Genomic DNA, 57,671 nt, shown 5'->3' on the forward strand with positions numbered 1-57,671 from the left:
CTCGTCGGTGGCACTCCACAGCACCGGCGCGTGAGTCCACTTCTGTCCCAGTTCGAAGTGAACCGGCTTCTCGCCGGGCAGCGGCTTACCGAGAAACGACAATCCGGCGATCGCCGCGTAGATCACCAGCGGGATGCCGACGAAGATCAGCACTGTCTCGAGAATGCTCACGGATCAAAGGTAGACGATGCTGTGTAGTAGACGCGCGTCCGGTCGGCAGACTGCATCGGGTGTCCTGGTCAGACGAGCCAGGCGGCGGCGTCCGGGGGGAGGTGGCCGTTGTCGAGGGGGGTGCTGGTGAGGAGGGGTTCGCCCGGGGGGAGGGGGATGGGTTCCTCGGTGGTGTTGAGGACGCAGACCAGGCCGCCGGGGCGGCGGAAGGCGAGGCGGCCGGGTGGGGAGCCGTACCATTCCAGGCCCTCGCCGGCGAATTCCGGGCGGGTACCGCGCAGGTCGACGGCCATGCGGTACAGGCACAGGGTGGAGTCGAGGCGTTCGAGCTGGGCTTCGACGGTGAGGTCGGCCCATTCGGGTGGAATGGGCAGCCAGGACCGCTCGGCGCGGGTGAAGCCGAACGGCGGCCGCTCCCCTTCCCAGGGCAGCGGCACCCGGCAGCCGTCGCGGCCGCGCTCGGTGTGGCCGGAGCGCTCCCACACCGGGTCCTGCAACACCTCCTCGGGCAGGTCGTCCACATTGGGCAGGCCCAGTTCGGACCCGTTGTAGAGGAACACCGCGCCCGGCAGCGCCAGCTCGACCAGGATCATCGCCCTGGCCCGCGCCACCCCGCGCGCGCCGCCGCCGTAGCGGGTCACCTCGCGTTCGATGTCGTGGTTGGACAGCGTCCAGGTGGGTGGGGCGCCGACCTCGGCCACCGCGGCCAGCGAGTTCTCGATCGCCTCGCGTACCGCCTCGGCCCGGAACGGGGTCTCGGCCAGCCGGAAGTTGAACGCCAGGTGCAGTTCGTCGGGGCGCACGTACTCGCCGAAGCGGGTGTTGTCGTCCACCCACACCTCACCGATGGACACCGCGTGCGGGTATTCGTCGAGCACCTTGCGGATGCGGCGGTGGATGTCGTGCACGCCGGGGTTGTTGAACCGCGGGTCGCTGTCGTCGTGGATGAGCATCTTGGTCGAGACCTCGGCCATGTCGGGCAGGTCGGCGGGCTTGGCCATCCCGTGCGCGACATCGATGCGGAATCCGTCGACACCCCGGTCCAGCCAGAACCGCAGCGTCTTCTCGAAATCGGCGACGACCTCGGGATTCTCCCAGTTCAGGTCGGGCTGTTCGCGGGCGAACAGGTGCAGGTACCACTGCCCGGGGGTGCCGTCGGGTTCGGTGACGCGGGTCCAGGCCGGGCCGCCGAAGATGCTCGGCCAGTTGTTCGGCGGCAGCGAGCCGTCCGGGCCGCGGCCGTCGCGGAAGATGTAGAGGGCGCGGGCGGGGCTGCCCGGCGCGGACCGCAGCGCCTCGGCGAACCAGGGGTGCCGGTCGCTGGTGTGGTTGGGCACCAGGTCCATGGTGACCTTGATGTCGCGCGCGTGCGCCTCGGCGATCAGCGCGTCCATCGCCGCCATGCCGCCGAAGAGGGGGTCGATGTCGCGGGGGTCGGACACGTCGTAGCCGCCGTCTGCCATCGGCGACCGCATCACCGGACAGATCCACAGGGCGTTCACCCCGAGCAGTTCCAGGTAGCCGAGCTTCTCGCGCACGCCCCCGAGATCGCCGACGCCGTCACCGTCGGAATCGGCGAACGAGCGCGGGTAGACCTGATAGAACACGGCGGACCGCCACCAGGAACGACGAGGATCATCCGGCACGGCAGGTGTCGCTGTCACATCGCCATAGTGCCAAAGCCCGCCGACGAATTCGCAACGGAGCGGAGCCGCGGCACAGTCAGATCGGCGAATTCATCAGCGAGTGCGCGGCCATCTCCAGGTAGTCCAGCAGCGCCTTGCGGTGCTCGTCGTCGAGGACTTCCGGCTCGAGCTCGGCCACCGCGATCCGCATGCAGCGCAGCCAGGCGTCCCGCTCGAGCGGGCCCACCTTGAACGGCATGTGCCGCATCCGCAGCCGCGGGTGTCCGCGCTCGTCGGAGTAGGTGCGCGGGCCGCCCCAGTACTGCTCGAGGAACATGCGGAGCCTGCGTTCGGCGGGACCGAGGTCCTCCTCCGGGTAGAGCGGGCGCAGGATCTCGTCGGCGGCCACCTCGCGGTAGAACGCCGCGACGAGGCGCCGGAAGGTCTCGGCACCACCGACCGCCTCGTAGAAGGAGGTCGCCGTCTGTTCGCCGGAACTCATCAGATCCTCTCGCTCGCACTGCTCGGCCGCATCCCATTGTGCCCGCAGCCGCGCACCGCCCGCCGTGCGGTGACCGGCGCGCGGGTGGCGCGAGGGCGGCTCTTCAGCGGCAGTTCACCGAACATTGTGCGAAATCACCGTGCAAACGGGCCGGTTCCGTGGTCATATTGGTGGCAGTCTTTCCGCCTCGAGACGACGAAATCGGGGTCAACCATGAAGCAGCGGCACGGCCGATCACATGAGGCCAGGACTCACCGACAACTGAAGCCCGCCGACGTCCACAATCGTGGGTCGGGGGCTACTCCGCTGCACATCCTGTCCGATTACGATCCCGGCGCCCACCCGTCCGGTGCGCCCGCGCGCCGTCCCGAGCACGGCCCCCATCTGACGGCCGTCCGCTCCCCGACGACCGACACCCCCTCGATCAACTGGTCCAAGCGCCGGGTGCTGCTGTTGAACGCCACCTACGAGCCGCTGACCGCCCTGTCCGCCCGTCGCGCGGTCGTCCTGCTGATCTGCGACAAGGCCGACACCGTTCACCACAATCCCGAAGGTCCGGTCGTGCATTCGGCGGGTGCGGAGGTCGCGGTACCGTCGGTGATCCGGCTGCGCACCTACGTCCGGGTGCCCTACCGGGCCCGCGTGCCGATGACCAGGGCCGCGCTCATGCACCGCGACCGGTATCGCTGCGGGTACTGCGGTGGCAAGGCCGAGACGATCGATCACGTCGTGCCGCGCAGCCGCGGCGGTGAGCATTCCTGGGAGAACTGCGTCGCCAGTTGCGCGCCCTGCAACCATCGCAAGGCCGACAAGCTGCTCAGCGAGCTGGGCTGGACGCTGCGGGCCCCGCTGGTCTCGCCGAAGGGCCCGCACTGGCGCCTGCTGTCCACCACCGCCGAACTCGACCCGGTGTGGTTGCAGTACCTGGGCGAGGGCGCTGCCTGAGCGGGTCGGCGACCGGAGAGGCAGCGGAGCGTCACCACGCAGGCCGCCCCGCACAGGCGCGATCAGGTACCGCCCAGGACTAGGCGTACTCGATGACCAGGGTCGCCCAGGTGCCCGGTTCGAGTGCCTCGAACACGTGCGGGGCGTCGCCCGGGTAGGCGATGTAGTCGCCGGGTGCCAGTTCCACCGGTTCGCCGGTCGGTCCGACCAGGGCCCGGCCCGCGGCGAGCAGGATGTGCTCGATCACGCCGGGGATGTGCGGCTGGGATTCGCGGGGCTGACCCGGCTCGGCGGTGATGCGGAACAGGTCGCGCCGGGTGTTCGACGGTCCCGCCGCCAGCAGTGTCGCGTGGTAGTCCGAGCGCTCGGCGGCGACCGCGGGCCCCTCCCCCGCGCGGATGACGTGCACCACCGGCCGCGGCGGATCGAGCAGGCGCGAGAACGGCATGTCCAGCGCCACGCACAGCGCCCACAGGGTTTCCAGGCTCGGGTTCCCGCTGCCCGATTCGAGTTGCGAGAGTGTCGATTTCGCGATGCCGGCGCGCGCGGCGACCTCACTGAGCGACAGGCCGGCGCGGGTGCGCTCGCGGCGCAGCGAGGCCGCGATCACCGCCTGCGGTGTCGCCGTGTCGTCGTTGGCCATCTCTCTCCCTCGGGTCCCGGTCGGCCAACAGGAAATCACATTGACGAACCGGCCCGCCATGTTCACTATAAAAGACATGCGTTCGATCTGGCGAACACTCGATCGGGAGACCGGCCTCGGCATCGCGGCGGTGTGCCTCGCCGTCGGCGTCATCGGCATCTCCTACGGTACGACGGCGGTGGCCGCGGGCTTCCCCGCCTGGCTGCCGATCGTGCTGGGCACCGTCGTGCTCGCCGGTGGCGCGGAGTTCCTGTTCCTCGGCATCCTCGCCGCGGGCGGCAGTCCCGTCGCCGCCGTGCTGGCCGGGCTGCTGGTCAACGCGCGGCACCTGCCCTACGGGCTGTCGGTGCCCGACGCGGTGGGCACCGGCTGGCGGCGGCTGATCGGGGTGCACGTGATGAACGACGAGGCCGTCGCGATGGCGCTGGCCGAATCCGACACCCGCAGGCGCCGGGCGGTGTACTGGGCGTGCGGACTCGGCGTGCTGCTGGTCTGGCCGGTCGGCGCGGCGCTCGGCGTGCTGATCGGCACGCTCGTCCCCGACACCGGCGCGCTCGGGCTGGACGCGGTCTTCCCCGCCGTACTGCTGGCCTTGGTCATCCCCGCGCTGCGGGACCGCACGACCTTCGGCGCGGTCGCCGTCGGCACCGCGATCGCCCTGCTCAGCGCGCCGTTCCTGCCCGCGGGCCTGCCGGTGCTGCTGGCCCTGTCGGGTGTGATCTATGCCGCGCTGCGGCTGAAGTCCGCGGAACCCGCGCCCGCGCGGGCCGAGTCCGTCGCGGAGGCGTCATGACCCTCGTCGCCGGAGTCGTCGCGCTCGCCGCGGGCACGTACGCGTTCCGCTGGGCGGGGCCGGCGCTGCGCAGCCGCGTGCGCTTTCCCGAACGCGCCCGCCGCGTCCTGGAGATCGGCGCGGTGGTGTTGCTCGCGGCCCTCGTCGCCGTCACGACGCTGCCGTTCGGCACCGACAAGGTGGGCGTGGCCCTGCCCGCGGGCGTCGCGGTCGCGGGCGTGCTCGCGTGGCGACGCGCCCCGCTGCTCGTCGTCATCCTGGCCGCGGCGGCCACGACGGCACTGCTGCGGGCCCTCGGCCTGCACTGACCGCACGCCCGCGCTCGACCTGTTCCCGCCGAGCCCGCTGCCCCGGGCCCGTCGGCGCGGCCGGCCGGGGTGACGGCTCGTGCTCAGCCGGGCAGCAGCGGGATCCCGCCGCCGCGCCGCCGCGCGACCGATCCGTATCGCGCATCCAGTCGCAACCAGGTCGCGGTCGCGCGCACCCGCACGATCTCCGTCGCCGGGATCCGGTGCGGCTCGGCCTTCTCCCCCGAATGCGGCACGAAATCCATGGCGGTGAGGGCGAACACGACCCGCATCGGCACCTGCACCTCGAGACCGGCGCCCGAGACGGTCAGCACCGTCTGGTCCAGCAGCCCGGCCGGCGGACCGTGCCTGCTGCCGTGCTCCCTGGCGACTTCGACCCCGCGCTCGGCCAGTTCGACCAGCGTGCGGGCGGGCACGTCGTCGACGTGGGCGAATCCGTCCTGCGGCGGGAGCGCACCACGCCAGGCCGAATCCATCGAGTAGCCGAGGTCGACGGGATCGCCCCCGGACAGACCCGCCAACACCACGTCGGCGCCGACCGTCACGTCGTCCACGCCGAGATCGGCGGCCACGGTGCGCGCCGCCAGCGTCTCGAACCCGGTGGCCACCCAGGCCGCGACGTGCCGCTGCCCGCGTCGGCGCAGCCGCACCGGCGCGGCCTCGTCCAATCGCAGCGCGTGGCCGAGAAACGTGGCCAGGTTCTCTCGCTCGGCCGGATCGGGGACGTGCAGAACCCGCTGCGCGGTCATCGGCGGGCGGCCCGCCGCACCGAGCTCACTTGTCCATCCACTCGGACAGGTACTCGCGCTCGGGCGCGGTGAGCCTGCGCAGCCGCTGGGTCTTGATGTCGAAGGCGGCGATCTGCGTGGACGCCACCACCGCGGCGGGCGAATCCGGCGCGGCGCCGTTGGCCCGCACCTCGTACCCGACGGTGAAGTCGACCGCGCGCAACTGCTCGATCCACATCGCGATGTCGAGCGGGGTGTCCTCGTGGCGCAGCTGACCGCGGTAGCGCACCCGCAGGTCGGCGAGCACGCAGCCCTCGCGCATGCCCGCGGTGGGCCTGCCGTCCTCGAACAGCCACGGGATGCGCGCCTCCTCCAGCAGGGTGACCATGCGCGCGTGGTTGACGTGCTGGAACACGTCCATGTCGGACCAGCGGATGTCCACCTTGGTATGGAAACGCTTGGGCAGCACCAGGGTGTCGCGGTGCACCTGCCCGTTGCCGTTGGACGAACTCGTCACGTGTGGTACCTCCGTGGGGCGCCCGCATCCGGCGCACCGGACTCCGTGCCGACGCGTCATGGGCGGCGTGCCGAGACCTACGGCGGTCTGCGGGCGAAACGAACCGATCCCGGTCCGGCCGCATACGGGCCGGACCGGACTGTCGGCATCAAGGGTAGGGCACTCGCGCGCCCCGCGGCCGCTCCGGGGCGCGCGATTGTGACATCTACCCAGTCCGTCAGGCGCCCGGTGACTGCGCTCCCACACCGCTGACCATGCTGCGCACCTGCCGCGAGGCCACCGACAGACTGGCCAGATCGTGCGCGCCGGATTCGAACAGCTCGGCCAGCGCCGCGCGCGCCCGGCCCAGCCTGGACTGGTTCTTCGACTCCCAGTAGGCGATCTTCTCGTCGGCGGTCTCCTCCGGATCGCCGGCGGAGAGCACGTCCAGGGTCAGCGAGCGCAACGAGCCGTACATGTCGTCGCGCACCGCGAGCCTGGCCAGCGCGTGCCAGCGGTCGCCGCGCTCGAGATGGGTCACCGCCTGCAGCAGCCAATCGATCTTGAGGTGATCGTTGAGCGCGTAGTACAGCGCGCCCACCTCGTCGCCGTCCCGGTCGGTGATGTCGGCGATGTCGAGAATGTCCAGCAGCGGGAACAGATTCAGCAGGCCGAACACCTCGGTGGCCAGCTCCAGCGGCGCCCCGCGCGCGACGAGCTCGGCCGACTGGTCGGTGAGCGTGGCCACATGATGGCCGCGCAGCCAGGTCGGCACCTTCGGTGCGAGTTCGCGCACGCCGTCGGCATAGCGGTTGATCTCCGCGCCGACCGCGATCGGCTGGGGCCGGTTGTTGAGCAGCCACCGCGAGGCCCGGTCCAGTGTGCGCTTGGTCTCGAGTTCGAGCTCGTCGCGCACCACCACCGGGATGTCGGCCGAGCGGATGCGCTCCCACATGGCGGGCAGATCGAAGATCGCACCGGCCGCGGCGAAGGCGCGCACCGCGTCGGTGGTGCTCGCGCCGCTCTCCTCGTTGAGCCGGAAGGCGTAGCTGATGCCGCCGTAGTCGACCATCTCGTTGACGATCATCGTGGTGACGATCTCGCGGCGCAGCCGGTGCTTCTTGATGGCACCGCCGAACCGGGTGCGCAGCGGCGTCGGGAAGTACTCCGGCAGCCGCGCCGCGAAATACCCCTGATCCGGCAGATCGGAGTCGAGCAGGTCGGCCTTGAGCGAGAGCTTCACGTGCGCCATGAGATTGGCCAGCTCCGGGGAGACCAGCCCTTCGCCGTTGTCGCGGCGGCGCTTCAGCTCCGCGTTCGACGGCAGCGCCTCCAGCTCGCGGTCCAGGCCGCGACGCTGCTCGAGGTCGGTGATCAGGCGCATGTTCACATTCGTCATCCGCGGCGCCTCGAACCGCGAGATGCCCATCAGGAAGTTCTGGGACACGTTGTCGCGCAACACCATGTCCGCGACCTCGTCGGTCATCGAGGCCAGCAGCGGGTTGCGTTCGGCCGCGGGCAGCAGTCCCGCGCTGACCACACCGTCGAGCAGCACCTTGATGTTGACCTCGTGATCGGAGCAGTCCACGCCCGCGGAGTTGTCCAGCGCGTCGGTGTTCATCTTGCCGCCGTTGCGGCAGAACTCGATACGTCCGCGCGCGGTGGCGCCGAGGTTGCCGCCCTCACCGATCACCCGGACCCGCAGGTCTTTTCCGTTCACCCGCACCGGGTCGTTGGACTTGTCGCCGACCTCGGCGTTGGTCTCGTCGGTGGCCTTGATGTAGGTGCCGATACCGCCGTTCCACAGCAGTTGCACCGGCGCCAGCAGGATCGCGCGCACCAGTTCCGGCGGCGCGAGCGAGACCACGTCGTCGGGCAGGCCGAGCGCGGCCCTGGCCTGCGGGCTGATCGGCACCGATTTCACCGTCCGATCCCACACGCCGCCGCCCGCGCTGATCAGCGAGGTGTCGTAGTCGGCCCAGGACGAGCGCGGCAGCGCGAACAGGCGCTGCCGCTCCCGGTAGGACCGGGCGGCATCGGGGTCGGGGTCGAGGAAGATGTGCCGGTGGTCGAACGCGGCGACCAGCCGGATGTGCTCGGAGAGCAGCATGCCGTTGCCGAACACGTCGCCGCTCATGTCACCGATGCCGACGACGGTGAAGTCCTCGCTCTGGGTGTCGATGCCCATTTCGCGGAAGTGCCGCTTGACGCTCTCCCACGCGCCCCGCGCGGTGATGCCCATCGCCTTGTGGTCGTAGCCCGCCGACCCGCCGGAGGCGAAGGCGTCGCCGAGCCAGAAGCCGTAGCTGCGGGCCACGTCGTTGGCGATGTCGGAGAAGGTCGCGGTGCCCTTGTCGGCGGCCACCACCAGGTAGGTGTCGTCGCCGTCGCGGCGCACCACCCGGGCGGGCGGCACCACCGCGCCGCTGGCCAGATCGACGTTGTCGGTGAGGTCGAGCAGGCCGGAGATGAACGTGCGATAGCAGGCCACGCCCTCGGCGGAGAGCGCCTGCCGGTCGGCGGCCGGGTCGCCGGTGCTCTGCGGCGGCTGCTTGACCACGAACCCGCCCTTCGCGCCCACCGGCACGATGACCGCGTTCTTCACCGCCTGCGCCTTCACCAGGCCGAGGATCTCGGTCCGGAAGTCTTCCAGCCGGTCCGACCAGCGCAGGCCGCCGCGCGCGACCGGCCCGAAGCGCAGGTGCACGCCCTCCACCCGGGGCGAGTACACGAAGATCTCGAATTGCGGTTTGGGCTTGGGCAATTCGGCGATCTCGCGCGGCTCCACCTTGATCGAGACGTAGTCGCGCGACACGCCCGCGTCGTCGAGCATGTAGTAGTTGGTGCGCAGGGTGGCTTTGATCAGGCCGAGGATGGCGCGCAGGATGCGGTCGGCGTCCAGGCTGACCACGCGGTCGATGCGTTCGCGCACCGCGGCCTCCAGCTCGGTGGCGCGTTCGGCGGAGACGGTGTCGGGGTCGAAGCGGGCCGCGAACAGGTCCACCAGCAGCCCGGCGATGTCCGGGTAGGCCAGCAGCACGCGCGCGATGTTGGTCTGGCTGTACGGAAAACCGGCCTGTTGCAAGTACTTCGCGTAGGTGCGCAGCATCGAGACCGCACGCCACGACAGCCGGGCCCGCAGCACCAGCTCGTTGAGCCCGTCGGCCTCGGCGCGCCCGTACCACATCGCCGCGAAGGCCTCGGTGAACCGGTCGCGCAGGCCGTGCCCGGTGTCGGCGGTGACCGACTCCAGCAGCTCGGCGTCCAGATCACGGTCGAGCGCGGTGCGCAGCAGGTCCGGGCGGGCCAGCAGGCCGAAATCGTAGATCCAGCACTCGGCGTCCAGCGCCACCCGGTAGGGCCGCTCGTCGACCACCTCGACGCCCAGGCTCTGCAGCAGCGGCAGCACCTGGCTCAGCGAAATGCCCGCGCCGCCGATGTAGAGGGTGAACCGCCAGGAGCCGGGCTCGGCGTCCGGGCTGCGATAGAGATGCTGGTCGATGGCACCGGCGGCGAGCCGTTCCAGCCGGGCGATGTCGCGCAGCGCGCGGTTCGGGCTGAAGTCCTGCTTGTAGGCCTCCGGGAAGGCGCCCGCGTAGCGCTGCACGACCGCCGGATCGAGCATCGAGCTGGCGTTGACCTCGTCGTTGAGGTGGTCGGCCCAGGTGTGGCTCGCCTCGGCCAGCAGGCGCTCGATACGTCTGCGGTTCTCGTCGGCGGTGTAGGACAGGATCGCCGCCCGGTCCGGGCCGCCGGTGTGGGTGTCGCGCATCCGCACGGTGAAATACACACTGGCGAGCTCGCTTTCGCTCACCCTGGCGGAATAGTCGATGGATTCGCCGTCGAGTTCGCGGACCAGGATGTCCTGCATCCGCAGGCGCACCTGCGTGGTGTAGCGATCGCGCGGCAGGTACACCAGGCAGGCGACGAACCGGCCGTAGGTGTCCGCGCGCAGGAACAGCCGCACCTGTCGGCGCAGGCCGACGTTGAGCACCGCCTCGGCCGTGCGCCGCATGGTCTCGGCGTCGGCGGAGAACAGTTCGGTGCGCGGGAAGGACTGGATCACCTCGAGCATGGCCTGCCCGGAATAGGACTCCAGGTCGAACCCGCTCTTCTCGATGGCGGTGCGCACCCGGCGCTGGATCACCGGGATGTCGAGCACGTTCTCGTGCACCGCGGTCACGGTGAACACGCCGATGAACAGGTGCTCGCCGACGATCGTGCCCGCGGCGTCGACATCGGCGACCCCGACGAAGTACGGGTAGACCGAGCGGTGCACGGTCGCGGGCACCAGACCCTGGGTGAGCATCAGCAGCGGCCGGTCGATGCCGTTGACCGGGACCCGGAAATCGGTGCCCACATCGGGCCGCAACACCCCGAGGCAGGTGCCCTCCACCGGTTCGGACACCGTGTGCCCGCCGACCGAGTGGATGCGGTAGCGGGCGAAGCCGAGCACCGTGAAGTGCCCGCCGGCCAGCCAACGCAGCAGCGCGGCGGTGTCGGCGAGATCCTCGACGGGGAACGGCGGCTCCGGCGCGGCGGCCAGCCGGTCCAGCTCGTCGGCCAGCCTGCTCTGCGCGCGTTCGATCGCCTCGCGATCACCGATCACCTGGCGCACGTCCTCGACCACGGCGGCCAGCGACTGCTCGATCCGCTCCAACACCGCCCGATCGGTGGAGGGGTGTAGCTGGACGTGCATCCACGATTCGCGCAGTGTGCCCGCCGGTTTGCCGTCCACCTCGTGCGGAGCGGCCGCCAGCAACCGCCCGTCGTCGTCGCGGTCGACCTCGAAGATCGGGTGGATCACCTCGCGCACACTGGCGCCCTGACGGTTCAACGACGCGGTGACCGACTCGACGAGCAGCGGCATGTCGTCGGTGACCACCTGCACGGCGGCGCCGAGACCGCACTCGTCGTCGGGGTGGTACACGCGGATGCGGGCCCGGCCCGGCGACCGGGTGCCCCCGAGCTCGAGATGCCTGCGGAAGATCTGCGAGACCCCGGTGACCGCAGAGTCCACATCGTCCGCGTCGACGTGGCGGAAATACGCCCGTTCGAGGGTTGCCAGACCGTCGCGCAGCGACTGTGGCAAACCCGCGGCCCACGCCGCACCGGACAACTCGGACGAGACCGTCATTTTCTTCGCCAACTCCCTCGGATCGGATTTCCGCAACAAAGTGACGCAGGTCCGGAGGGTAGCCGTGCCGCGCCGACGCGGCGGCGGAAACAGTGTTCCGCCGCTGGATCACCGGGCTCTCACGTGCCCGGCACAGCACCCGAACGGACCCCGGTTACCTCACGTCGAGGCGATCGCGGTGAGGACGACCGGGCAACCGGACAGCGCCTGCGCATGCACGCGATCAACCCTAGCCACTTCCATCCGGGAATGTGACCGACCCACGAAAACGACAGCGGGCGAGACGGTTAACCGTCTCGCCCGCTGTGCGGAACTCCGCGTGCCGCCGCGGCGACCGCGATCAGTCGCGGGTCAGCTTGCGGTGCGTCACCCGGTGCGGCCTGGCCGCCTCCGGGCCGAGGCGCTCGATCTTGTTCGCCTCGTACGCCTCGAAGTTGCCCTCGAACCAGAACCACTTGGCCTCGTTGTCGGCGTCACCCTCCCACGCGAGGATGTGGGTGCAGGTGCGGTCGAGGAACCACCGGTCGTGGGAGATCACCACGGCGCAGCCGGGGAAGTTCTCCAGCGCGTTCTCCAGCGAACTCAGCGTCTCCACGTCCAGGTCGTTGGTCGGCTCGTCGAGCAGGATCAGGTTGCCGCCCTGCTTGAGGGTCAGCGCCAGGTTCAGCCGGTTGCGCTCGCCACCGGAGAGCACGCCCGCGGGCTTCTGCTGGTCGGGGCCCTTGAAGCCGAAGGCGCTGACGTAGGCGCGCGAGGGCATCTCCTGCTGGCCCACCTCGATGTAGTCGAGCCCGTCGGAGACGACCTGCCACACCGTCTTGTTCGGGTCGATGCCCGCGCGGTTCTGGTCGACATAGCTGAGCTTGACCGTCTCGCCGATGCGGACGGTGCCGCTGTCGGGCTGTTCGAGACCGACGATGGTCTTGAACAGCGTGGTCTTGCCGACGCCGTTGGGGCCGATGACGCCCACGATGCCGTTGCGCGGCAACGTGAACGACAGATCCTTGATCAGCTGACGGTCGCCGAAGCCCTTGTCCAGGTGCTCCACCTCGACCACCACGTTGCCCAGCCGCGGGCCCGCGGGGATCTGAATCTCCTCGAAGTCGAGCTTGCGCATCTTCTCCGCCTCGGCCGCCATCTCCTCGTAGCGACCCAGGCGCGCCTTGTTCTTGGCCTGGCGGGCCTTGGCCCCGGAGCGGACCCAGGCGAGTTCCTCCTTGAGCCGCTTCTGCAGCTTCTGGTCCTTCTTGCCCTGCACCTCCAGGCGCTCGGCCTTCTTCTCCAGGTAGGTGGAGTAGTTGCCCTCGTAGGGGTAGGCCCGGCCGCGGTCGAGCTCGAGGATCCAGCCCGCCACGTTGTCCAGGAAGTACCGGTCGTGGGTGACGGCCAGCACCGCGCCCTGGTACTGGGCCAGGTGCTGCTCGAGCCACAGCACCGATTCGGCGTCGAGGTGGTTGGTCGGCTCGTCGAGCAGCAGCAGATCGGGCTTGCTCAGCAGCAGCTTGCACAGCGCGACGCGGCGGCGCTCACCACCGGAGAGGTTGGTGACCGGCTCGTCCGGCGGCGGGCAGCGCAGCGCGTCCATGGCCTGCTCGAGCTGGGAGTCCACGTCCCACGCGTCGGCGTGGTCCAGGTACTCCTGGAGCTTGCCCATCTCCTCCATCAGCTCGTCGGAGTAGTCGGTGGCCATGAGTTCGGCGATCTCGTTGAAGCGGTCCAGCTTGACCTTGACCTCGCCGAGGCCCTCCTCGACGTTGCCGCGGACCGTCTTCTCCTCGTTGAGGGGCGGCTCCTGCTGCAGGATGCCCACCGTCGCGCCCGGGGCGAGGAACGCCTCGCCGTTGTTCGGCTGGTCCAGTCCGGCCATGATCTTCAGCACGCTGGATTTACCGGCGCCGTTCGGGCCGACGACGCCGATCTTGGCGCCGGGAAGGAAGTTCAAGGTGACATCGTCGAGCACGACTTTGTCGCCGTGCGCCTTGCGAACCTTCTTCATTTGATAAATGAACTCAGCCATATGCGAGAGCCTATCGGTCTAGGGAACGGTGGAACCAAGCAGCGCCGTTCCGGTCACGGGCGCGGATGCCGCGCTGTCGATCGTCGTGGTATCGGGCGCTGGAGAAGCCGCGTCCGCGGTATCGACCCCCACCCCGTCGCCGACGCGTGCACGATCTTCAGCGTTCGATCCCTCCCGAGTATTCCGCATCCCCGGACTCGCGCCGTGCCCGGTGTCGGCGTGCCTGCGGGGCTGCGCGACGCAGCGCGACAGGTCTGGCCCGACGGCGCCGGCAGCTCACGGTGAGATACAGCGTGCCGCTGTCGAGCCACTCGCCGGTGGCGTGGTCGAGCCTGCGGGCGGTGCTGGCCGTGCGGAAGGTGAGCACCTGTTCACCCTGGGCGAGCTCGCGTGTGACCGGCAGGCCCGATGTCCGGATCGGGGACAACCGATCGGCTGTGGACGAACCGGTGCACGACGAACCGGTGCATTCAGAGACCGGTCGCGTCGGTGTTCGCCCCGCACAGCACCACCACCGGCCGCTCACCCGGGGCCGGGACGTAGGCGCCGCTGAGGATCGCGGCCAGCGCGGTCGCGCCGGCCAGTTCCACCACGATCCGGAACTCACGCCACAGGTACTCGCGCGCGGTCGTGATCGCCTCCTCGGTGACCAGCAGCGCGGGCACGTCGTAGCGGCGCGCCAGGCGCAACGCGAGTTCGCCGACCCGGGTGGCGCCCAGCGGATGCAGCACCGGCCGGGCCGGGCCCACGTCCACCGGGCGTTCGGCCGTCAGTGCGGCGCGCAGCGCGGGCATGCCGACCGGCTCCACCCCGATCACCCGCTGCCTGCGCCCGAACGCGGCGGCCACGCCCGCCAGCAGACCGCCGCCACCCACCGAGACCAGCACCGGCGGCCTGCCGCGCACCTGCTCCTCCAGCTCGAGCGCGAGCACGCCCGCACCGGCGATCACGTCGAGCTGGTCGTAGGCGTGCAGCACCAGTGCGCCGCGGTCGGCCGCCAGCTCGGCGGCGTACCGCTCGGCCTCGCGGTAGGTGGTGCCGTGCCACAGCACCTCGGCGCCGTGCGACCACATCGCGGCCACCTTGGTGTGCGGCGCCGACTCGGGCACCACCACCGTGCACGTCTTGCCCAGCCAGGCCGCCGCCAGCGCCGCGGCGATGCCGGAATTGCCCGCCGAGGCGATCACCACGTGGTCCTCCGGGTCGGCGGCGAGCAGCGCGTTGAGGGTGCCGCGCACCTTGAAGGTGCCCGCGTGCTGGAGATGCTCGAGTTTCAACGTCACCGGGACCGGCCCGGCGGGCCCGGCCACGCTCGTGTGGAAGACGGGCGTCTTCCGGATCCGCCCGGCCAGCCTGCGCCGCGCGAGGCGGACATCGGATCGATACAGCCGGGCGTGCTCCCCCGCGACCAGCGCGCCGTCCCGATCGGTCAAGACCGGGCCTCGCGCTCGCCGCCGTCGCGGCGGGCCAATTCGGCGAACATGGCGTTGTGCGCGGCCAGCTCGGCGTCGTGGTCGCGCTCGGCGGCCCGGTCGTAGCGCTTGGCCATCCGCTCGTCGCTGCGCGACCACTGGATCAGCAGCGCCAGCATCACCACCACCAGCGGCACCTCGCCGCTGGCCCAGGCCAGGCTACCGCCGGTGCGCTGATCGCCGAGCAGGTCGCCGTTCCAGCCGAGATCCAGGCTGCGGAAGAACCAGCCGCCCATCACCGTGGTCATGCTCATCAGCGCGACGCCGAAGAACGCGTGGAACGGCAGGGAGCCGAACACCATGCCCAGCTTCGTCAACGGCTCGACCTGGCGGGGCTTGGGGTCGATCCCGATCACCACCCAGTAGAACAGGTAGCCGCTGAGCAGGAAGTGCAGGTTCATCAGCAGGTGCGCGCCGTGCGAGTCGACGAAGGTGTCGTAGATCCCGCCCATGTAGAGCGCGTAGAACCCGGCCACGAAGATCACCGAGGCCACGATCGGATGGGTCAGGAATCGCGACACCGGATTGTGCACCGCGGCCAGGATCCACTCGCGCGGACCGGGCACGCCGCCGCGGCCGGCCGGCGGCAACGCGCGCAGCGCCAGCGTCACCACCCCGCCGAGGGCGAACAGGATCGGCGCCAGCATCGACAGCGCCATGTGCTGCATCATGTGCACGCTGAACATGGCCGGGGCGTACCGACCGATCCCCGAGGACGTGGTCACCAGTAGCAGCGCGCAGGCGCAGAGCCAGGCGATGGTGCGGCCCACCGGCCACGAGTCGCCGCGGGCGTGCAGCCGCCGCACACCGAGCAGGTACAGCACGGCCAGCACGATCGCGAGGGTGCCGAAGATCAGGTCGAAGCGCCAGTCGAACAGCATCCTGGCCACCGTCGGCGGCCCGGCCAGGTCGTAGCCCAGTTCCACCTCCGCCGGGGTGGGCACCGAGACCGGCGGCGGGGGCGGGGTGCGCCCCAGCCCGACCGCCAGGCCCATGGTGGCCGCGAAGACCAGTGCCTCCACGCCCGCGAACCGGATCAGCGCGCCCCGGTCACGCGGGTCGGCGGCCAGGGCGGGCAACGCCGAGCGCCGCTGCAGGTAGCCGATGACGCCCAGGATCGCCAGCGCGGCGGCCTTCGCCAGCACCAGCCGCCCGTAGGTGGTGGTGACCAGCTCGTCTAAGGGCACCCGCACCCAGGAGTTGATCACGCCGCTGACCCCGATCACCACGAAGGCGACGGTCGCGATCGCCGAGAACCGCCGGGTCGCGACGTCGGTGTGCGCCCCACCGCGCAACGCGTGCGCGAGCACCGCGAACAGTCCGCCGACCCAGACCGCGGCCGCGACCAGGTGCAGGATCAGGCTGTTGGTCGCGACATCGTGCGAGCCGCCCGAGGCGGAGTGCCCGGTCAACGCCAGCGGCATCATGGTCAGGATCGAGCCACCGAACAGCACCGGCGTCCAGCCCCAGCGCAGCGCCAGCCGTGCCCCGACCGCCACGATCAGCGCGAACACCACCGTGGTGCGCCAGGCCTCGGCGATGTCGACCTGTCCGATCGCCCGCCACAGCTGTTCCGGCCGCCAGATGTCGGCGACGGGTTGGCCGGTGGTGTCCGACACGGTCAGCGGCACCAGCAGCGCCGCGCAGACCGCCCACGCCAGGGCGAAGTTCGACCCCATCCGGACCGCGCGGTAGCCGCCGACGTCGAGCACGCCGTTGGCCTGCGGCGGCACCAGGAAGGCCGCGCACAGCAGCGCGCCGACGGTGAGGGCGGCGAACAGGTCCGCCAGCGCCCGGACGGCGGGCAGGCCGTAGGTGGTGAGGGCGCCGGGGTCGGGGATGCCGAGCAGACTCAGCGCCTGCGCGGCCGACAGACCGACCACGAGCGCCGCGACGACCGCCGCGATCGCGCCCGCCACCACCGTCACGGCGGCGAACGGCCCCGCCGACGCCGACCGGGCACCCTCCGGCGCGGCGGTGGCCGGGGCGGGGTCCTGCGGTGACGACATACGACCCAGCGTAGTTGGACGGCCGGGCCCCCGGCGCGCCGGGTTTGCGACCTCGGAACGAGTTCGGTGAAAAATGTGTTTGGCCGATTCGCGGCTCGGGTACACCTTCGGGAGACCGGTGCGCCCTGGGGCACCGGTCGTCGTTGCGCCCCCGGCAGGAATCGAACCTGCGACCTAGGGATTAGAAGGCCCTTGCTCTATCCAACTGAGCTACGGAGGCAGTGCGTCCACCATGGCCGACTACGGCCGTGGTGTCCAGCGTGCGCAAGTATAACGATCGTCCAGATCCGGGGACGGCGCGCGTGGCCGGACGCGCTCGGCGCGGCGGCCTACCAGTCGATGATCCCGAGGTCGTAGAGCCGCTGGAACACCAGCAGCGATCCCGGAGCCACGTGGCGCATCGCGCCGTACTCCCCGACCGTGAAATACCGCAGTTCGGCGATCTCGCCGCTGGGTGTCGGGTCGCCGTCCAGCACACCGGTGAAGCAGGTCATGTGCAGCTGCACCCCGGGCTCGTGACCGTAGGCGGCGGCCCGGAAGACGCCCAGCTCGGTGTAGCTGACGACGTCGACGCCGAGTTCCTCGCGCACCTCGCGGTGCATGGCCTGCTCGGGCGTTTCGCCCGCGTCGATCTTGCCGCCCGCCATGTAGAAGACCTCTTTGCCCGTCGAGCGCGCCTGGAGCAGTCGGCGGTCGCGGACGTGGGCGAAAGCGGCTGTGCGGATCACCGGCCCACCCTACTGAGCAGACGACGGCGGCCGGCGGGTCACCCCGCCGGCCGCCGTACCGCTCGGTCAGCTCTGCGCCTGGAACATCCACCGCTGCTTCTCGAGTTCGGCGGTGATCTCGATGAACAGATCCTGGGTCACCGGGTCGGCCGTGTCGGTGGCCTCGATCCGCTCGCGCATCCGCCGCACGGCGGTGTCCAGCGTGGTGACGATCGCCGTGACGACCTCGGCGTCGGCGACGTACCCGGCCGGGAATTCCGGCAGCCCGCTGGTCGCGGCGACGGTGGCGAGGCGACCGTCCGGCGAGACGCCCAGCGCCGCGGCGCGTTCGGCCACCGCGTCGACGAAACCGCGGGCGGCATCGACCAGTTCGTCGAGCTGCAGGTGCAGCGCGCGGAAGTGCGGTCCGACGACGTTCCAATGCGCCTGCTTGCCGAGGAGCGACAGGTCGATCAGATCGGCGAGCGCGTCCTGCAGGACGATGCCGACGGCCTTCTGTTCGGCGGTGCCGAGGGTGCTCGTGATGGGGCTCTTGGTCAACGTGGAAGTCATGACTGCTCCTCTCGTGCAGAACCTCCGGAGTGCTTTTCTGGAATGATTCCAGATTACAGCGGACCGCACCGCGCTGCCACCGTCGCGGCCATGACCTCACTCACAGGGCGTCACCCCCGGCGCATCATCAGCCGCAGACCGCCTCCACCGCCGCGCCCAGCAGCTCCAGACCGTGCGCGAGCTCGTCCTCGGCGACGGTCAGCGGGGGGATCAGCTTGACCACCTCGTCCATCGAGCCGGAGGTCTCCACCAGCAGCCCGCGGTCGAACGCGGCCCGGCACACCTTCGCCGCACGCGAGGCATCGGCGAAGACGAGTCCCTGCACCAGGCCCCGCCCGCGCACGCCGAGGCCGGGCACGGCCGCCGCGATCCGCTCCAGCGCCGCGCGGGTGGTCGCGGCCTTGGCGGCGGTGCCGCGTTCGAGGGCGTCGTCGGACCAGTAGTGCTCGAGCGCGACGCGCGCGGTGACGAAGGCGTGGTTGTTGCCGCGGAAGGTGCCGTTGTGCTCACCGGGCGCCCACTGGTCCAGCTCGGGCCGGAACAGCACCAGCGCCAGCGGCAGACCGTAACCGCTGATGGACTTCGACAGGGTCACGATGTCGGGCGTGATGCCTGCGGCCTCGAAGGAGAAGAACGGACCGGTACGCCCGCAGCCCATCTGGACGTCGTCGACGATGAGCAGGATGCCGCGGGTGCGGCACAGCTCGGCCAGCGCCCGCAGCCACGCCGCCCCGGCCACGTTGACGCCGCCCTCCCCCTGCACGGTCTCCACGATCACCGCGGCGGGCCGGTCCAGCCCCGAGGAGGGGTCGTCGAGCATCCGCGCCATCCACGCCAGCCCGTCCCCGTCACCGAGGTAACCGTCGTAGGGCATCGGCGTGGCGTGCGGCAGCGGCACGCCGGCGCCCGCCCGCTTGGCGGCGTTTCCGGTCACCGACAACGCGCCGAGGCTCATACCGTGGAAGGCATTGGTGAAATTGAGCACCGCGGGCCTGCCGGTCACCTTGCGGGCCAGTTTGAGCGCGGCCTCGACGGCGTTGGCGCCGGTCGGGCCGGGGAACTGCACCTTGTAGTCGAGCCCGCGCGGGGTCAGCACCAGATCGCGCAGCGCCTCGAGCAGGCCGCGCTTGGCCACCGTCGACATGTCCAGGCCGTGGGTGACGCCGTCGCGGGCGAGGTAGTCCAGCAGCGCGCGCTTGAGCACCGGATTGTTGTGGCCGTAGTTGAGCGCGCCCGCACCGGCGAAGAAGTCCAGGTACTCCCGGCCCTGCTCGTCTCGCAGGACGCAGCCGCGGGCGGTGTCGAACACCGCGGGCCAGGATCGGCAGTACCCGCGGACGTTCGATTCGAGTTGGTCGAAAACGGTCGTCTCGGCGACAGACATCGACGATCCTTCCTGCCGTGCGCGCGAGCGATCCCCGCATGTGAAGCGCCTGCGTTTCTAACACCGCCGAGGGGTGGTCCGCAGCACTTTCCGGGAAAATCCGCGACCGCGGCACCGGCGGCGAACCGGTCGGTGCACGCGTGTACTCCCGGCCGGGATCAGGCGGGGGCGTCGCCGTGCGCCGAGTACAGGCTCACCTCGCCCTCCTCGCTGAGGAAGGCGTTGACCAGCATCGTCCGGTTCTCGCGCAGCGTCTCCGGGTCCGGTGCGGTGGTGGTGATGTCGATCTGCGGAATGGCGGCCCAGTTGACCACGTACCGCTGCGGCGGGCCGTCGTCGTCGGACAAGCGCGCCAGCCGGAACACCGACACCGTCTTGCGGACGATCAGGTTACGGACGACCTCGGCGATTCGCTCCGGGTCTTCCAGCGCGAACAGGAAGCCGAAAGTCAGCTCCGGCGAGGACACGTAGGCGGGCACGAATATCGAGGTTAGTGCATGTGCGCGAGGCACGAGCGCCACCGCGCCGAACCGGTTGCCGCACCGACGCCGGACCGCACCGGGCGTTGCGTGCCGATGACACCGCGGTGCCGCTCGATAACAATTCACCCGCACACCGACGAATTCTGCGCCGATACCGTTGCACCGCTTCGCCGATCGCGCTTTTCTGGATACGGCCCGATTGCCGGGGCCGCGCTCGCAGCCGCACCGTCGCGGATTTCTTCGTCGTCGCCTCCGGCGGCCGAGGTGCGCGAGCCGTGGCCCGCACGGGCAACCCGGACGAGCACCGACACCAGGGGGCGCGAGGATGCCGACAGACGCAGCGGACTGGCTCGAAACGCGTGCGTTGCCACCGCGTTCGGCGCTGCTACGGGCGCTGCGCGAACCACCGCTGGAACGTACGCAGGCGCATCCGGTGCTGGCCGCGGCCCGGGCGCTGGCCGGCTGCCACGAACGCAGGCGGCGAGCCCAGGCCGCCACCGGGACCGTGGCGCCCACCGCGGCCGTGGCCGAGATCGACCGCGACCGCGGCCTGCTCGTCGACCGGATCAACGCATGGGTGGCCGCCAACGTGGTGCACCGCCACGGCGCCTCGCTGCACACCGAGACGCTCGGCGCGGTGATCGACCGGATGGCGGCGAAATGGGTTGCGGCGCAAGCGGCATTGCGCGCGAACGACACGCGGACACAGCGCGAGCCGCTGACCGGCGGCGCGGCCCACCTGGAGTGGACGCGGCTGGCCGAACTCGCCGACGGCTACCAGGACCTCGTCACCGAGGTGGGCGAGCACCGCAGGCGGCTGCCGGTGTACTGACCCGGGCCCGCCGCGAGGGCGAGCCCGGGGTCGGCACGCGGCGCCGGCTCAGCGCCGGTCGTCGATGTCGGTGTCGACCACCTCGGCGTCGACGAACGACGCCGCCGGATCGGCGGGGGTCACGATCTCGGTCTCGACCGGCCGCTCGGCCGCGGCCGGCGCGGCATCCGACGGATCGGCGTCCCCCGCCGCGGCGGCGTCCCGGCGCGCGGCCGCCGCCGCCTCGTTCATCTCGATGGCGTCGGTGATCCACTCCCCGATCTCCCGGGTGACCTCCGCGACGGTGCCGGTGATGATGGTGGCGATATTGCCGATGTGCTTGGCGCCCGAGGAGGTCAATTCCTGGATCAAATCCTTGTTGCTTTCGAATTTCCCGATCATCACACGCCCACTTCGGTCGCCGTCCGCTGACGCATCACGATAACACCGGGAGTCGGCTCGGATTTCACCAAGCGCGGCGGCAGGGCGAGCACGAAAATCTTGCGCCACACGTCCAGGACCTGCTTGCTCAGCGGGCCGGTGTGATAGGGCAGACCGTACTTCTCACACAGCGCGCGCACCTCCGGCGCGATCTCCGGATACCGGTTGGCCGGAATGTCCGGGAACAGGTGGTGCTCGATCTGGTGGGAGAGGTTGCCGCTCATGATGTGGAAGAGCTTGCCGCCGCTGATGTTGGCCGAGCCGAGCATCTGGCGCACGTACCACTCGCCGCGGGTCTCCTCGGCGGTCTCCTCCTGGGTGAACGTCTGTACGCCCGAGGGGAAGTGCCCGCAGAAGATGATCGAGTACGCCCAGACGTTGCGCACCAGGTTGGCGGCGGTGTTGCCGGCCAGCGTGCTCAGGAACAGCGGGCCGCTCAGCGCCGGGAAGATCACGTAGTCCTTGAGCGCCTGCCTGCCCGCCTTGCGCCACCAGCCCTTGATCAGCGGCTTGAGGTCGGACCACTTGCGCTTGCCCTTGACGATGTTGTCGGCCTCGGCGTCGTGCAGCATGACACCCCACTCGAACAGCATCATCAGCAGGAACGCGTAGAGCGGATTGCCCAGGTCCGGCGTGAGAACCAGCGGCCCGTCCTTGGTTTCGGTCAGAATCGTCATGTCGTCCCCTAGTCGTGTGTGTCGGATGTCCGGAATCGCCGGATGTCCGGTCGTCGGATATCTCCGGTCGTCAGATGTCGATGTCGACGTCGCCGACCGGCGCGCTGACGCACAGCTGGATCGGCTGATCCGGATCGCTGTCGGTCTCCCCGGTGCGCAGATTGCGGGTGCAGCCGGAGCGGCGAACGGCCGTGCAGGAGAAGCAGATCCCCATCCGGCAGCCGTACTCCGGGCTCAGCCCGGCGGCCTCGGCCTGGTCGAGCAGGCTGGCGCCGGAGTTGTCCGCCCGCACCCCGCTGGCCGAGAAGTGCACCGTGCCGTGCGCCTGGTCCGGGTCCACCGGCGCGGTGGTGAGCACGAACTCCTCGCTGTGCAGCCGGTCGTCGAGCCGCTCGGCCTCGAAGACGGTGCGCACGGCCGCCATCAGCGGCGGCGGCCCGCACAGGAAGGTGTGCCCGTCGGCGAACCAGGGCGCCACCCGCTCGAGTTCGTCGTAGTCGAAGTGCTTGTCGCCACGCTCGGGATAGCGCAGCTCCAGCCGCAGGGCCGGATGCCGCCGCGCCAGCGCGTGCAGCTCGGCCCGGTGCGGCACCTCCTCCGGCGAGCGGGCGTAGTAGAGGAAGGTGATCTGCCCCGGATGTCCCTCCTCGACGAGGGTGCGCAGCATCGACAGCACCGGTGTGATGCCGCTGCCGCCGCCGATCAGCAGGATCCGCTCGGGCCGCTCGTCGGGCAGCCGGAAGACGCCCTCGGCGGGCGAGAGGTCGACCACCATGCCGGGAGCGGCGTGGGCGTGCAGGTACTGCGAGACCAGCCCCTCCGGATGCGCCTTGATCGTCAGCCGGATGCGCCGGTCGCGCGCGCCCTCGGGATCGATCGGCGAGTAGCAGCGGGTGTGCCGCACGCCGTCGATCACCACGCCGATCTGCACGTACTGGCCGGCCGCGTGACCGCGCCACTGCCGTGGTGCGCGCAGGGTCAGGGTCACCGAGCCGGGCACCGAGCGGTCCACCTCGGTGATCTCCGCCCGCATCTGCCGCAGCGTGAGCGTGGGGCGGATGAGTTCGAGATATCGGTCCACCGGGTGCGGTGTGGTCAGGGTCTGCACCAGATTGATGAGATCCACCATGCGGGTTCTCCGTACCGTTCGTCGGTCTGCTCGGTCGCGTGCTGGTCGCGGATCCGATCCCCCGGTACCGCAATTTCAGTGCACGCTTGTACACTCACCAGTGTGACGGATGGCCCTGGGCCGGTGTCAACCGGCGACAACTGTGACCCGAACTACACCTTCTGGATCGACACATGGTGAACGGACGTATGCTCACCGAGATGACTGAGCAGGCAGCAACCCGGATCGAGCGCAAGGAGCGCACCCGCCAGGCGCTCCTGGAGGGCACCCTCGCGCTGGCCGCCGAGCGCGGTTTCGCGGCGCTGAGCCTGCGCGAGATCGCCCGCTCGGCCGGCATCGTGCCCACGGCCTTCTACCGGCACTTCGCCTCACTGGAGGATCTGGGCGCAACCCTGGTGGACGAGGGGGTCACCGCGCTGCGGCTGGCCCTGCGGCAGGTGCGCCGCCGGCCGGATTCCGGGCTGGCCGACACGGTCCGCTTCGTCTTCGAGCAGGTCGACGCCAAGCGGGCGCTGTTCGGTTTCCTCACCCGGGAACGGCACGGTGGGTCGGCGGCGTTGCGCAAGAACATCGCGCTCGAGCTACAGCTCATCGTCCGGGAACTGGTGGCCGACCTGTCCCGGCTGCCCGCGCTCGACGACTGGAGCCCGCGCGATCTGGAGATCGCCGCGGACCTGATCGTCAGCACCGTCGCCGACGGCGTCGCCGCCTATGTCGCGGCCCCGGACCCGCGCGAGCAGGTCGCCATCCGCGAGACCACCGTGCAGAAGATCCGGCTGATCGCGCTCGGCATGGACAACTGGTGGCCGCCCAAGGACCGCTAGGCCCAGCCGGTCCTCACGCCGTGTCCTCGAGCGCCTCGACGGCGGTCGGTTCCGGCCCGCGCACGGGCAGCAACACCAGCAGCCCCGCGCCGAGCACCACGAGCAGCCCGACGATGCCCGCCCGCTCGGCGTCGAACGCCCAGACGAAGAACCCGAACAACGCGGGGGCGAGGAACGACACCGCGCGGCCGGTGGTGGTGTAGAGCCCGAACAGCTGGCCCTCGCGTCCGGGCGGTGCCAACCGCGCCAGGAACGAGCGGGCCGAGGCCTGCGCCGGGCCGACGAAGATCGTCAACAGCAGGCCGAACACCCAGAACAGCACCGGCCCGGAGACCACCAGCAGCGCCAGTCCGCACACCAGCATGGCCGCCAGCGAGCCGACGATGACCGCCTTCGGCCCCACCCGGTCGTCGAACCGGCCCGCCGCGATCGCGCCCAGCGCCGCGACCACGTTGGCCGCGATGCCGAACAGCAGCACGTCGGCATCATCGATGCCGTACACCCGAACCGCCAGCACGGCGCCGAAGGTGAAGACGCCGGCGAGGCCGTCCCGGAACACGGCGCTGGCCAGCAGGAACCAGACGGTGCGGCGATCGACGGCCCAGAGTTCCCGCAGGTCGCGCCACAGCACGCGGTACGAGCCGAGCAGCCCGGCCCGTTCGGCGCCGGGATCGGCGGTGGTGCGCGGCAGCTCCGGCACCGCGAACATCACCGGCAGCGCGAAGGCGGCGAACCACACCGCGGCCAGCACCGCGATCAGCCGGATGTTGAGCCCGTCGTCGGTGGGGATGCCGAGCAGTCCGCGGGTGTCACCGTCCCCGGCGATGAAACCGAAGTAGCAGATCAGCAGCAGGAAAATGCCGCCGAAATACCCCATCGCCCAGCCGAATCCGGACACCCGCCCGACGGTGGCCGGGGTGGAGACCTGGCGCAGCATCGCGTTGTAGGGCACGTTGGCCAGCTCGAAGGCCGCCGAGCCCACCGCCAGCAGCGCCAGGCCGAGCCACAGGTCGCGGTGGTCGTCGTGCACGAAGAACATCGCGGTCATCGCCGCGACGACCACCGCGGTCAGCACGCCGAGCGCGCGTTTGCGTTTGGCCGCGGCGTCGAACCACTGCCCGCTGATCGGCGCGGTCAGCGCGACCACCAGCCCGGCCAGGCCGAGCGCCCAGCCCAGCCAGGCGCTGGCCGAGACGTCGCCCGGCAGGTCGTCGCCGACGGTGTCGGTGAGGTAGACGCTGAAAACAAAGGTGAGGATCACGGCGTGGAAGGCCGAGGAGCCCCAGTCCCACAGACCCCAGGCGACCACCTGCCCGCGTCCGGCGGCCTGTCCGATCGTCTCCCGCGCGTCCGTCATGCGCGCAGCCTAACGGCCGGAGCGGGGTGCGGCGCGATTTCCACCGCCTATGCACCCAGTTGCATATCGGTGCACCGTGCCCTTACCCTGACCGCATGGCCCTCGAGCACGCGCTACTGGTGTCGCTGACCGAGCGCTCCGGTTCCGGCTACGAACTGGCGCACCGGTTCGACAAGTCCATCGGCTTCTTCTGGAACGCCACCCATCAGCAGATCTATCGCGTGCTCAAACGCATGGAGGAGGCGGGCTGGGTCGACGTGGAATCGGTGGCCCAGGAGGGCAGGCCCGACAAGAAGGTGTACTCGGTCAACGCCGCCGGTCGTGCCGAACTGGCCCGCTGGATCGCCGAGCCCTCCGACAGCGAGACCCCGCGCAGCGAACTGGGCGTGAAGATCCGCGGCGCCGCCTACGGCGACTTGGACGCGGTGTGCGCCGAGGTCGCCCGCCACCGCGACCAGCACGCCCACCGCCTCGACGTGCTGCGCCTGATCGAGAAACGCGACTTCCCCGACCCCGACCGGCTCACCGGCACGGCCCTGCACCAGTACCTGGTGCTGCGCGGCGGCATCCGGGTGGCGGCGGGCCATGTGGAGTGGTGCGAGGAAGTCCTGCAGGCCCTGCGGCCGCCCCGACCCGAGTGATCGAAGGGAGAACCGTCCCGTGAGTTCCTACCCCCATCTGTTCGAACCCCTCGACCTCGGTTTCACGACGTTGCGCAACCGCGTGGTGATGGGCTCGATGCACACCGGCCTCGAGGACCGCGCCTGGGACATCGACAAACTCGCCGCCTACTTCGCCGAACGCGCCCGCGGCGGGGTCGGCCTGATCATCACCGGCGGCTACGCGCCCAACCGCACCGGCTGGTTGCTGCCCTTCGGCGCGAAACTCACCACCACCACCGAGGCCTACCGGCACCGCACCGTCACGCGGGCGGTGCACGCGCACGGCGCCAAGATCGCCCTGCAGATCCTGCACGCCGGCCGCTACTCGTACCTGCCCGGCAGCGTCTCGGCCTCGTCGATCAAGGCCCCCATCAACCCCTTCCGTCCGCGCAAGCTCTCCGCCCGCGGCATCGAGCAGACCATCCGCGACTACGTCCGCTGCGCCGAGCTGGCCCGGCTCGCGGGATACGACGGCTGCGAGATCATGGGCGGCGAGGGCTATTTCCTCAACCAGTTCCTGGCGCCGCGCACCAACAAGCGCACCGACGAGTGGGGCGGCTCGGCGGCGAACCGGCGGCGGCTGCCGCTCGAGATCGTGCGCCGGATCCGCGCCGCCGTCGGTCCCGAGTTCATCCTGATCTTCCGGCTGTCCATGGCCGAACTCGTCGAGGGCGGGCAGACCTTCGCCGAGATCCGGGAGCTGGCGCGCGAACTGGAACGGGCCGGGGTCACGATCATCAACACCGACATCGGCTGGCACGAAGCCAGGGTGCCGACCATCGTCACCTCGGTGCCCCGTGCGGCCTTCGTGGAGTTCACCGCGAAAATCGCCCGCGAGGTATCGATTCCGGTGTGCGCGTCCAACCGGATCAACATGCCCGAGGTCGCCGAGGAGATCCTCACCCGCGGCGACGCCCAGCTGATCTCGCTGGCCCGGCCGCTGCTCGCCGACCCGGACTGGGTGGCCAAGGCGGCGGGCGGACGCGAAGACGAGATCAACACCTGCATCGCCTGCAACCAGGCCTGCCTGGACCACGCCTTCCAGCGAAAGACGGTGTCCTGCCTGCTGAATCCGCGCGCGGGCCACGAGACCGACCTGGTGCTCGCCCCGACCCGGCGGACCAAGCACATCGCCGTCGTCGGCGCGGGGCCCGCCGGACTGGCGGCGGCGGTGAACCTCGCCGAGCGCGGCCACCGCGTCGACCTGTTCGAAGCCGAGGACCGCATCGGCGGCCAGTTCGACATCGCCCGGCGCATCCCCGGAAAGGAGGAGTTCGAGGAGACGCTGCGCTACTTCGACCGGATGATCGCCAAGACCGGCGTCCGCCTGCACCTGAACACCCGCGCCACCGCCGAGGACCTCCTCGCCGCCCGCTACGACGAGGTGGTGCTGGCCACCGGCGTGCGCCCGCGCGTGCCCGACATCCCCGGCATCGGCCATCCGATGGTGCTCACCTACGCCGAACTGGTGCGCGAGGCCAAACCGGTCGGCCGGCGGGTCGCGGTGATCGGCGCGGGCGGCATCGGCTTCGACGTCGGCGAATTCCTCACCGTGGACGGCCATCCCACGCTGAAGCTGGACGAATGGAAGCAGGAATGGGGCGTCGACGCCGACGACGAGCGGGCGCCCGGCCAGTTGCGCGCGCCCCGGCCCGCCCCCGCCGCCCGCGAGGTGGTGCTGTTGCAGCGCAAGGACTCCCCGTTCGGGCGCAGCCTCGGCAAGACCACCGGGTGGGTGCACCGCGCGGCGCTGCGGGCCAAAGGCGTCGAGCAGGTGGGCGGGGTCAACTACGAGCGCATCGACGACGAGGGCCTGCACATCAGCTTCGGTGAGCGGCGCGCCCGCCCCCGGGTGATCCCGGTGGACAACGTGGTGGTGTGCGCGGGCCAGGAATCGGTGCGCGAGCTGGCCGAGCCGCTGCGGGCGGCCGGGGTGCGCGTGCACCTCATCGGCGGGGCGGAACTGGCCGCCGAACTCGACGCGAAGCGGGCCATCGACCAGGGCACCCGGCTGGCAGCCCGGCTGTGAGCGCGACGGCGGCGTGGCGCGGGTCCGCCGCCCGTTAGGCTCGGACGGGTGAGCTTGCCCTCCCCCACCACCGACAATCGCGCCGTCGTGACCGGCGCTTCCTCCGGCATCGGCACCGCGCTGGCCGCCGAACTGGCCGGGCGTGGCTATTCGCTGATCCTGGTCGCGCGCCGCGGCGATCTGCTCGACGAGCTCGCCCAGCGCCTGACGCTCGCGCACGGCATCACCGCCGAGGTACGCGCGGTCGACCTGGCCGATCGCGAGCAACGCGCCCCGCTGGTCGACGAACTCGCCGGTCGCGACATCGCCATCCTGTGCAACAACGCCGGCGTGGCCACCTTCGGCCCCGTCGCCGAGCTCGACCCCGCCTACGAGCGGGCGCAACTGGAGCTGAACGCGGTCGCCGTGCACGATCTCACCCTCGCGGTGCTGCCCGGCATGCTGGCCCGGCGCGCGGGCGGCATCCTGATCAGCGGCTCGGCCGCGGGCAACATGCCGATCCCCAACAACGCCACCTACGCCGCCAGCAAGGCCTTCGCCAACACCTTCTCCGAATCGCTGCGCGGCGAACTGAAGGACACCGGCGTGCACGTCACGCTGCTGGCGCCCGGCCCGGTGCGCACCGAGGCGCCCGATCCGGCCGAGGCATCGATCGTGGACCGCATGGTTCCCGACTTCATGTGGGTCTCCTCCGAATACACCGCCAAGGTCTCCATCGACGCCCTCGCGCGGAACAAGATGCGCATCGTGCCCGGCGTCATCAGCAAGGGCATGAGCGTGGCGGGCCAGTACAGCCCGCGCGCCCTCAGTGCCCCCATCGCCGGGGCGTTCTATCGCAAGCTCGGCCAGTGATAGCCGCCCGGCGTGGTTGTGGTCCAGCCTACACGGCCCGGATCCGCTGCCGCGCCGGGGTTCCTGGACACTTGACCCGGAACATCAAGCGGTAGAGCAGTTTTCCCGGTCAGAGGCCGATTTTCCGGCTCGATTTGGTGATAGCGAGCAGCTGTGGTTATGTTCTCAGCGGTCCATGCAAGCATCAACGATGAAGGAGAAAGTTTCATGCTGCTCGAATTCGTCTCGAACCTGCTCGGTGCGCTGCTCGGCCTGATCGGTCTCTGATCCATCAGGATCATCTGCTCGCCCCACCCCACCGTGCTCGCCACGTCAGGGTGGGGCGAGTTCTCTTTCCGCCCAACGATTCCCGCTCGACCCACGCCGGGCCCGGCGCCCGTCGATGCCGCCCCGGTGCCGAGCCGGCGCCTTCCGCTTCAGCGCCTGCGGCGTGTTCCGAACAGACTGCGCGTGATCTCCCGGCCCGCCGCCGAGGCCGCCGATCGCAGGAAGCTCTTGACCGCGGGATTCTTCATGATTCGCTCGGCGGCCGACTCCTGCTCCTGGGCGCTCGGCGAACGGCCCGGCGCCGCAGCGGTTTCGGGCTGCTCCGCGGGAACGGCGGCCAGCTTGGCCGCCAGGATCTCCGAGGCCGATTCCCGATCGATGGTCTGTCCGTACTTGGAGTAGAGACCGCTGGTCAGCGCGCGGGACTTGATCGCGTCGACGCCGATGGTGTCCATCAACGAGCGCGGCGGCACGATCCTGGTCCACGCCACCGGAGTCGGGGCCCCCTTCTCCGACAGCACGGTCACGATCGCCTCACCGGTGCCCAGTGCGGTCAACGCCTTCTCGAGGTCGTAGGTGTCGGTCTCGGGATAGGTCCGCACCGTCTTCGACAGCGCCTTCTGATCGTCGGGGGTGAAGGCGCGCAAGGCGTGCTGGATGCGCGCGCCCAGTTGCGAGAGCACGGAATTCGGGATGTCGGTCGGCAGCTGCGTGCAGAAGAACACCCCGACGCCCTTGGATCGGATGAGCTTGACGGTCTGCTCCACCTGTTCGAGGAACGCCTTGGACGCGTCGGCGAACAGCAGGTGCGCCTCGTCGAAGATGAAGACCAGCTTCGGCTTGTCGACGTCACCGACCTCCGGCAGGGTCTGGAACAGATCGGCCAGCACCCACATCAGGAAGGTGGAGAACATCACCGGCCGCGCCGCCTGGGCGCCCAGCTCGAACAGCGTGATCACGCCCTGGCCGCCGGCGGTCCTGATCAGATCCGCGGGATCGAGTTCGGGTTCGCCGAAGAAGGTGTCGCCGCCGTCGGCCTCCAGATTCACCAGGGCCCGCAGGATCACCCCGGCGGTCTGCGCGGAGACCCCGCCGATGCCCTTCAGGTCCGCCTTGCCCTCCGGGCTGGTGAGGTGCGTGATCACCGCGCGCAGGTCCTTCAGGTCCAGCAGCGCAAGCCCCTGCTTGTCCGCCCAGTGGAAGATCAGACCGAGTGTCGACTCCTGGGTCTCGTTGAGCTCGAGCACCTTGCTCAACAACACCGGGCCGAACGAGGTGATGGTGGCCCGGATCGGCACCCCGATGCCGCCGGTGCCGAGGGAGACGAATTCGGTCGGGAAGCCGCTGGGTGACCACTCGGGAACCCCGGTCTCCGTCGCGCGGGCGGCGATCTTGTCGTTCTGCTCACCGGGGACGCTGAGGCCGGACAGGTCGCCCTTGATGTCGGCCAGCACCACCGGCACTCCGGCCCGGGACAGCTGTTCGGCGATGCCCTGCAACGTCTTGGTCTTGCCGGTGCCGGTCGCCCCCGCCACCAGCCCGTGCCGGTTCACGGTGCGCAACGGGATGCGGACGCGGGCGGTCGGATCGACCGCGTCGTCGACCACCACCGTGCCCAGTTCCAATGCCGGGCCGTCCACCGCGTAGCCGGCGGCGATGCGGTGCGCCGCCGCGGCGGTCTCGGCGTCGGCCGCGGCCGGTGCGCGTTCGGCCGACGCCGGCGACACCTGCGCGGCACGCGCCTCGGCCAGTTCGCGTTCGGCGGCTGCCGCGGCGGCTGCCGCCTCGGCCGCCACCCGGGCCGCCTCCTCGGCGGCCCTGCGCGCCGCGGCCGCCTTCTCCTCGGGGGTGGTCATCGCACGTCCTCCGTCTGTTCGGACTCGAAACTGCACACCTGGCCGATCTCTGCGGAAACTGTATCCCCGCCGACCGGCGTGCGGCGGGCCATGACGGGCGTGGTGTCGCAGGCGGGGACCAGTAATGTTGCGCTGGTGTCCGACAAACTTGTGGTGTGGATGGATTGCGAGATGACCGGGCTGCGCCTGGACAGCGACAAGCTGATCGAGGTGTCCGCGCTCGTGACCGACAGCGATCTCAACATTCTCGGTGACGGCGTCGACATCGTCATCCACGCCGACGACGCGGCGCTGGCGGCGATGCCACCGGTGGTCGCCGAGATGCACGCCCGCTCCGGGCTCACCGACGAGGTCCGCCGTTCCACGGTCACCGTCGCCGAGGCCGAGCAGCAGGTGCTCGACTACATCCGCCAGTACGTGCCCACCCCGCGCACCGTGCCGCTGGCGGGCAACTCCATCGCGACCGACCGCGCCTTCATCGCCCGCGACATGCCCGCGCTCGACGCGCACCTGCACTACCGCATGATCGACGTCAGCTCGATCAAGGAGCTGTGCCGCCGCTGGTATCCGCGCATCTACTTCGGCCAGCCCGAGAAGGGCCTGACCCACCGCGCCCTCGCCGACATCAAGGAATCGATCCGCGAGCTGGAGTACTACCGCCGCACCGCGTTCGTCGCCCCGCCCGGCCCCTCCACCGCCGAGATCGCCGCCGTGGCCGCCCAGCTCGGCGGCACCGCACAGACCGCCGAATCACCGCAGGTGGAGGGCACCACGCAGGCCGATTAGGGAACTTCGGGGTGGACACGCTAGTATCTACCGCGCCGGTGATTACCGGCGATGGTGAGTGTAGTTCAGTTGGTAGAGCACCAGGTTGTGATCCTGGCTGTCGCGGGTTCGAGTCCCGTCACTCACCCTGAGAGGCCGGGCCCCGGAACTTCGGTTCCGGGGCCCGGCCTTTTGCCGTCCCGCCCCAATGCCGAGGTTCCGCTGTCCGGGACTGTCCCTGGCCACCTCCCCGGGGCGCGGTCAAGCTGATCGCATCCGAGTCCAGCGACGGAAAGGACGGCAGATGAAGCAGACCGACGGGCGGGTGGCGGTGGTCACCGGAGCGTCGCGGGGTGCGGGCAAGGGCATCGCGCTCGCGCTGGCCGAGCGTGGCGTGACGGTCTACGTGACCGGCCGCACCCGACAGGAGGGGCACAGCGCCGACGGCCTGCCGGGCACGGTGTTCCGGACCGTCGAGGAGATCGCCGCACGCGGCGGCACCGCGGTGCCGGTCGTCTGTGACCACGGCGACGATGCCCAGGTGCGCGCGCTGTTCGAGCAGGTGCAGCGCGAGCAGGGGCGGCTCGACGTCCTGGTCAACAACGCGACCGCGCTGCCCGCACCGCCCCAATCGCCCACGCAGGGCTTCTGGGAGCGCCCGTTGGCCGAGGAACTGAAGCCGCTCGAGGTCGGCCTGCGCTCACACTTCGTCGCCGCCTACTACGCGGCACCGCTGCTCGTGCGCACCGGCGGGTTGATCGTGCACACCTCCTCCCCCGGCGCGCGCACCTACCTGCCCGGCGTGCACGGCCCGGTCTACGGTGCGGGTAAAGCCGGCTCGGACAAGCTCGCCTACGACATGGCGCAGGAGTTGCGTCCGCACGGCGTCGCGGTGCTCTCGATCTGGATGGGCGTGCTCGACAGCGAGCAGCTCAACCGCTCCGGGCTGGGCGCCGAGGCGCTGATCGGCACGGTCTTCCCCGGGGTGGAATCCCCCGAACTCACCGGCCGCGTCATCGGCGCGCTCGCCACCGATCCCGATGTGCTGACCCGTACCGGCCGCACCTACTGGGGCTCGGAACTGGCGGCCGAATACGGGATCACCGATGTGGACGGCTCCGTACCGCCCTCCTACCGCGAGTGGCTCGGCGCACCGTCGGAATTCACCGAGGTGGCCCCGACCTACGCCGATTTCGTCGCCCACCGGGACGGCGGACCGCGATGACCGACGAACGGACCGCAGGCGCGGGCGTGTCGGTGCAGGATCTGGCCCGGCTCGAGGCGATCAAGCGCCTGAAGTACCGCTACTGGCGGGCGTGCGATACCAAGGACCCCGCGGGTGTCCGCGCCTGTTTCGTCCGTGCCGGCGCCGACATCGATTTCGGCCCGCTCGGCCGCTTCGACGCCGACGGGCTGGTGCGCGTCTTCGAAACCATCGCGTTGAGCAGGCACGAGGGCCGTCACCGCATCCTGGACATGCACCACGGGATGATGCCCGATCTCACCGTGCACGGTCCCACAGAGGCCGGCGGCCGGTGGACGCTGCGCTTCACCCAGCTCGACCTGCTGGCCGGCACCCAGACGCTGTCGGCCATCGAATACGACGACGACTACGTCGTCGAGGACGGCGAATGGCGGATGCGCAAGAGCCACGCCCGCACCCTCTGGTCACTCACCCAGCCGCTGTCGCCGGACGCGGTGATCACCGACAACCTCCCCTGACCCGGTCCGCGGCCACCGGCGGCAGCGCGGCGTCACCACGCAGGCCACCCAGGCAGGCGCGCCCAGCACCGCCGGTGGGGTCAGCGGCCGCCTTCTGCCTCGCGGCGGTGGATGTAATAGGTCCACACGCCGTCGGCGGACCGGGCCGACAGGGGGAAACCGCCGTCGAATCCCGCCCAGGTGAGGGTGTCGGCGGCGTCGGCCGCGGCCAGGGCGCGGGCCGCGTCGAGATCGGCGACGTCGCCGAGATGCTCGTCCTGGGTGTCACAGAACTCGCAGCTGTGCACCTTGCGGACCTCGAAGTGCGGCACCGATTCTCCTGTCTCGTGACGATTCGCGTCCCCGGTGACGAGAAAGGCCCCCGGGGGCACGCTGCCGGGGGCCTTTGTCGTTCGGGGCCTCTGTCGTTCGGGGCCTCTGTCGTTCGGGGCCTCTGTCGTTCGGGGCCTCTGTCGTTCGGGGCCTCTGTCGTTCGGGGCCTCTGTCGTTCGGGGCCTCTGTCGTTCGGGGCCTTTGCCGTTCGTACTCAGCCGATGTCGGCGTTGCCCGCCTTCCACACCGACCAGGGGATGTTCCAGTCGCCGAGGCCGTCGGTGCCCGACAGCGTGCCGCCGACGGTGTTCTTGATGATGGTGATGTCGCCGCGCTTGGCGAAGTTGTACACCCACTGGGCGTTGGCCGGGCTCAGGTTCAGGCAGCCGTGGCTGGTGTTGCTGTTGCCCTGCGCGCCGACCGACCACGGCGCCGAGTGGAAGAAGATGCCGCTGTAGGAGATTCGCGTCGCGAAATCCACCGGCGTGCGGTAGCCGTCGGGCGAGTTCACCGCGACGCCGTAGGTCGAGGAGTCCATGATGATCTTCTCGTGCTTGTCCGCGACGATGTAGATGCCGTTGTCGGTGGGCGTGCTGTCCTTGCCCATCGAGGTCGGCATGGTGCGGATCACCTGACCGTTCTGCTCGACCACCACCTGCTTGGTGTTGTCGTCGGCGGTGAAGATCACCGCGTCACCGACGATGAAGTGCGAGGTGATGTTCTCCTGGCCGTAGAGGCCGTTGCCGAGGTCCTTGCCGTAGACGTTGACCTCGATGTCCACCCGGGTGCCCGGTGCCCAGAAGTGCTCGGGCCGCCAGCGCACCTCCCGGTTGTTCAGCCAGTAGAACGCGCCCTCCACCGGCGGATTGGTCGTGATCTTGATCGCGTCCTGCGCGGCGCGGCGATCCGGGATGTTCTCGTCGAACTGGATCGCGACCGGCTGGCCGATGCCGACGACCTCACCCTCGCCCGGGATCAGGTAGGGCTTGGTCTGGTTGTCCGGCGAACTGGTGGTGAAGCTCAGCGTGGTGGAGTTCACGCCGCCCAACCCGATGGCCTCGGCGGTGAGCCGGTAGGTCTTGCCGTAGCCGAGGACCTCGGTGGTCTCCCACGTGCGACCGTCGGCGGCGAGCTTGCCCTGCACCGCCTTGCCCTGCTGGTTGACCAACGTCACATCGGTGAACCGGCCGTCCTCGACCTGGAAGGTCATCGGCGCGGCGGGCGAGACGCCCTTGTCGCCGTCCTTGACCGGCGAGAGCAACTTCGGCTTGATGAGTTCGGTGATGGGGTTGCGATCGATCGCCACCGCCGATCCGCCCCCGTTGGAAGAGGTGCACGCTGTCAGGGCGAGCGCGAGCACAGCGAGCAATAGCGCAGGTAGGCTCAGGGTACGCAGTACTCGACGCCGTCTAGGACCAACGCTCATCATCAACCCCGTTTCAAGTCTCGGCGCCATTCGGATAGAACACGCCGATGGCTTCGGATCCCGACCGTGGTAGCTCAACCCACCGCGCGGCGGGCCCGGTCGAGACCACGTCTGACATTGTGCCAGCCGGGTCCGACGCGTCCAACGACCGCGCCCGCGAGGCGAGCGAACTCCACCGGGTTAGATCCCTCGCCGGGCCCGCGGCGTTACGGTCGACTCCGCCGCGCCGATATGGCTCTGACCAGCCGATTTCACTTCTACGGCCCCGGCCTGTTACTGTTTGTCCCGCACCGGAACACGGAGCACGCGCCATTAGCTCAATTGGCAGAGCAGCTGACTCTTAATCAGCGGGTTCGGGGTTCGAGTCCCTGATGGCGCACAGTTTTTTTCACTCACCAGGTCGGCACTGCGCCACCGGTTGTTCTTTCTCTCCTCATCCACACGGTCGCCGTCGCGTGGGCGACGCCTGGCCTCGGCGTTCCCCGACGCACCCATTGGCCACGTCGCCGCTACGACTCGGCGGTGGCTCGGAGTACCGCATGCCGACACACCGCCACGTAGCGAAGCGGACCGAGTCGGCTGCCCTCGGCGCAAGGGCCGGTGATACCCGATTTCGGGGCCTTCAGTCCTGGATCACGCGAATGTCACGAAATATTTCTGTGACCTGCCGCACAGAATGTTTCGTGGCAAACCCCCAGGACAGCGCGGGTATCCGAGCGTCCGAGCTGCGGTTTTCAAGATCGCAAACACGTATCATTCCCGATTCGTTAACCTTCTGTTAACCTTCCGTGACCATTCTGCAATCAGGTCAAGAAAAGCGACCTGAAGTTCGGAAAACGCGCCGAGTTGCTGACGAAGGTTCAGCAGTCCCGGTCCCGGACTTCCCTGTCGCTCCACCCGATGTGGAGTTCCGCGCGATGCCCGCGGCCCGGTTCCGCAGTGAACCGCCCCGCGCCGCCCGCGTCGTGTCCCGCGGACCGGAGAGTCCGTCACAACAGAACCGACAACAGCACATCGATCTCATCGGCGAACGGGCCGTCGCCCGCGCCGCAGGATCCGCGCTGCCCGTATGCGACTCGGATCTCCCTCGTCCCCCGAACAAGGAATCGAATCGGCAATGCCTGACAGACGCCTGCCCACCTTCCGGCGCACCACCCTCCGCGAGGGCATCACCTTCGCGATCGCCGCCGCCGGCCTCGTGGCCGTGACCGCCTCCTCGGCCGTGTCCGTGGCCGACAGCAGCCCGACCGCCCGCGTCACCCTCGCGGCCGAGCAGCAGCCCGCCGCCCAGCAACAGGTCGAGGCCGCCCCGGTCGCCGAGGCCGCGCCCGCGGCCGAGCCGGCTCCCGCTCCCGCACCCGCTCCGGAGCCGGTCGCCGAGGCCGTCGCGCAGCAGGCCCCGCCGCCGCCCCCGGTGTACGAGAACAACCTGGACGGCTGGATCCGCCAGGCGCTCGACATCATGGCCGCCAACGGCATCCCCGGCAGCTACGAGGGCATCTACCGCAACATCATGCGCGAGTCGACCGGCAACCCCCAGGCCATCAACCTGTGGGACTCCAACGCCGCCGCGGGCATCCCGTCCAAGGGGCTGCTCCAGGTGATCGACCCGACCTTCGCCGCCTACCACGTGCCGGGCACCGCGTTCGACGTCTGGGATCCGGTCGCCAACATCGTCGCCGCCTGCAACTACGCGGCGCACCGCTACGGCAGCATGGACAACGTGAACAGCGCCTACTGAGCGCCGCCACCCCCGCACGCCCCGCGATCGGTCCCGGACCGATCGCGGGGCGTGCGTCGTAGGATGCGCGGGTGGCCGATTACGCGCACACCGACGCGTCGGTCAGCCGCCGCGCCGAGAAGGCCCGACGTTTGGCCGCCTACCTGTGGGACCGTGACATCAGTGGCGCCGAACTCCGCACCCTGCCCGCCGCGACCCTGCGCAAGTTGGCCAGGGCCGCCGACACCAATCCCCCGAGCACCGGGGAGACCTGGCAGGTGGTGGCGCGGCTGCTCGACGAGAAGGCCGCGTGGGCGGCCCGGCACCCCGGCCATCCGGCCGCGCGGCGCGCCCATCGGGAGGAGAAACTGCTCTGGGTGAAGCCGCCGATCACCCCGTGGTCGTGACCGGCCACCCGGCGCGAATCAGCTTGCGGCGCGGGAGCTGTCGTCTTCGTCACAGCTCGCGGCCAGATCGGTGGCTTCCTCGGCCTCCGGGACCACCCGGTCGGCGAGTTCGCGCAGCGCCCGGGCCTGCTCCGGGCTCATCGGGTCGATGAACAGGCTGCGCACCAGCTCGACGTGGTTGGGCGCCGCCCGCTCGAGCACCGCGCGGCCGGCCGGGGTCAGTTCCACGACGATGCCGCGCGCGTCCTCCGGGGAGGGCCTGCGCTCGACGAGTCCGCGCGCCGCCATCCGCGCCAGATGCTTGGACAGCCTGCTCTTCTCCCAGCAGACCTCGGCGCCCAGCTCCTTGGCGCGCATCCGCCCGCCCGGCGCGGCCGAGAGCGGCACCAGCAGGTCGTAATCGGCCAGCGAGAGACCGTCGCGGGCCAGCCCGGCCGCGATCGCGGCATCCATGCGCTGCCGGATCCGGATGTAGGCCTGCCAGGTCTGCTGTTCGTCGTCGCTCAGCCATCGCACCACGTCATCCAGTCTAGCGCATTTGGTTGACATGGACACTAGATCCCGCGCCGTGCCCGACACGCATCGGGAACCACCCCCTAGCGGGCCCGGATCCCCCTACGCGCGGTTGACAACTCAGCGGCCCCTCGCAACAGTGGGTGCGGCGTCGCACTCCCGGCGCCGATCCACCGCAGCAGACACAGAGGAATACATGAACGTTCGCCGGCTCACCGTCAGCGCCGCCGTCGCGGGCCTGACGCTCCTTGCGGCGCCCGCCGGACAGGCCGCCGCCGTCCCCACCGGTTCCGCGGGGACCGGCTCGTCCGCCATCGACACCGGGTTGATCATGACCGGGTCGGCCGGTCTGTCCCAGACCGGTTCGGCGGGCGGCGCCTTCCCCAACTGCGATGCCGCCCGCGCGGCGGGACGGGCCCCGATCTTCCGCGGGGAACCGGGCTACGGTCCGCACCTGGACCCCGACGGCGACGGATTCGCTTGCCCGACGGTCTGATTCGACCGCACCGACGAAAAACACCCGGACCGACCACGGTCGATCCGGGTGTTTTCGCGTTCGCGGTCAGCGGAAGAGCTTCACCAGCACCAGGCCGACGACCAGCGCGCCCGCGCCGATCAGGCCGTACTTGATCTTCGGCTCGTTGAGCTTGGCCACGACCATGCTCTTGGTGTCGTCCGCGATCCGCTGCGGATCGGCTCGCACCGCGATCTCGTCGAGCGTGCTGGCGAGCCGGTTGCGGGCATCCTCGATCTCCCGCTCGATCCGCTCGGTATCCCTACCCACGTGAAAGTCCTCCTCCTCGATCGGTGTGCCGCCGGGCGCGAACCTGGCCCCGGGCGCCGCCGTGCCACCCGATCGTTCGCGAATCACCAGGGCTCGCGCACGAGTGTATCGGTCCGGTGTCCGCCCGTTCGGTTACCGTGCAGACGTGACCAACCAACGACTCGCCCCCGGTGACCTCGCCCCCGCGTTCACGCTGCCCGATGCCGACGGCAACGAGGTCTCGCTCGCCGACTACCGCGGCCGCAAGGTCGTCGTCTACTTCTACCCGGCCGCGAGCACCCCGGGCTGCACCAAGCAGGCCTGCGATTTCCGCGACAACCTGGCCGAGCTCGAGCAGGCGGGCATCGACGTCGTCGGCATCTCCCCCGACAAGCCCGCCAAGCTGGCGAAATTCCGCGACGCCGAGCGGCTGACCTTCCCGCTGCTGTCGGACCCGGAGCGCACGGTGCTCACCGAATGGGGTGCCTACGGCGAGAAGACCATGTACGGCAAGAAGGTCACCGGCGTCATCCGCTCCACCTTCCTCGTCGACGAGGAAGGCCGGATCGAGCTCGCCCAGTACAACGTGCGGGCCACCGGGCACGTCGCCAAGCTGCGCCGCGACCTGTCGGTCTAACGCTCGTAGGCGCGGATGAGGTTCTCGTAACCGTCCAGCATCCGCTCCAGCCCGAACTCGAAGTCGGCTCTGGCCCAGTCGATCTCCTCGTTCTCGAAGGCCCGGTGGGCGAACGCCGACACCAGGTGCGGGTAGCGCGCCGGGTCGAGGACCGTGCGCATCGCGACGTCGTAGTCGGCGTCCTCCCCGGTGTCGCTCAGGAAGTCCCGGACCGCCCAGGAGCGCCCGATCACATAGAGCGACAGGTTCATCACCAGCTGTAACCGCACCGACTCCGGCACAGCCGTTCCGGCAAGGGCGGACAGGCCGGCCTCCAGCCATGCCATGTTGTTGGGCCCCGAGGGCGGACCGGGCACCGGGACGTCCAGGAACCACGGGTGGCGTGCGATCGTCTCGAACTCGGCCGCCGCCCAGGCGCGCAGCCCGGCGCGCCATCCGGCGGCCGGATCGAGCTCCGGTGGACCGCCGATCACCCGGTCCAACATCAGTTGCAGCAACGTGGTCTTGCTGTCCACGTAGCGGTACAGCGACATCGCGGTGAACCCGAGTTCCTTGGCGACGCGGTTCATCGACAGCGCCGCGGCCCCCTCGGCGTCGGCGACGGCGATCGCGGTCTCGACGATCTGATCGAGGCTGAGGCCGCGCTTGGGCCCGCGCTCGCCGGGCTGATCCAGACCCCACAACAGCGCCACGGCCCGGGGCAGCGCCGCGTCCTCCGACGTCGTCATCGTTCCTCCTTCGCCCCGACTCTATCCGTGCCCCGTCTTGCGCCGAACAACTGCTTACTCTATAAACTGTATTCATCATAAACAGTTCTTGGGAGCCTTTCATGACCATCCCCCGACTTCCCGCGCTCGCGGTGCGGGATCTGCACAAGTCCTACGGCGATCACCAGGTGCTCACCGGCATCCACCTGGACGTGCCTGCGGGCACGATCTTCTCGCTGCTCGGGCCGAACGGGGCGGGCAAGACCACACTGGTCCGCATCCTGGCCACGTTGGCCAGGCCCGATGCCGGCGAGGTGCGCGTGTTCGGTCACGACCTGCTGCGCGAGGCCGACACCGTGCGCGGCCTCATCGGCGTGACGGGGCAGTTCGCCGCCGTCGACACCGTGCTGACCGGCACCGAGAATCTCCGGCTCACCGGCAGGCTGCTGCATCTGCCCGCCGCCGAAGCCCGGCGGCGCGGTGACGACCTGCTCGAGCGCTTCGACCTCGTCGACGCCGCGGGCAAGCCGGCCGGTTCCTACTCCGGCGGCATGCGCAGGCGCCTCGATCTGGCCATGAGCCTGATGGGCCGTCCGCGCCTGGTCTATCTCGACGAGCCCACCACCGGCTTGGACCCGCGCAGCAGGCGTGACCTGTGGGCGGTCATCCGGGAACTGGCCGCCGAGGGCACCACGATCCTGCTGACCACGCAATATCTCGAGGAAGCCGATCAACTGGCCGATCGCATCGCGGTGCTCGACGGCGGCACCATCGTCGCCGAGGGCACCCCCGACGAGCTCAAGCAACGCGTCCCCGGCGGTCACCTCCGCCTGCGTTTCGCCGACGCGGCCACCCTCACCGCCGCCGCCCGCGCCCTCGGCGACCCCGCCGCGGCGCAGCCCGATCCCGAACAACTGGCCCTGCGCATCGCCTCCGACGGCAGCGCCGGCGAGATCAAGGCCGTGCTGGATCGGCTCGCCGAGCACGGTGTCACCATCGAACAGCTCGCGGTGCACACCCCCGACCTCGACGACGTCTTCTTCGCCCTCACCGGCCACCCCACCCAGGTCGAGACCGCTGCCTAGCGGCCCGTTCCCACGAAACGAGGCACCCGATGACCACCGCGACACTCCCCCGGCCCGCCCTGCCGCAGCGGGCCCTGCGCATCGCGCAGGACAACCTCACCATGCTCGATCGCAACATCCGGCACACCCTGCGCAGCCCGGACACGATGATCATGACCCTGGCCCTGCCGATCATGATCCTGCTGATGTTCGTCTACGTCTTCGGCGGCGCGATGAACGTCGGCGGCGGCGCGTACATCGATTACGTGGTGCCCGGGATCATCCTGCTCTGCGCGGGATTCGGCGCCTCCACCACGGCCGTGAGCATCTCCACCGACGTGGCCGACGGCATCGTCGACCGATTCCGCACCATGTCCATCGCCCGCTCGGCAATGCTGACCGGGCACGTGATCGAAAGCGTCATCCGCAACATGATCACCACCGGACTGGTGGTCGTCGTGGCGGTGGCGCTCGGGTTCCGGCCCACCGCCGACCCGGTGCGCTGGCTGGGTGCGACGGCGCTCATCGCGCTGTTCGTCTTCGCGCTGTCCTGGCTGGCGGCGGCCCTCGGCCTGCTGGCCCGTAATCCGGAGGCGGCCAACGGGTTCACCTTCGTGTTCATGTTCCTGCCGTATGTGAGCAGCGCGTTCGTGCCGACCGAGTCGATGCCGACGGCCCTGCACGCCTTCGCGGAGAACCAGCCGGTGACACCGGTGATCGAGACCGTGCGGGGGCTGCTGATGGGCACCGAGATCGGCGGCAGCGCGGCGCTGGCGATGGCGTGGTGCGGCGGGGTCGCCGCGCTGGGCTACCTCGCCGCGCGGGTGCTGTTCCGGCGGCGCACCGCGAACTGACCGGGCCCGCGACGTCCCGGCACCCGCGCTGGTGCCGGGACGTCGCGGTGTGCGGTGCTCAGGTGCCGAGGAACTGCTGGGTCGCCCACCGCGCGATCAGCCGGATGTGGTTGTCCCACCAGTCGTAGAACTCGGGGGTGAAGGGGGCGGGCGGCGGCGCCTCCCCCGGGAACATCAGGGTCGCGTCGGGGTTGCCGATGGCCGGACGGGTGGGTACGCCGGTACCGGGCACCGGACCGGACGGCAGATCCTGCGCCGGGGTGGCCTCGGCGGGCTGCAACGGCAGGGGCGCCTGTTCGCCCCACCGGCCCAACGGCTTCCCGTACCCGAACAACTCCACCTCGGTGTCGACCGCGGCGGCCGGTGACGGCCGGAAGCTCGGCGCCCGATGCTCACCGGCGACCGGACCGGCAGGCCCGCCCTCGGGCGCGGAGGCGCCCGGCGCGAGCGTGGCACCGCCGCCCGGGCCGCCGGGACGGGGTGGGGCGAACGCCTGCCCGCCCGCGGTGACACGGGCGTCGTCGGTGACCGCGGGCACGCCGGTCCACATCCCACTGCTGACGTACACCCCCGCGGTCACCAGACCGCACGCCAGCGCACCCGCCGCCGTCAATACGGCGGGCGCCGGCCTGCCGCGGTCCGGCCTGCTCGTGTCCGCGAGACCCACCACGTCGTCCATCACCCACAGCGCCGCGCCGACCGCGGTCGCCTCGGGCGCGATCGGGCACGGCAGCACGGGCGCGCCGAATCCGTCGGCGGCCGCGCGCACCGCGGGATCGTCGGCGGTCGAGCCCACGAGCACCACGGCGTCCGGGCGCGCACCCGCCGCCTCGATCTGATCCCTGGCCGCGCGCACCGCCTCGGCCAGCGTGGCGGGCGAGCCCGGCCGCGAAACCGCGGCCAGCACCCGGCTGCGCGCCGCGTCCACGAGCGTGAACGCCTGGTAGCCCGGCACCACGTCGCACACCAGCAGATCGTCGAACTCGGCCAGCCACGCCATCGCCGCCGCCACCCGCAGATGCGCCGAGGTGGCCGACACCAGCGACGCGCCGTGCCACGGCCCGTCCGCCAGTTCGGAGACCACCGCGCGGCGCTGCGCGGGCTCCCGATAGACCACCGCCGCCCCCGCGATCGCTCCGGTGTCGGGCCCGGTCTCCGCGACCGCGGCGGCCACCGCGTCCAGGGCCGCGGACACCGCCGCCGCGAGTTCGGCCGGAGTCGTTCCCGCGGGCACCACCGTGTGCGCGAGCACCCGCTGGGGTAGCCGCGCCCCGGCATCGGTCAGCGCCACGGCCTGCACCGCGCCCCGTTCGATCGACGCGCCGAGAGTCACCACGTATCGAGCCACCACACCCGCCTTCCCCATCACAGAGACCTGCCGGATCCACGTATGCTCGCGTTCGGCGCGCGGCACCACCCGCACATGCCACCCGCGCTGTACCACCAGCCCTCAACCACCAGCCCTGTATCACCAGCGCTGTACCACCCGCGGGTCCCGGCGCCGAATCCACGCCTGTTCGGTTATGTGTTCGGTACCGGTCGCGGCGCGGATGGGTGGTGAAAAGTGACCGAAACGCGACCCGCGCACGGAGCGGGCGTGTCGGTACGGCGGCGGTACCGCTAGCCTGGACGCGTGGAAGTGCAAGCGCAGGCCAGGGCGAAGCCGAAGAAGCGTCACCTTGACCCCGCGTTGGAGATGCAGGACGACCCGCGGGAGCTGATGCCGCGCCGCCGTCCGACCCAGGAACGCAGCAAGCGCAAGTTCGACGCGCTGCTCCAGGCCTCCCGGGAACTGCTGGTCGAGGTCGGGTTCGAGTCGTTCACCTGTGAAGAGGTGGCCGCCCGCGCGGAGGTGCCGATCGGCACGCTCTACCAGTTCTTCGCCAACAAGTACGTCATCGTCTGCGAACTCAATCGCCAGGATCTGGTGGCCGTCTCGCAGGAACTCGCCGACTTCCACGGCGAGATCCCGTCGCTGGACTGGCTGCGGCACATGAACCAGTTCGTCGACCACCTGGCGAACCTGTGGATGACCGACCCGTCCCGCCGGGAGGTGTGGCTGGCGATGCAGTCCACACCCTCCACCCGGGCCACCGGCGCCATCCACGAGAAGGAGTTCGCCGAGGTCGTCTCCCAGATGCTGCGCCCACTCACGCCCCGCACGCCGCGGGCGCGGCGCACCATGATGGCCGAGGTGCTCGTGCACGTCGTCTATTCGATGCTGAACTTCTCGGTGCAGGACGAGCAGTCGCACGCCGACGCCGTCGCCGAGCTCAAGCGCCTGATGGTGGCGTATCTGCTTGTCGCCGAAAAGGAATCGCGCACCGGCGGCGGCCGCTAGGTCGATCGGCGCCGGAGCCGGCCACCGGTCACGGTGTCGCTTCGCGGCCCTCGATGAGATCGGCCAGCTCGCCCGGATCCTCGAGCACCACCATCGCGGCGGCGGTGTCGCCGTCGTGGGTCAACGACAGGTGCACCCGCACCCGCGGCAGGAATTCCGCGGCCAGACCGTGCAATTTGATGCTGGGGCGGCCCCAGGCGTCGTTGACGACCTCGATCAGCGGGTAGGGGTTGTCACCGATCTGCGGCCTGCGCGCGAATCGCGAGGAGGCCCACGCCTTGAGCACGGCCTCCTTGGCCGCCCAGCGCGCGGCGTAACTGCGGGCCGGGTCGGTGCCCTTGCTCTGGCAGTACCGGCGCTCCCCCGCGGTGAAACTCTCCCGCAGCATGGTGGTGCCGGTGCGCTCGAGCTGTTCGGCGAACTCGGAGATGGTCACCAGGTCCAGGCCGATCCCCAGGATGGTCACAGCGTCGCAGCTCCCTCATCACTCGGCGTGCGGGCACCGGCGGTGACCGCACTCCCGTTCGGCAGACCGCATGTCGAGCGGTCGCGTCGTTCGACGAACGACTGCCGTGCAGCGTACTGGTTGACGGACACGCGAGAAGCCGGATCGTCCCCCGCATCGGGGACGATCCGGCTTCCCTGTGGTCAGCCCTGCTCGCCGGTGAGCCGGCCGACGATCACCGCACCGGTGCCGCAACCGGAACCGTCGGTGCGGTAGGTGCCGTCCACGCCGAGGCGTGCCTGCGGCGAGAGCAGCACGTCGGCCTCGAGCTGACGCACGCGCGTGGCGGGCGTGCCGTCACCGCCGAGCCTGCGGTCGGCCGGGCGCTCGTAGAGCGGGGCGCCGCCGCACATGGCCTCGGCGATGCGCTGCCGCCCGGCCAGCTGACGCTGCTGGGCCCGCTGCTGGTACTCCTCGCGCCGTCCCGGCTCGATGGCCTGGATGAAGGCCTGCGGATGCACCACCGCGAGCAGACCCGACACGTGACCGAAGCCGAGCGAGGTCACCAGGCCCGCCTTGAGCGGGAACCGGTCGCCGAAGCGCAGCGCCTCGCGCAGCCACACCAGATGCGGGTACTCGCGCATCTTCTCGTCCACGCAGTCCAGGCTCCGGTTCGGCGGCACCACACCGGTTTCCAGCACCTGGCACAGGCCGATCAGCTGGAACGCGGCGGCACCACCCTTGGCGTGCCCGGTCAGGCTCTTCTGCGAGACGACGAACAGCGGGGCGCCCGTGGAGCGGCCGATCGCGGCGGCCAGCCGCTCGTGCAGCTCCGACTCGTTCGGGTCGTTGGCCGCGGTCGAGGTGTCGTGCTTGGAGATCACCGCGATCTCGTCCGGCGCGACACCGAGCTTGCGCAGTTCCGCGGCGAAGCGGGACTCGCGGCCGCCGCGGCCCGCGCCGAGCGCGCCGAGGCCGGGCGCCGGGATCGAGGTGTGCACGCCGTCGGCGAAGGACTGGGCGTAGGCCACCACGCCGAGCACCGGCAGGCCCATCTCCAGCGCCACCGAACCGCGGGCCAGCAGCACGGTGCCGCCGCCCTGCGATTCCACGAAGCCGCCGCGACGGCGGTCGTTGGCGCGGGAGAAGTACCGGTCGCTGATGCCCTTGGCGCGCATGGCCGCCGAGTCCGCGGTGGCCGACATGTCACCGAAGCCGACGATGCCCTCGATGCCGAGGTCGTCGTAGCCGCCGGCGACCACCACGTCGGCCTTGCCGAGCCGGATCTTGTCCACGCCTTCCTCGACCGAGACCGCGGCCGTGGCGCAGGCCGCGACCGGGTGCACCATCGCGCCGTAGCTGCCGACGTAGGACTGCACCACGTGCGCCAGCGCCACGTTGGGCAGCGCCTCCTGCAGGATGTCGTTCGGGCGCGGCTCGCCGAGCAGGTTGTCGACGTAGAGCGAGCGCATCGAGGACATGCCGCCCATGCCGGTTCCCTGGGTGTTGGCCACCAGGCTGGGGTGCACCCACTGCATCAGCTCGGCCGGGCTGAACCCGGAGCCGATGAACGCGTCCACCGTGCAGGCGATGTTCCACAGCGCGACCCGGTCCACCGATCCGGCCATGTCGGCCGAGATGCCCCAGACCGTCGGATCCCAGCCGGTGGGGATCTGCCCGCCGACGGTGCGCGAGAGCTTCGCCTTGCGCGGCACCCGGATCTCGGTGCCCGCCTTGCGGGTCACCTGCCAGTCGCCGGAATCCGGCACCGGCGCGATGACGGTGTGCTCGGGGTCGGCGGCGTGGAAGGCGCGCGCCTCGGCCTCGCCGCCGACCGTGAAGGTCAGGTCGCGGTCGAGGAACACCGAGGTCATCAGCGGCGCGCTGTTGTCGACCATGGCCGCGTCGTCCTCGTAGCGGCGGATGCCGCAGCGGGCGACCACGGTGTCGTGGTAGCGCTCGGCCAGTTCGTGCTCGGGCACGTACTCGCCGGATTCCGCGTCGTACCACCCCGGCTTCGGGTCGTTCTCCCACTTCACCAGGCCGGTGGTCCAGGCCAGCTCCAGCACGCCCGCGGCGGAGAGCTCGTCGGAGACCTCCATCTCGAAGCGGGTGCGCGAGGAGCCGTACGGGCCCAGCTCGGCCGCGCCGACGATGACGACCATGTCGTCGAGATCGGCGCTCACCTCGCCCCATTCGGGCACCGGCAGAGCCGAGGTGGCGGTGGGCGGCGCGGGCAGCGCCGGGATGGTCGCCTCGGCCGCGGCGTCCTCGGCCGCGGCGGCCGCCGCCTCCTGCGCCTGCTTGGCCAGCTCGGGCAGGTCCAGCTTGGCCCGGGCGAGCCCGCCGGTCAGGTCGATCTGCTGGGGACCGGCCGCGGTCACCTGACGTGCCCGCGCGGTGCACCACTTGAGCAGTTCGTCGGCCATCTCGGTGGTCGACCAGGTCTGCACACCCGCCTTCTCGACCGCCTCGACCATCGGATCGTTGTGGCCCATCAACCCGGTGCCGCGCACCCAGCCGATCAGCGCGTGCACCAGGGTGACCCGCTTGGACCAGGACTTCTCCGACCGCCACTTGGCGATGACCGCGTCCAGCGCGGCCTTGGACTCGCCGTAGGCGCCGTCGCCGCCGAACATGCCCCGGTTGGGCGAGCCCGGCAGCACCACGTGCAGCGAGGCGTCGACGTCGTGGTCGGCGCCGAGCTGGGACAGCCCGCCGATCAGCCGCTCGACCGACCACAGCAGCACGCGCATCTCCAGCTCGGCGCGCGCGCCCGCGTCGGCGAGGTCACCGGCCACCCGCGGCGCCGCGAACGGCAGCAGCAGGGTGGGCGTCATGGCGTCCTTGATCTTGATCTTGGCGCCGCCCGCGTTGTCGACCTGCTCGCTGCCGACCCATTCGATGAGCGCGTCGACGTCCTGGTAGGAGGCCATGTTCGCCGGCAGCACCCACAGCGCGGCGCCCGCGCGGGCGTGCTCGCGGTAGAGCTGCTTGTAGAAGCCCAGCCGCTCGTCGTTCAGGCTCGAGGTGGTGACCACCACGGTCGCGCCGCCGCCGAGCAGCCGCCCGGTGACCGCCGCCGCGATGGAACCCTTGCTGGCGCCGGTGATCACGGCGACGTCGCCGGACCACTGCCCCGGCTCCTCGGTCTGCCGCGCCGCCTCGGCGATGCGCTCGTAGAGGCCGGCCAGCACGGAACGTGCCTCGCCCTTGGCGCGCTCGCGCCACCAATCCGCCTGCGCGGCAACGGCGTCGCCCGACCCGAGGAAGCCGTCGACCTGCTGCGCGGCCGCGGCGGCGTCGTCGATGAGCCACAGCCGGGCCAGATCCTCGCGGGCGCTGGCCCAGCGGTCGTCGATCAGCACGGCCTTGCGGGCGTCGAACGCCGGGGCCACCATCCGCGGCCAATCCGCACCGAGTTCGGCGGAGACCAGGTCGACCAGCGAGTCGTCGGTCGCCTCCGGCGCCGAGGCGCGATCGCCCAGCCCCAGATGCTCGAGAATGACCCGCGCCGCCGAGGCGAGCACGCCGTCACGGCCGGTGATCTGCTCGGTGAACTCGCCGAGCGCGGCCGCGTCGACGGTCGCGCCGCCGCCCCCGCCGCTCGCGGGCAGCGTCACGCTGATACCGCGCCGGGCGGCCACGGCCTGCACGGCGGCGTCGATGGCGGCATCCACCGCGGCGCCGTCGTTGAGCGGGCCGGACACCAGGCCACCCAGGTCGCCGCCGCGCACGCTGGCGCCCTCGCGGGTGCCCAGCGAGACCTCCGCGGTGACATGACTGGCCCAGCCGTCACCGAGCTCCCAGACCTTCTTCACGCGCTCGGCGATGGCGGCGGGCCGCTTGCCGGACGGGCCGAAGACCTTGCGCAGGTGATCGCCGATGGCGTCGGAGAGCACCGAACCGAACGGCTTGTAGGTGCGGGCGAGGCGGTCGACGGTGGCCGACAGCGCGCCCATGTCCGCGTCGGCGGCACCGTCGATGGCGCCGAGCGAGAGCTCCGAGCCGAGGTCGACCAGCAGCTGGTTGCGCCGCGAGGACACGCCGTCGCACAGGCCCTCGATGGTGTCCACCGGGCCGATCTGATCCAGCCGCAGCTTCGTCCACAGGGCGATGAGCACCCGGGTGGCGTCGGCGGCGGTGAAGGCGATGTCGTCGGGGCGCGGGCCGCCCGAGCCGGCGACCGGGGCGGGCGCCGCGACGGGCGCGGCCTGCTCGGCGGCCGGAGCGGCGCTCGCGGCCGGGGTCTCCGCCGGCTCGTCGACCGGCGCGGGATCGGTGTCGGTGGAGTAGACGATCGCGGCTTCGCGCTCGATGTTGAGCACCTCGACGGTGGCCGAGCCGAAGGCGGGCAGCTTCAGCGTCTGGCTGGCCAGGTTCGCCACGGTCGGGGTCGCGCCGAGGCCGATCTCGACGAACCGCTCGACGCCGAGACCGCCGTGCGCGGTGTCGGTGAACAGCAGGTCCTGGGTCTCGATCCAGCGCACCGGGCTGGCGAACTGCCAGGCCAGCAGCTCGATGAGCACCACACGGCACAGCTCGGTCGGCCGCGCCGCCCAGGAGTCGAAGTCCGCGAGCACCGCGGCCAGCGGCTCCGAGGGCACCAGATCGGCGATCTCGGCGACGAATTCGCGCTCCAGCGAGAACGGCTTGGGCACCAGGTTCGGGATGTAGCGCCCGACCAGCACCTCCGGGTGCAGGTCCTGCGGCAGCAGCTGCTCGAGCTTGGACCGGAACTCCGGCACGCCCTTGCGCAGCACGGTGGAGTGGAACGGCACGTCGATGCCGGGCACCAGCACGAAGGCCCGCTTGCCGCCGAATTCGGCCCGGCGGCGGTCGATTTCGGCCTCGAGCGCCTCCAGGCCCGCGACCGTGCCCGCGATGGCGTACTGGGAGCCGCGCAGGTTGAGGTTCACCACCTCGAGGAATTCGCCGGTCTGCTCGGCGATGCCCTGCACGAAGCCGACCACCTCGTCGTCGGGCAGCCCGATCTGCGAGGGGCGGATGGCGGCCATGCGGTAGTTGCTGCGGCCCTGGGCATCCCGGGGCACCAGCGCGTGCATCGCCGAGCCGCGCTGGAACACCACCTCGAGCACCGCCTCGAGCGGCAGCACGCCCGCCACGGCGGCCAGCGCGTTGTACTCACCCACCGAGTGCCCGGCCAGCATGGCGCCCTCCACGAAGGCGCCCGCCTCGCGCAGTTCCGCGACCTGCGCGACGCCGAGGGTGGCCATCGCGACCTGGGTGAACTGGGTCAGGTGCAGCACGCCGTCCGGGTGCCGGTGCTCGACGCCGCGCGCCTTGAGGTAGGTCGGGTTGTCGCGCACCACGGCCAGGATGGAGAAGCCCAGTGCCTCGCGGGTGTGCTTGTCGGCGCGGTCCCAGATCTCCTTGGCGGCCTTGGAGCGGGTGCGGGCGTCCAGGCCCATGCCCTTGCGCTGGATGCCCTGGCCGGGGAAGGCGTAGACGGTCTTGGGCGCGCGGGTGCGGCCGGTCGCCGTCATCACCAGATCACCGCCGGTGCGGCAGGAGACCTCGACGATCTCGCTGCCCGCGTCCACCGCGACGCGCTCGACGCGCACGTCGATCTCGGCGCCGGGGCGGACCATGCCCAGGAAGCGGGTGGTCCACGCGGTCAACGTGCGTGCGGGCACGGACGCGCTCGGGTCCACCGCGGAGACGGCGTGCTGGGCGGCGGCCGACAGCCACATCCCGTGCACGATCGGCCCGCCGAGCCCGGCCAGCTTCGCGGCGTTGTCGCTGGTGTGGATCGGGTTGTGGTCGCCGGAGACCGCGGCGAAGGCGTGCATCGCGCGCGGAGCGACCAGCGTGACGTCACGGCGGCGGCGACGCGGGGTGTCCACCGCATCGGCGGCGGTGCCCGCGGCCCGCGGCGGATCCGACAGCTCGCCCGCGCCGTTGCGGCCGCGGATCGCGAACCGTTCGGTCAGCTTCGCCAGCGGCACCACGTCCAGGCCCTGATCGCGCATCTCGCCGACGGTGACGGCGACCTCGACCACGCGGCCCATGTCGGTGTCCACCACCGAGGTCGACTCGGCGCGCACCACCAGGATGCTGGTCTGGTCCGGCAGCTCGCGCAGCAGCTCGATCTGGTGATCGAGGTGCACCAGGTCGAGCATGCCCTCGATGACCGAGCGCGCGTCGCCGGTGCGGGTGGCGCCGAGCACCGCGAACACCGCGGGCCAGCAGGCGCCGACGAGCACGTCCGGCACGGTGCGGCCGAGCGTGCTCAGGCCCGCGGGCAGACCGGAGCCGGTGACACCGGCGTGGTCGGCGATGAGGTCCGGCGTCCAGGCGAGGTTCACGTGCGCGACATTGCCCTTCACCTCGGGCAGCGACTGCCCGGCGGCGACGGCGAGCAGCGCGGCCATCGCGGTCTCGGCGTCGTCCTCGGTGATCACCGGGGCGCCGCCGTTGTAGACCGAGACCGGCACGGTGATCCGGATCCGCACGGCGTCGCGGCCGAGCAGCGGCACGGTCAGCTCGACGTAGGAGTTCTCCGGCTCCGGGCCGGTGGCCTCGACCAGGGTGGCGCCGGTGCGCGGGTGCACCGCGCCCTTGCCGTCCACGGCCCAGTCGGCGAGGTCGCCGAGACGGTGCACCGGGTTGACGGTGGTGCGCCCGGCCCATTCCACGTCGGGGGCGGCGAGCACGGCATCGATCGGGCCGCTGGTGACGCCCGCGACGCGGCGCGCGTCGACCGGGGCGGGCACCACGCCGTCCCGCACCAGGGCGTAGGCGGTGTCCTGCTCGAAACGGTCGAGGAGTTCACCGACCGGCTCGTCCACGCGGGTGATGCCCGCGACCGAGACGGTGCCCGGGATGACGCACACCTGGTCGGCCGAGTAGCGCGGATCGTGCGCCTGCCACAGCGAATCCGAGCGCCACCAGCGGCGCACGTCGGCGTCGACGACCGGCACGAAATTGACCGGCTTGCCCGGGGTCTTGCACAGCGAGACGAAGAACGGCACGTCGGCGGGGTGCAGCAGGGTCTGCTCGGCGGACGGGTACTGCTTCTTCAGGGTGCAGATCGCGGCGACCGGGTCCTCGAAGGCCTGGTCGTCGGCGAACAGCGTCGGGATCTCGCCGCGGTCGGCCGGGTGCAGGCGGGATTCGGTGCGCCGCACCATCTCCGCGAACCGGTCGCGCCAGGTGATGTCCAGCCACACCGAGCGGGTGGCGTCGAGGATGGCCTCGCCGATGTCGCTGCCGCAGTCGAAGTCCTTGCGCCGGTCCAGGCCGACGGCCAGCTCGACGTAACGCTCCAGCCACTCCAGGTAGGTCATGGTGGCCACGTCGCCGAAATACGGCTTGGCGGTGGCGTTCAGCGCCGCGATGATCTCCTCGCGGCGGGCGGCGACGGCCTCGGCGTCACCGGCGACCTCGTCGAGCAGCCTGCCGGTGCGCGAGGCGGCGTTGTCGATCTCGTGGATGTCGGCGCCCAGCTGGCTGCGGCCCGAGGCCATGCCGCCGGAGGCGGTGCCCGCACCGACCCAGTCGGGGGTGCCGGGGGTGTCGACCAGCAGTTGCTTGACCTCGGGCGCGGTGGTGGCCTCCAGGGTCGCCATCGCCGCGGTGCCGACGAGCACGCCGTCCAGCGGCATCACCGGGTAACCGTGCGACACCGACCACTGCCCGGTCAGGTATTCGCGCGCCCGCTCCGGGGTGCCGATGCCGCCGCCGACGCAGACCACTACGTTGTCGCGGTTGCGCAGTTCGGCGTAGGTCTCGAGCAGCAGGTCGTCCAGGTCCTCCCAGGAGTGGTGGCCGCCGGCCTTGCCGCCCTCGATGTGCATGATGACCGGGTAGTCCGGCACCTCGTCGGCGATGCGGAGCACGGCGCGGATCTGCGCGACCGTGCCCGGCTTGAACGCCACGTGGGTGATGCCGACCTCGGTGAGCTCCTGGATCAGCGCGACGGCTTCCTCCAGTTCGGGGATGCCCGCGGTGACCACGACGCCGTCGAACGGGGCGCCCGCGGCGCGCGCCTTCTGCACCAGCCGCTTGCCGCCCAGCTGCAGCTTCCACAGGTAGGGGTCGAGGAACAGCGAGTTGAACTGCACCGAGCGACCCGGGTGCAGCAGTGTCTTCAGCTCGGCCACCCGGTCGGCGAAGATCTGCTCGGTCACCTGGCCGCCACCGGCCAGCTCCGCCCAGTGCCCCGCATTGGCCGCGGCGGCAACGATTTTCGCGTCGACGGTGGTCGGCGTCATGCCCGCGAGCAGGATCGGCGAGCGGCCGGTGAGCCGGGTGAAAGCGGTCTCCACCACGATGCGGCCGTTGGGCAGGCGCACCGGCTTGGGGGCGTAATCGGCCCAGGGGCGCGCCAGTTCGGGCGCCGCGCCCGGGGTGAGCAGGCTGCGCTGGCCCGCCCGGGTGGCGGCCGCGACGATGCCGACGCCGCTGCCCTTGAGCGTGCCCGCCGTGACGCGGGTCAGCAGGTCGCCGGGCCCGAGGTCGAGGATCCACTGCGCGCCCGCGGCGACGGTGGCGTCCACCGTGCCCACCCAGTCGATCGGATCGACCAGGATCTCCTGCGCCAGCCGGCCCGCCAGCTCGGCGTCCAGGCCGCACTGGGTCGCCCAGCCGCCGACCAGCTCGACGGTCTCGGCCAGCGCCGGGTGATGGAAGGCGACGTCGACCAGCAGGTCCTCGAAGACCGGGGCGAACACCGCGCCGCCGCGCGCCTTCTTCTCCCGCTCGCGGGTCTGCTCGTCGGTGATCTGCGCGCACCGCCGGCGCACCCGATCCAGCTGCGCCGGAGTGCCCGACAGCACCACGCGCCTGCGCCCGTTGCGGATCGAGATGACCGCGGCGGCGGCGGGATCCACGCCCGCGCCGACCTCCTCGACCACCGCACGCAACTGCTCGGGATCGACATTGGACACCGCGACCATCGGCGAACGCTCACCCACCGGCATCAGCCCGCGGCGCCGGGCCACCAGTCCCGCGGCGGCGCCGATCATCTGCGCGATGGCCAGCAGTTCGGCGTCGCGGGCGCCCGCGCCCTGCAGCGCCGACGCGGCCAGCAGACCCTGCGAATGCCCGATGACGGCGACCGGCGCATGCTCGGCCGGGTCCAGCCCCTGCAACTTCAGCGCGCGCAGCGCGGCCAGCTGGGTCAGCAGCACGCCCGGCATCGACACCGCCGCCGACCGCAGCACGTCCTCGCTCGGCGCGGCCGAGGGCTCGTCGGCGTCGGGGTCGGCCAGCTCGTCCTCGAGCATCCAGGCGACCGGATCGAACCCGACCGGCCGCACCACCAGCAGTTGGCGCGCAACGGGTTCCAGTAGCGCGGCGGCCTCGTTGACCAGCGCGGTCAGCTCCGGCTCCAGCGCGCTGTCGCGGCCGATCTCCTCGAGTTCGCTGAGCCACCGCGCGCCCTGCCCCCCGAAGGCCAGCGCGTACGGAGTGCCGTTCAGCAAACGATCCAGCAGCGGCGACCGCCCGGCGGCCGCGCCTTTCCCGGCCCTGACCACCTTCGCGCTCGCTCCGGCTCCGGTCTCGGTGCTCTCGTTGATCGTCAAGACGCTTCGACTTCCTTCTCCTGGCGACACGCCCTCGTGGACACGCCGCTCGCTCGGGTGCGCGGGCATTCGTCGACCGCTAGGCCTGATAGGGGCGAGGATTCCACAGAATCATGAGGAAATCCTCACGTTTGCCCGCCACCCCCGGCCCTACCCCGCAGTATTTCTGTACGTCCGTACCAGAACTGCGCCAAACATGACCCTCCCTCATGTTTGAACGCCCTGCTGAAGCCCGTTACCGCGACACACACAAACATGAGCGTTCCTCATATTGCGCGTTACCCAATCGTTATAATCCCAGGTAGGGTTACCGGCGAGTACGACACTCGCCACACTCACTTCTGGAACGCAGCGAAGGCCGGTAGAGTTTGCACGGTCGTACCACCAAGCGCGAGTGGCGAAATTGGCAGACGCGCCAGATTTAGGTTCTGGTGTCCACGGACGTGGGGGTTCAAGTCCCCCCTCGCGCACAGATTCCCTTCGTTTACATCACGTCGTGAATGCTTCGCCTATGGGCGCCGGGCGGTCCGGTCACCTCCCAGACGTTCCGAGAGCTCCGGGGAACCCCGTCGACCGTTGGACAAGGACAGCCCATCGACGCAGAACCAGTGCGCCGCAATGCGATCGATGGTCTCCAGGCCGACCGGCCGCCCCGATGGTGATCGTCCGACCGGTCCCGGCTAACCGGACTCTGCACCGAGCGTCGTGGCGGCGTCGGCTGTTCTCTTCGCCGGGATGAACACCGTGATGAGGACCGCCAGCACCGCCGCGGCGCCGGAGACGAGAAACGCCACGACGAATCCCTCGCGCGAGGGCAGCCGATCCCCTGCGACGCCGACTGTCAGGTTCGCCAACACCGCGCTCATGACCGCGGCCGAGGTGGAGGTGCCGATGGCGCGCATCAGGGCGTTCAATCCGTTGGCCGCGGCGGTTTCGGTGACCGGCACGGCGCCCATGATGAGGGCGGGCATGGCGGAGTAGGCCAGGCCGACACCGGCGGCGACGGTGCAGGCGGCGAGGACGATCTGCCACACCGCGCCCGTCCACAGGGTTGCGCTCAGGTAGCCGAGGCCGAGCACCGTCGCACCCAGGGCGAGGGTCAGCTTGGGGCCGCGGGCGGCGGTGACGCGGGCGGACACCGGGGAGAGCAGCATCATCAGCAGGCCCGTCGGGGCGAGCGCGAGGCCGGCCTCGATCATCGAGAGGCCGAAGCCGTGGCCGGTCGCGGTCGGTGCCAGGAGCAGTTGCGGGAAGGTCAGCGACATGCCGTAGAGGGCGAAACCGACCGCGATCGAGGCGAGGTTGGTGAGCAGCACGCGCGGGCGTGCCGAGACGCGCAGGTCGACCAGTGGAGCGGTGCGGCGCAGTTCGTACCAGCCCCAGAGCAGTGCCGCGACCGCGGCCAGCGCGGACAGGCCGAGGACGCGCCTGCTCGACCAGCCCCACGCGGTGCCCTTGGTGATCACGACGAGCAGGGCGACCAGGGTGACCGACAGGCCGACCGCGCCGAGGTAGTCGAACCGGGCGGGCGTGCGCACCGGTGATTCCGGTACCAGCGTGAACACCAGTACCGCGCAGACCGCGCCGAGCCCGGCCGAGGTCCAGAACAGCACGTGCCAGTGCGCGTGCTGGGCGATCACCGCGGCCAGCGGCAGGCCGACCGCGCTGCCGACACCGAAGGTCGCGCTCATCGACGCGATCGCGGAGCCGACCCGCTCCGGCGGCAGTTCGTCGCGCATGATGCTGATGCCGAGCGCGATCGCGCCGGTGGCGAAGCCCTGCAGGACGCGACCGACGATCACCGGGGCGAGCGAGGAGGCCAGCGCGCAGACCAGGGAACCGGTCACCAGCATCAGCAGGCTCACCAGCACCATGCGCCGCTTGCCGAACATGTCGCCGAGCCTGCCGCTGATCGGCATCGCCACCGCCCCGGCCAGCAACGTCGCGGTGACCACCCAGGAGGCATTGGTGGCGTCGGTGCCGAGCAGGCCGGGCAGCAGCGGGACGATCGGGATGACCAGGGTCTGCATCAGCGAAACGACGATGCCGACCGTGCCGAGCGCCGCGACCAGGACCGCGGGACGCGGAATCCGCCGAGACTCCGCCGGCGATCCTGCGGGTCTGTCGGCGATGAGGCTCACGCTTGCGCACCCTACCCACGGCCGCGGCGGCGTCGAGGGGACCGTCCTGCTCACCGGGCATCGGTGTATCACCCCACGGTGGCGGGCAAACTCCCGGCACGGGCACAATGGACTCGATGAAGCCCTGGCCCGCAGCAATGACCACCCACGACGGCGCGACCGTCGGCCCGGGCCCGGCCGACCTCGAGGACCTCCGCGTGCTGCGCGAACAGTTCGTCGACTTCATGCTCGGCTACAAGTTCGCCATCGACGAGATCACCACCAAGATCAACATCCTGCGTGAGGACTTCAACAGCAAGCACGAGTACAACCCGATCGAGCACGTCCGCTCCCGGCTCAAGTCCGTGGAGAGCGTCCTGGAGAAGGTGCAGCGCAAGAACTACCCGATGAACCTGGCCGCCATCCGGGAGAACGTGCTCGACATCGCCGGGGTCCGCGTCGTGTGCAGCTTCATCTCCGACATCACCACGATCAGGGACATGCTGGTGAGCCAGGAGGACATCACCCTGCTCGAGGAACGCGACTACATCACCCACCGCAAACCCAACGGCTACCAGAGCCTGCACCTGATCGTCTCGATCCCGGTGTTCCGGTCCGACCGCACCGAACGCATGCCGGTCGAAATCCAGATCCGCACCATTGCCATGGATTTCTGGGCCAGCCTGGAACACAAGATCTACTACAAGTACCGCGGCGAGGTCCCCCCGAACCTGCGCAGCGACCTGGCGCAGGCCGCCGAGGTGGCCACCCAGCTCGACGCGAAGATGGAGGCGTTGCACCGGCAGGTGGATCGGAGTGCGCCCGCCCGCAGCGGGCCGTTGGATTCGCTGGACCTCGGTATGTTGTACAACAGCCTGGCCGCCGAGAATTCCGCCCACCGGGCAACGAATCATCAGGGGTAGCGGGTCGGCCTCGCTCCCCCGGTGTCAGCGCGGCGGGGCGGACTCGTCACGAGCCCGGATCAGCGCGCCGAGTTCGCGACGCAGCCGTTCGACCTCCCCGCTGCCGGTGGTGGGAAAACGGAGCAGGGGGATTTCGTAGGCGGCACAGATGCGGTCCTTGATCGCATCGCGAGCCTGCTGCTCGGGGCTTTTCGCGTGGAACTCGAACCCATCCACTTCGATGACGCACAGGCGTTCCTTCGTGATGCGGTTGAAGACATCGAAGTCCACTGAGGCCCGCCCCTGAACATATTCGCGTTGTTCCGGATCGAGCCGCGTGGTGTCGGGCAGCAGGTTCTTTACGAACACCTGTTCCCTGAACCAGTAGCCCTCGAATTCCGGTTCCGCCAAGACAGTTTCGAGAAGCGCGCGCATGATGGCCTCGGACTTGTACCTCCCGTTTCCGCGTAGGCGGGCGGCGAGTGGAGCGAGCCGTGCCGAGTAGTCCCGGTAGAGCAGGTCGAA

General features: G+C 70.6%; 48 protein-coding genes and 4 tRNA genes (2 of these 52 running past the window's edge). 22 read left to right on the top strand and 30 right to left on the bottom strand.

What is annotated here, in order from left to right; genetic code table 11:
* The 3 genes from ctaJ to AMO33_RS13735 all read right to left on the bottom strand — a co-directional run.
* Positions 1-171, bottom strand: the 5' portion of a protein-coding gene (ctaJ, locus tag AMO33_RS13725; RefSeq protein ID WP_011207846.1) for an aa3-type cytochrome oxidase subunit CtaJ. It extends 102 nt beyond the left edge of the window; 171 of the gene's 273 nt are visible here — the first part of the coding sequence; the start codon lies at positions 169-171; its stop codon lies beyond the left edge, outside the window.
* Between the two features lie 68 nt (positions 172-239).
* A complete protein-coding gene (locus tag AMO33_RS13730) occupies positions 240-1,835 on the bottom strand; it encodes a glycoside hydrolase family 13 protein (protein ID WP_060592855.1) in 1,596 nt (531 codons plus the stop codon).
* A gap of 58 nt (positions 1,836-1,893) precedes the next feature.
* The gene (locus AMO33_RS13735; protein ID WP_011207844.1) at positions 1,894-2,298 is read right to left on the bottom strand and encodes a globin; all 405 of its coding nucleotides are present in this window, start codon (positions 2,296-2,298) and stop codon (positions 1,894-1,896) included.
* A gap of 213 nt (positions 2,299-2,511) precedes the next feature.
* Between AMO33_RS13735 and AMO33_RS13740 the strand changes: the two genes are divergently transcribed.
* Positions 2,512-3,243, top strand: coding sequence for an HNH endonuclease (locus AMO33_RS13740; RefSeq protein ID WP_170916126.1), 732 nt, complete (start codon positions 2,512-2,514; stop codon positions 3,241-3,243).
* Positions 3,244-3,322: 79 nt separating this feature from the next.
* On the opposite strand, the gene AMO33_RS13745 is transcribed toward AMO33_RS13740, so the two are convergent.
* Complete coding sequence (locus AMO33_RS13745) at positions 3,323-3,886, bottom strand: helix-turn-helix domain-containing protein (protein ID WP_011207841.1); 564 nt, start codon at positions 3,884-3,886, stop codon at positions 3,323-3,325.
* Positions 3,887-3,962: 76 nt separating this feature from the next.
* On the opposite strand from AMO33_RS13745, the gene AMO33_RS13750 reads away from it, so the two are divergent.
* Together AMO33_RS13750 and AMO33_RS13755 are read left to right on the top strand one after the other, a co-directional pair.
* Positions 3,963-4,679: an AzlC family ABC transporter permease gene (locus AMO33_RS13750; protein WP_060592856.1), complete on the top strand. Its 717-nt coding sequence runs from the start codon at positions 3,963-3,965 to the stop codon at positions 4,677-4,679.
* Positions 4,676-4,987: an AzlD domain-containing protein gene (locus tag AMO33_RS13755; protein WP_011207839.1), complete on the top strand. Its 312-nt coding sequence runs from the start codon at positions 4,676-4,678 to the stop codon at positions 4,985-4,987. Before AMO33_RS13750 ends, AMO33_RS13755 begins: the two co-directional genes overlap by 4 nt.
* A gap of 83 nt (positions 4,988-5,070) precedes the next feature.
* Here AMO33_RS13755 and AMO33_RS13760 read toward each other — a convergent pair whose 3' ends face one another.
* From AMO33_RS13760 to AMO33_RS13815, 11 genes are all read right to left on the bottom strand, one after another.
* Complete coding sequence (locus AMO33_RS13760) at positions 5,071-5,736, bottom strand: hypothetical protein (RefSeq protein ID WP_060592857.1); 666 nt, start codon at positions 5,734-5,736, stop codon at positions 5,071-5,073.
* A gap of 25 nt (positions 5,737-5,761) precedes the next feature.
* Positions 5,762-6,136 (bottom strand): acyl-CoA thioesterase, encoded by a 375-nt coding sequence (locus AMO33_RS13765; protein ID WP_050768235.1) that lies wholly within the window; start codon positions 6,134-6,136, stop codon positions 5,762-5,764.
* Positions 6,137-6,449: 313 nt separating this feature from the next.
* Positions 6,450-11,348 (bottom strand): NAD-glutamate dehydrogenase, encoded by a 4,899-nt coding sequence (locus AMO33_RS13770; protein ID WP_060592858.1) that lies wholly within the window; start codon positions 11,346-11,348, stop codon positions 6,450-6,452.
* Positions 11,349-11,688: 340 nt separating this feature from the next.
* On the bottom strand, positions 11,689-13,365 hold the full coding sequence (gene ettA / locus AMO33_RS13775) for an energy-dependent translational throttle protein EttA (RefSeq protein WP_011207835.1): 1,677 nt from the start codon (positions 13,363-13,365) through the stop codon (positions 11,689-11,691).
* A gap of 470 nt (positions 13,366-13,835) precedes the next feature.
* Positions 13,836-14,798, bottom strand: coding sequence for a threonine/serine dehydratase (locus AMO33_RS13785; RefSeq protein WP_011207833.1), 963 nt, complete (start codon positions 14,796-14,798; stop codon positions 13,836-13,838).
* Positions 14,795-16,846, bottom strand: coding sequence for a cytochrome c oxidase assembly protein (locus AMO33_RS13790; protein WP_060592860.1), 2,052 nt, complete (start codon positions 16,844-16,846; stop codon positions 14,795-14,797). The genes AMO33_RS13785 and AMO33_RS13790 overlap by 4 nt, the downstream gene beginning before the upstream one ends.
* A 146-nt stretch (positions 16,847-16,992) precedes the next feature.
* Positions 16,993-17,066: transfer RNA gene (locus tag AMO33_RS13795), tRNA-Arg, on the bottom strand.
* Between the two features lie 109 nt (positions 17,067-17,175).
* Positions 17,176-17,574: an NUDIX hydrolase gene (locus AMO33_RS13800; protein ID WP_011207831.1), complete on the bottom strand. Its 399-nt coding sequence runs from the start codon at positions 17,572-17,574 to the stop codon at positions 17,176-17,178.
* Positions 17,575-17,640: 66 nt separating this feature from the next.
* The gene (locus AMO33_RS13805; protein WP_060592861.1) at positions 17,641-18,126 is read right to left on the bottom strand and encodes a Dps family protein; all 486 of its coding nucleotides are present in this window, start codon (positions 18,124-18,126) and stop codon (positions 17,641-17,643) included.
* 127 nt (positions 18,127-18,253) lie between these two features.
* Positions 18,254-19,510: a diaminobutyrate--2-oxoglutarate transaminase gene (gene ectB / locus AMO33_RS13810; RefSeq protein ID WP_060592862.1), complete on the bottom strand. Its 1,257-nt coding sequence runs from the start codon at positions 19,508-19,510 to the stop codon at positions 18,254-18,256.
* A 158-nt stretch (positions 19,511-19,668) separates the two neighbouring features.
* Positions 19,669-19,989 (bottom strand): hypothetical protein, encoded by a 321-nt coding sequence (locus AMO33_RS13815; protein WP_041559921.1) that lies wholly within the window; start codon positions 19,987-19,989, stop codon positions 19,669-19,671.
* 328 nt (positions 19,990-20,317) lie between these two features.
* Here AMO33_RS13815 and AMO33_RS13820 point away from each other — a divergent pair, with 328 nt between their 5' ends.
* Positions 20,318-20,824, top strand: coding sequence for a DUF4254 domain-containing protein (locus tag AMO33_RS13820; RefSeq protein WP_060592863.1), 507 nt, complete (start codon positions 20,318-20,320; stop codon positions 20,822-20,824).
* 48 nt (positions 20,825-20,872) lie between these two features.
* On the opposite strand, the gene AMO33_RS13825 is transcribed toward AMO33_RS13820, so the two are convergent.
* The 3 genes from AMO33_RS13825 to AMO33_RS13835 all read right to left on the bottom strand — a co-directional run bounded on the left by AMO33_RS13825 (position 20,873) and on the right by AMO33_RS13835 (position 23,050).
* Positions 20,873-21,205, bottom strand: a complete 333-nt coding sequence (locus AMO33_RS13825; RefSeq protein WP_041559920.1) for a hypothetical protein — start codon at positions 21,203-21,205, stop codon at positions 20,873-20,875.
* Positions 21,205-21,921 carry a fatty acid desaturase family protein gene (locus tag AMO33_RS13830; RefSeq protein WP_390501870.1) on the bottom strand — a complete coding sequence of 239 codons (717 nt, stop codon included), beginning with the start codon at positions 21,919-21,921 and terminating at the stop codon, positions 21,205-21,207. The genes AMO33_RS13825 and AMO33_RS13830 overlap by 1 nt, the downstream gene beginning before the upstream one ends.
* Positions 21,922-21,991: 70 nt before the next feature.
* Entirely contained in the window at positions 21,992-23,050 is a 1,059-nt protein-coding gene (locus AMO33_RS13835; RefSeq protein WP_060592864.1) for a ferredoxin reductase, read from the bottom strand.
* A 200-nt stretch (positions 23,051-23,250) separates the two neighbouring features.
* On the opposite strand from AMO33_RS13835, the gene AMO33_RS13840 reads away from it, so the two are divergent.
* A complete protein-coding gene (locus AMO33_RS13840) occupies positions 23,251-23,874 on the top strand; it encodes a TetR family transcriptional regulator (protein WP_011207823.1) in 624 nt (207 codons plus the stop codon).
* A gap of 13 nt (positions 23,875-23,887) precedes the next feature.
* Here the strand turns inward: AMO33_RS13840 and AMO33_RS13845 are convergent, their stop codons facing one another.
* Positions 23,888-25,231: an MFS transporter gene (locus tag AMO33_RS13845; RefSeq protein WP_060592865.1), complete on the bottom strand. Its 1,344-nt coding sequence runs from the start codon at positions 25,229-25,231 to the stop codon at positions 23,888-23,890.
* 95 nt (positions 25,232-25,326) lie between these two features.
* Here AMO33_RS13845 and AMO33_RS13850 point away from each other — a divergent pair, with 95 nt between their 5' ends.
* The 3 genes from AMO33_RS13850 to cmrA are packed head-to-tail and all read left to right on the top strand — an operon-like array spanning position 25,327 to position 28,774.
* Positions 25,327-25,872, top strand: a complete 546-nt coding sequence (locus AMO33_RS13850; protein WP_060592866.1) for a PadR family transcriptional regulator — start codon at positions 25,327-25,329, stop codon at positions 25,870-25,872.
* Between the two features lie 19 nt (positions 25,873-25,891).
* Positions 25,892-27,922 carry an NADPH-dependent 2,4-dienoyl-CoA reductase gene (locus AMO33_RS13855; protein ID WP_060592867.1) on the top strand — a complete coding sequence of 677 codons (2,031 nt, stop codon included), beginning with the start codon at positions 25,892-25,894 and terminating at the stop codon, positions 27,920-27,922.
* Positions 27,923-27,970: 48 nt separating this feature from the next.
* Complete coding sequence (cmrA, locus tag AMO33_RS13860) at positions 27,971-28,774, top strand: mycolate reductase (RefSeq protein ID WP_011207819.1); 804 nt, start codon at positions 27,971-27,973, stop codon at positions 28,772-28,774.
* A 416-nt stretch (positions 28,775-29,190) separates the two neighbouring features.
* Here cmrA and AMO33_RS13865 read toward each other — a convergent pair whose 3' ends face one another.
* Positions 29,191-30,897, bottom strand: a complete 1,707-nt coding sequence (locus tag AMO33_RS13865) for a helicase HerA-like domain-containing protein (RefSeq protein ID WP_060592868.1) — start codon at positions 30,895-30,897, stop codon at positions 29,191-29,193.
* 90 nt (positions 30,898-30,987) lie between these two features.
* Here AMO33_RS13865 and orn point away from each other — a divergent pair, with 90 nt between their 5' ends.
* From orn to AMO33_RS13885, 4 genes are all read left to right on the top strand, one after another.
* The gene (orn, locus tag AMO33_RS13870) at positions 30,988-31,683 is read left to right on the top strand and encodes an oligoribonuclease (protein ID WP_220275592.1); all 696 of its coding nucleotides are present in this window, start codon (positions 30,988-30,990) and stop codon (positions 31,681-31,683) included.
* A gap of 54 nt (positions 31,684-31,737) precedes the next feature.
* Positions 31,738-31,810, top strand: a tRNA-His gene (locus tag AMO33_RS13875).
* A gap of 156 nt (positions 31,811-31,966) precedes the next feature.
* Positions 31,967-32,887 (top strand): SDR family NAD(P)-dependent oxidoreductase, encoded by a 921-nt coding sequence (locus tag AMO33_RS13880; RefSeq protein ID WP_060592869.1) that lies wholly within the window; start codon positions 31,967-31,969, stop codon positions 32,885-32,887.
* Positions 32,884-33,384 carry a nuclear transport factor 2 family protein gene (locus tag AMO33_RS13885; protein ID WP_060592870.1) on the top strand — a complete coding sequence of 167 codons (501 nt, stop codon included), beginning with the start codon at positions 32,884-32,886 and terminating at the stop codon, positions 33,382-33,384. The genes AMO33_RS13880 and AMO33_RS13885 overlap by 4 nt, the downstream gene beginning before the upstream one ends.
* 80 nt (positions 33,385-33,464) lie before the next feature.
* On the opposite strand, the gene AMO33_RS13890 is transcribed toward AMO33_RS13885, so the two are convergent.
* A complete protein-coding gene (locus AMO33_RS13890; RefSeq protein WP_060592871.1) occupies positions 33,465-33,695 on the bottom strand; it encodes a hypothetical protein in 231 nt (76 codons plus the stop codon).
* A gap of 215 nt (positions 33,696-33,910) precedes the next feature.
* On the bottom strand, positions 33,911-35,125 hold the full coding sequence (locus tag AMO33_RS13895; protein WP_086845156.1) for a L,D-transpeptidase: 1,215 nt from the start codon (positions 35,123-35,125) through the stop codon (positions 33,911-33,913).
* A 303-nt stretch (positions 35,126-35,428) separates the two neighbouring features.
* Between AMO33_RS13895 and AMO33_RS13900 the strand changes: the two genes are divergently transcribed.
* The 3 genes from AMO33_RS13900 (at position 35,429) to AMO33_RS13910 (ending at position 37,249) form a co-directional block, all read left to right on the top strand.
* A tRNA-Lys gene (locus AMO33_RS13900) sits at positions 35,429-35,501 on the top strand.
* A 738-nt stretch (positions 35,502-36,239) separates the two neighbouring features.
* Positions 36,240-36,863, top strand: a complete 624-nt coding sequence (locus tag AMO33_RS13905; RefSeq protein ID WP_060592872.1) for a transglycosylase SLT domain-containing protein — start codon at positions 36,240-36,242, stop codon at positions 36,861-36,863.
* A gap of 71 nt (positions 36,864-36,934) precedes the next feature.
* Positions 36,935-37,249: a hypothetical protein gene (locus AMO33_RS13910; RefSeq protein ID WP_011207798.1), complete on the top strand. Its 315-nt coding sequence runs from the start codon at positions 36,935-36,937 to the stop codon at positions 37,247-37,249.
* Positions 37,250-37,267: 18 nt separating this feature from the next.
* Here the strand turns inward: AMO33_RS13910 and AMO33_RS13915 are convergent, their stop codons facing one another.
* A complete protein-coding gene (locus AMO33_RS13915) occupies positions 37,268-37,768 on the bottom strand; it encodes a MarR family winged helix-turn-helix transcriptional regulator (protein WP_425298651.1) in 501 nt (166 codons plus the stop codon).
* A gap of 190 nt (positions 37,769-37,958) precedes the next feature.
* Between AMO33_RS13915 and AMO33_RS13920 the strand changes: the two genes are divergently transcribed.
* Positions 37,959-38,258, top strand: coding sequence for an excalibur calcium-binding domain-containing protein (locus AMO33_RS13920; RefSeq protein WP_041559916.1), 300 nt, complete (start codon positions 37,959-37,961; stop codon positions 38,256-38,258).
* Between the two features lie 66 nt (positions 38,259-38,324).
* Here AMO33_RS13920 and AMO33_RS13925 read toward each other — a convergent pair whose 3' ends face one another.
* A complete protein-coding gene (locus tag AMO33_RS13925) occupies positions 38,325-38,546 on the bottom strand; it encodes a DUF3618 domain-containing protein (protein ID WP_011207795.1) in 222 nt (73 codons plus the stop codon).
* A 145-nt stretch (positions 38,547-38,691) separates the two neighbouring features.
* Here AMO33_RS13925 and bcp point away from each other — a divergent pair, with 145 nt between their 5' ends.
* A complete protein-coding gene (bcp, locus tag AMO33_RS13930; RefSeq protein ID WP_011207794.1) occupies positions 38,692-39,162 on the top strand; it encodes a thioredoxin-dependent thiol peroxidase in 471 nt (156 codons plus the stop codon).
* Here bcp and AMO33_RS13935 read toward each other — a convergent pair.
* Positions 39,159-39,890, bottom strand: coding sequence for a TetR/AcrR family transcriptional regulator (locus tag AMO33_RS13935; protein WP_011207793.1), 732 nt, complete (start codon positions 39,888-39,890; stop codon positions 39,159-39,161). The two genes, bcp and AMO33_RS13935, sit on opposite strands and share 4 nt — an antisense overlap.
* Positions 39,891-39,991: 101 nt before the next feature.
* Here AMO33_RS13935 and AMO33_RS13940 point away from each other — a divergent pair, with 101 nt between their 5' ends.
* Positions 39,992-40,954, top strand: coding sequence for an ATP-binding cassette domain-containing protein (locus tag AMO33_RS13940; RefSeq protein WP_060592874.1), 963 nt, complete (start codon positions 39,992-39,994; stop codon positions 40,952-40,954).
* Between the two features lie 29 nt (positions 40,955-40,983).
* Entirely contained in the window at positions 40,984-41,787 is an 804-nt protein-coding gene (locus tag AMO33_RS13945) for an ABC transporter permease (protein WP_060592875.1), read from the top strand.
* Positions 41,788-41,845: 58 nt separating this feature from the next.
* Here the strand turns inward: AMO33_RS13945 and AMO33_RS13950 are convergent, their stop codons facing one another.
* Positions 41,846-43,135, bottom strand: coding sequence for a hypothetical protein (locus AMO33_RS13950; RefSeq protein WP_139337508.1), 1,290 nt, complete (start codon positions 43,133-43,135; stop codon positions 41,846-41,848).
* Positions 43,136-43,483: 348 nt separating this feature from the next.
* Between AMO33_RS13950 and AMO33_RS13955 the strand changes: the two genes are divergently transcribed.
* Complete coding sequence (locus AMO33_RS13955) at positions 43,484-44,128, top strand: TetR/AcrR family transcriptional regulator (RefSeq protein WP_041559915.1); 645 nt, start codon at positions 43,484-43,486, stop codon at positions 44,126-44,128.
* A gap of 28 nt (positions 44,129-44,156) precedes the next feature.
* Here AMO33_RS13955 and acpS read toward each other — a convergent pair whose 3' ends face one another.
* Positions 44,157-44,594, bottom strand: coding sequence for a holo-ACP synthase AcpS (acpS, locus tag AMO33_RS13960; protein ID WP_011207788.1), 438 nt, complete (start codon positions 44,592-44,594; stop codon positions 44,157-44,159).
* A gap of 182 nt (positions 44,595-44,776) precedes the next feature.
* Positions 44,777-54,124 carry a type I polyketide synthase gene (locus AMO33_RS13965; protein ID WP_060592877.1) on the bottom strand — a complete coding sequence of 3,116 codons (9,348 nt, stop codon included), beginning with the start codon at positions 54,122-54,124 and terminating at the stop codon, positions 44,777-44,779.
* 388 nt (positions 54,125-54,512) lie between these two features.
* Here AMO33_RS13965 and AMO33_RS13970 point away from each other — a divergent pair.
* Positions 54,513-54,594, top strand: a tRNA-Leu gene (locus tag AMO33_RS13970).
* 210 nt (positions 54,595-54,804) lie between these two features.
* Here AMO33_RS13970 and AMO33_RS13975 read toward each other — a convergent pair.
* Positions 54,805-56,265, bottom strand: coding sequence for an MFS transporter (locus AMO33_RS13975; RefSeq protein ID WP_060592878.1), 1,461 nt, complete (start codon positions 56,263-56,265; stop codon positions 54,805-54,807).
* A gap of 116 nt (positions 56,266-56,381) precedes the next feature.
* Between AMO33_RS13975 and AMO33_RS13980 the strand changes: the two genes are divergently transcribed.
* Positions 56,382-57,167, top strand: coding sequence for a GTP pyrophosphokinase (locus tag AMO33_RS13980; protein WP_373862108.1), 786 nt, complete (start codon positions 56,382-56,384; stop codon positions 57,165-57,167).
* Positions 57,168-57,191: 24 nt separating this feature from the next.
* Here AMO33_RS13980 and AMO33_RS13985 read toward each other — a convergent pair whose 3' ends face one another.
* Positions 57,192-57,671, bottom strand: the 3' end of a protein-coding gene (locus AMO33_RS13985; RefSeq protein ID WP_076573584.1) for an AAA domain-containing protein. It continues 2,295 nt past the right edge of the window; the window shows 480 of its 2,775 coding nt (coding positions 2,296-2,775); the start codon falls outside the window, past its right edge; the stop codon is at positions 57,192-57,194.

It is taken from the genome of Nocardia farcinica (assembly GCF_001182745.1).
Taxonomy (GTDB): domain Bacteria; phylum Actinomycetota; class Actinomycetes; order Mycobacteriales; family Mycobacteriaceae; genus Nocardia; species Nocardia farcinica.

What these genes read in the sequence shown, in the direction of transcription:
- AMO33_RS13735 (WP_011207844.1), bottom strand. Translation starts at nt 2,298, where the DNA reads ATGAGTTCCGGCGAACAGACGGCGACCTCCTTCTACGAGGCGGTCGGT.
- AMO33_RS13740 (WP_170916126.1), top strand. Translation starts at nt 2,512, where the DNA reads ATGAAGCAGCGGCACGGCCGATCACATGAGGCCAGGACTCACCGACAA.
- AMO33_RS13745 (WP_011207841.1), bottom strand. Translation starts at nt 3,886, where the DNA reads ATGGCCAACGACGACACGGCGACACCGCAGGCGGTGATCGCGGCCTCG.
- AMO33_RS13750 (WP_060592856.1), top strand. Translation starts at nt 3,963, where the DNA reads ATGCGTTCGATCTGGCGAACACTCGATCGGGAGACCGGCCTCGGCATC.
- AMO33_RS13755 (WP_011207839.1), top strand. Translation starts at nt 4,676, where the DNA reads ATGACCCTCGTCGCCGGAGTCGTCGCGCTCGCCGCGGGCACGTACGCG.
- AMO33_RS13760 (WP_060592857.1), bottom strand. Translation starts at nt 5,736, where the DNA reads ATGACCGCGCAGCGGGTTCTGCACGTCCCCGATCCGGCCGAGCGAGAG.
- AMO33_RS13765 (WP_050768235.1), bottom strand. Translation starts at nt 6,136, where the DNA reads ATGGACGTGTTCCAGCACGTCAACCACGCGCGCATGGTCACCCTGCTG.
- AMO33_RS13770 (WP_060592858.1), bottom strand. Translation starts at nt 11,348, where the DNA reads ATGACGGTCTCGTCCGAGTTGTCCGGTGCGGCGTGGGCCGCGGGTTTG.
- ettA (WP_011207835.1), bottom strand. Translation starts at nt 13,365, where the DNA reads ATGGCTGAGTTCATTTATCAAATGAAGAAGGTTCGCAAGGCGCACGGC.
- AMO33_RS13790 (WP_060592860.1), bottom strand. Translation starts at nt 16,846, where the DNA reads ATGTCGTCACCGCAGGACCCCGCCCCGGCCACCGCCGCGCCGGAGGGT.
- AMO33_RS13805 (WP_060592861.1), bottom strand. Translation starts at nt 18,126, where the DNA reads ATGACTTCCACGTTGACCAAGAGCCCCATCACGAGCACCCTCGGCACC.
- ectB (WP_060592862.1), bottom strand. Translation starts at nt 19,510, where the DNA reads ATGTCTGTCGCCGAGACGACCGTTTTCGACCAACTCGAATCGAACGTC.
- AMO33_RS13820 (WP_060592863.1), top strand. Translation starts at nt 20,318, where the DNA reads ATGCCGACAGACGCAGCGGACTGGCTCGAAACGCGTGCGTTGCCACCG.
- AMO33_RS13825 (WP_041559920.1), bottom strand. Translation starts at nt 21,205, where the DNA reads ATGATCGGGAAATTCGAAAGCAACAAGGATTTGATCCAGGAATTGACC.
- AMO33_RS13830 (WP_390501870.1), bottom strand. Translation starts at nt 21,921, where the DNA reads ATGACGATTCTGACCGAAACCAAGGACGGGCCGCTGGTTCTCACGCCG.
- AMO33_RS13835 (WP_060592864.1), bottom strand. Translation starts at nt 23,050, where the DNA reads ATGGTGGATCTCATCAATCTGGTGCAGACCCTGACCACACCGCACCCG.
- AMO33_RS13840 (WP_011207823.1), top strand. Translation starts at nt 23,251, where the DNA reads ATGACTGAGCAGGCAGCAACCCGGATCGAGCGCAAGGAGCGCACCCGC.
- AMO33_RS13845 (WP_060592865.1), bottom strand. Translation starts at nt 25,231, where the DNA reads ATGACGGACGCGCGGGAGACGATCGGACAGGCCGCCGGACGCGGGCAG.
- AMO33_RS13850 (WP_060592866.1), top strand. Translation starts at nt 25,327, where the DNA reads ATGGCCCTCGAGCACGCGCTACTGGTGTCGCTGACCGAGCGCTCCGGT.
- AMO33_RS13865 (WP_060592868.1), bottom strand. Translation starts at nt 30,897, where the DNA reads ATGACCACCCCCGAGGAGAAGGCGGCCGCGGCGCGCAGGGCCGCCGAG.
- orn (WP_220275592.1), top strand. Translation starts at nt 30,988, where the DNA reads ATGACGGGCGTGGTGTCGCAGGCGGGGACCAGTAATGTTGCGCTGGTG.
- AMO33_RS13880 (WP_060592869.1), top strand. Translation starts at nt 31,967, where the DNA reads ATGAAGCAGACCGACGGGCGGGTGGCGGTGGTCACCGGAGCGTCGCGG.
- AMO33_RS13885 (WP_060592870.1), top strand. Translation starts at nt 32,884, where the DNA reads ATGACCGACGAACGGACCGCAGGCGCGGGCGTGTCGGTGCAGGATCTG.
- AMO33_RS13895 (WP_086845156.1), bottom strand. Translation starts at nt 35,125, where the DNA reads ATGATGAGCGTTGGTCCTAGACGGCGTCGAGTACTGCGTACCCTGAGC.
- AMO33_RS13905 (WP_060592872.1), top strand. Translation starts at nt 36,240, where the DNA reads ATGCCTGACAGACGCCTGCCCACCTTCCGGCGCACCACCCTCCGCGAG.
- AMO33_RS13920 (WP_041559916.1), top strand. Translation starts at nt 37,959, where the DNA reads ATGAACGTTCGCCGGCTCACCGTCAGCGCCGCCGTCGCGGGCCTGACG.
- AMO33_RS13935 (WP_011207793.1), bottom strand. Translation starts at nt 39,890, where the DNA reads ATGACGACGTCGGAGGACGCGGCGCTGCCCCGGGCCGTGGCGCTGTTG.
- AMO33_RS13940 (WP_060592874.1), top strand. Translation starts at nt 39,992, where the DNA reads ATGACCATCCCCCGACTTCCCGCGCTCGCGGTGCGGGATCTGCACAAG.
- AMO33_RS13945 (WP_060592875.1), top strand. Translation starts at nt 40,984, where the DNA reads ATGACCACCGCGACACTCCCCCGGCCCGCCCTGCCGCAGCGGGCCCTG.
- AMO33_RS13955 (WP_041559915.1), top strand. Translation starts at nt 43,484, where the DNA reads ATGCAGGACGACCCGCGGGAGCTGATGCCGCGCCGCCGTCCGACCCAG.
- AMO33_RS13980 (WP_373862108.1), top strand. Translation starts at nt 56,382, where the DNA reads ATGAAGCCCTGGCCCGCAGCAATGACCACCCACGACGGCGCGACCGTC.